General features: G+C 54.3%; 49 protein-coding genes and 1 other annotated feature (2 of these 50 running past the window's edge). Of the genes, 30 read left to right on the top strand and 19 right to left on the bottom strand.

All coding sequences use genetic code 11. The features are described 5' to 3' along the window. Together KTE_RS45710 and KTE_RS45705 are read right to left on the bottom strand one after the other, a co-directional pair. A protein-coding gene (locus tag KTE_RS45710; protein WP_201394036.1) for a response regulator transcription factor crosses the window boundary here: on the bottom strand, nucleotides 1–347 show its 5' portion. It extends 352 nt beyond the left edge of the window; only the first 347 of its 699 coding nucleotides appear in the window; it begins with the start codon at nucleotides 345–347; the stop codon falls past the left edge of the window. A 19-nt stretch (nucleotides 348–366) separates the two neighbouring features. Then, nucleotides 367–2,640 (bottom strand): ATP-binding protein, encoded by a 2,274-nt coding sequence (locus KTE_RS45705; protein ID WP_201394035.1) that lies wholly within the window; start codon nucleotides 2,638–2,640, stop codon nucleotides 367–369. 234 nt (nucleotides 2,641–2,874) lie between these two features. On the opposite strand from KTE_RS45705, the gene KTE_RS45700 reads away from it, so the two are divergent. The 5 genes from KTE_RS45700 to KTE_RS45680 all read left to right on the top strand — a co-directional run bounded on the left by KTE_RS45700 (nucleotide 2,875) and on the right by KTE_RS45680 (nucleotide 7,914). Beyond that, nucleotides 2,875–3,318, top strand: a complete 444-nt coding sequence (locus KTE_RS45700) for a MarR family winged helix-turn-helix transcriptional regulator (protein WP_201394034.1) — start codon at nucleotides 2,875–2,877, stop codon at nucleotides 3,316–3,318. Between the two features lie 124 nt (nucleotides 3,319–3,442). Then, on the top strand, nucleotides 3,443–4,246 hold the full coding sequence (locus tag KTE_RS45695; RefSeq protein ID WP_201394032.1) for an alpha/beta fold hydrolase: 804 nt from the start codon (nucleotides 3,443–3,445) through the stop codon (nucleotides 4,244–4,246). Nucleotides 4,247–4,313: 67 nt separating this feature from the next. Continuing rightward, a complete protein-coding gene (locus tag KTE_RS45690) occupies nucleotides 4,314–4,664 on the top strand; it encodes an ester cyclase (protein ID WP_201394030.1) in 351 nt (116 codons plus the stop codon). Nucleotides 4,665–4,954: 290 nt separating this feature from the next. After that, nucleotides 4,955–6,349: an MFS transporter gene (locus KTE_RS45685; protein WP_201394027.1), complete on the top strand. Its 1,395-nt coding sequence runs from the start codon at nucleotides 4,955–4,957 to the stop codon at nucleotides 6,347–6,349. A gap of 233 nt (nucleotides 6,350–6,582) precedes the next feature. Continuing rightward, complete coding sequence (locus tag KTE_RS45680; protein WP_236601026.1) at nucleotides 6,583–7,914, top strand: MFS transporter; 1,332 nt, start codon at nucleotides 6,583–6,585, stop codon at nucleotides 7,912–7,914. Between the two features lie 32 nt (nucleotides 7,915–7,946). On the opposite strand, the gene KTE_RS45675 is transcribed toward KTE_RS45680, so the two are convergent. Together KTE_RS45675 and KTE_RS45670 are read right to left on the bottom strand one after the other, a co-directional pair. Beyond that, complete coding sequence (locus KTE_RS45675; RefSeq protein ID WP_201394025.1) at nucleotides 7,947–8,837, bottom strand: LysR substrate-binding domain-containing protein; 891 nt, start codon at nucleotides 8,835–8,837, stop codon at nucleotides 7,947–7,949. Nucleotides 8,838–9,442: 605 nt separating this feature from the next. Then, nucleotides 9,443–11,032: an MFS transporter gene (locus KTE_RS45670; protein WP_201394023.1), complete on the bottom strand. Its 1,590-nt coding sequence runs from the start codon at nucleotides 11,030–11,032 to the stop codon at nucleotides 9,443–9,445. A 1,081-nt stretch (nucleotides 11,033–12,113) separates the two neighbouring features. Between KTE_RS45670 and KTE_RS45665 the strand changes: the two genes are divergently transcribed. Next, nucleotides 12,114–12,590 (top strand): DUF2975 domain-containing protein, encoded by a 477-nt coding sequence (locus tag KTE_RS45665; protein WP_201394021.1) that lies wholly within the window; start codon nucleotides 12,114–12,116, stop codon nucleotides 12,588–12,590. A 9-nt stretch (nucleotides 12,591–12,599) separates the two neighbouring features. Then, on the top strand, nucleotides 12,600–12,821 hold the full coding sequence (locus KTE_RS45660; RefSeq protein WP_201367344.1) for a helix-turn-helix transcriptional regulator: 222 nt from the start codon (nucleotides 12,600–12,602) through the stop codon (nucleotides 12,819–12,821). A 25-nt stretch (nucleotides 12,822–12,846) separates the two neighbouring features. Here the strand turns inward: KTE_RS45660 and KTE_RS45655 are convergent, their stop codons facing one another. Further along, nucleotides 12,847–13,143 carry a DUF4158 domain-containing protein gene (locus KTE_RS45655; protein ID WP_255553095.1) on the bottom strand — a complete coding sequence of 99 codons (297 nt, stop codon included), beginning with the start codon at nucleotides 13,141–13,143 and terminating at the stop codon, nucleotides 12,847–12,849. 286 nt (nucleotides 13,144–13,429) lie between these two features. On the opposite strand from KTE_RS45655, the gene KTE_RS45650 reads away from it, so the two are divergent. Further along, the gene (locus tag KTE_RS45650; RefSeq protein ID WP_201394017.1) at nucleotides 13,430–14,209 is read left to right on the top strand and encodes an SDR family oxidoreductase; all 780 of its coding nucleotides are present in this window, start codon (nucleotides 13,430–13,432) and stop codon (nucleotides 14,207–14,209) included. A gap of 132 nt (nucleotides 14,210–14,341) precedes the next feature. Here the strand turns inward: KTE_RS45650 and KTE_RS45645 are convergent, their stop codons facing one another. The 4 genes from KTE_RS45645 to proB all read right to left on the bottom strand — a co-directional run bounded on the left by KTE_RS45645 (nucleotide 14,342) and on the right by proB (nucleotide 18,373). Then, on the bottom strand, nucleotides 14,342–14,497 hold the full coding sequence (locus tag KTE_RS45645) for a DUF5679 domain-containing protein (protein ID WP_007920481.1): 156 nt from the start codon (nucleotides 14,495–14,497) through the stop codon (nucleotides 14,342–14,344). A gap of 170 nt (nucleotides 14,498–14,667) precedes the next feature. Continuing rightward, entirely contained in the window at nucleotides 14,668–15,516 is an 849-nt protein-coding gene (gene proC, locus KTE_RS45640) for a pyrroline-5-carboxylate reductase (RefSeq protein ID WP_201394015.1), read from the bottom strand. Between the two features lie 13 nt (nucleotides 15,517–15,529). After that, the gene (locus KTE_RS45635) at nucleotides 15,530–16,807 is read right to left on the bottom strand and encodes a glutamate-5-semialdehyde dehydrogenase (RefSeq protein ID WP_201394013.1); all 1,278 of its coding nucleotides are present in this window, start codon (nucleotides 16,805–16,807) and stop codon (nucleotides 15,530–15,532) included. A gap of 423 nt (nucleotides 16,808–17,230) precedes the next feature. Further along, entirely contained in the window at nucleotides 17,231–18,373 is a 1,143-nt protein-coding gene (gene proB / locus KTE_RS45630; RefSeq protein ID WP_201394011.1) for a glutamate 5-kinase, read from the bottom strand. Between the two features lie 781 nt (nucleotides 18,374–19,154). On the opposite strand from proB, the gene ada reads away from it, so the two are divergent. The 3 genes from ada (at nucleotide 19,155) to KTE_RS45615 (ending at nucleotide 21,654) form a co-directional block, all read left to right on the top strand. After that, entirely contained in the window at nucleotides 19,155–20,246 is a 1,092-nt protein-coding gene (ada, locus tag KTE_RS45625) for a bifunctional DNA-binding transcriptional regulator/O6-methylguanine-DNA methyltransferase Ada (RefSeq protein WP_236601025.1), read from the top strand. 1 nt (nucleotide 20,247) lies between these two features. Then, entirely contained in the window at nucleotides 20,248–20,742 is a 495-nt protein-coding gene (locus tag KTE_RS45620; protein WP_236601067.1) for a DUF5946 family protein, read from the top strand. Nucleotides 20,743–20,880: 138 nt separating this feature from the next. Continuing rightward, nucleotides 20,881–21,654: a GNAT family N-acetyltransferase gene (locus KTE_RS45615; protein WP_201394005.1), complete on the top strand. Its 774-nt coding sequence runs from the start codon at nucleotides 20,881–20,883 to the stop codon at nucleotides 21,652–21,654. A gap of 42 nt (nucleotides 21,655–21,696) precedes the next feature. Here the strand turns inward: KTE_RS45615 and KTE_RS45610 are convergent, their stop codons facing one another. Beyond that, nucleotides 21,697–23,232: a zinc ribbon domain-containing protein gene (locus KTE_RS45610; protein ID WP_201394003.1), complete on the bottom strand. Its 1,536-nt coding sequence runs from the start codon at nucleotides 23,230–23,232 to the stop codon at nucleotides 21,697–21,699. A gap of 186 nt (nucleotides 23,233–23,418) precedes the next feature. On the opposite strand from KTE_RS45610, the gene KTE_RS45605 reads away from it, so the two are divergent. Continuing rightward, complete coding sequence (locus tag KTE_RS45605; protein WP_201394622.1) at nucleotides 23,419–23,649, top strand: N-acetyltransferase; 231 nt, start codon at nucleotides 23,419–23,421, stop codon at nucleotides 23,647–23,649. Nucleotides 23,650–23,755: 106 nt separating this feature from the next. Here KTE_RS45605 and KTE_RS45600 read toward each other — a convergent pair whose 3' ends face one another. Continuing rightward, the gene (locus KTE_RS45600) at nucleotides 23,756–25,618 is read right to left on the bottom strand and encodes a serine hydrolase (RefSeq protein WP_201394001.1); all 1,863 of its coding nucleotides are present in this window, start codon (nucleotides 25,616–25,618) and stop codon (nucleotides 23,756–23,758) included. Between the two features lie 311 nt (nucleotides 25,619–25,929). Between KTE_RS45600 and KTE_RS45595 the strand changes: the two genes are divergently transcribed. Continuing rightward, nucleotides 25,930–27,093, top strand: a complete 1,164-nt coding sequence (locus tag KTE_RS45595) for an RNA-guided endonuclease TnpB family protein (RefSeq protein ID WP_201393999.1) — start codon at nucleotides 25,930–25,932, stop codon at nucleotides 27,091–27,093. Nucleotides 27,094–27,207: 114 nt separating this feature from the next. Here KTE_RS45595 and KTE_RS45590 read toward each other — a convergent pair whose 3' ends face one another. From KTE_RS45590 to KTE_RS45565, 6 genes are all read right to left on the bottom strand, one after another. Further along, nucleotides 27,208–27,954, bottom strand: coding sequence for a class I SAM-dependent methyltransferase (locus KTE_RS45590; RefSeq protein ID WP_201393997.1), 747 nt, complete (start codon nucleotides 27,952–27,954; stop codon nucleotides 27,208–27,210). Nucleotides 27,955–28,078: 124 nt separating this feature from the next. Beyond that, the gene (locus KTE_RS45585) at nucleotides 28,079–28,570 is read right to left on the bottom strand and encodes an HIT family protein (RefSeq protein ID WP_201393995.1); all 492 of its coding nucleotides are present in this window, start codon (nucleotides 28,568–28,570) and stop codon (nucleotides 28,079–28,081) included. Nucleotides 28,571–28,677: 107 nt separating this feature from the next. After that, a complete protein-coding gene (locus KTE_RS45580; protein WP_201393993.1) occupies nucleotides 28,678–30,093 on the bottom strand; it encodes an ABC transporter permease in 1,416 nt (471 codons plus the stop codon). After that, a complete protein-coding gene (locus KTE_RS45575; protein WP_201393991.1) occupies nucleotides 30,090–30,887 on the bottom strand; it encodes an ABC transporter ATP-binding protein in 798 nt (265 codons plus the stop codon). The genes KTE_RS45580 and KTE_RS45575 overlap by 4 nt, the downstream gene beginning before the upstream one ends. Nucleotides 30,888–30,889: 2 nt before the next feature. Next, the gene (locus KTE_RS45570) at nucleotides 30,890–32,530 is read right to left on the bottom strand and encodes an efflux RND transporter periplasmic adaptor subunit (protein WP_201393989.1); all 1,641 of its coding nucleotides are present in this window, start codon (nucleotides 32,528–32,530) and stop codon (nucleotides 30,890–30,892) included. Nucleotides 32,531–32,567: 37 nt separating this feature from the next. After that, entirely contained in the window at nucleotides 32,568–33,344 is a 777-nt protein-coding gene (locus KTE_RS45565; RefSeq protein ID WP_201393987.1) for a DUF5666 domain-containing protein, read from the bottom strand. A gap of 439 nt (nucleotides 33,345–33,783) precedes the next feature. Between KTE_RS45565 and KTE_RS45560 the strand changes: the two genes are divergently transcribed. The 7 genes from KTE_RS45560 to KTE_RS45530 all read left to right on the top strand — a co-directional run bounded on the left by KTE_RS45560 (nucleotide 33,784) and on the right by KTE_RS45530 (nucleotide 40,764). Further along, entirely contained in the window at nucleotides 33,784–34,809 is a 1,026-nt protein-coding gene (locus KTE_RS45560) for a LacI family DNA-binding transcriptional regulator (protein WP_201393985.1), read from the top strand. A 97-nt stretch (nucleotides 34,810–34,906) separates the two neighbouring features. Continuing rightward, nucleotides 34,907–36,208, top strand: a complete 1,302-nt coding sequence (locus tag KTE_RS45555) for an extracellular solute-binding protein (protein ID WP_374226891.1) — start codon at nucleotides 34,907–34,909, stop codon at nucleotides 36,206–36,208. 589 nt (nucleotides 36,209–36,797) lie between these two features. After that, entirely contained in the window at nucleotides 36,798–37,559 is a 762-nt protein-coding gene (locus KTE_RS45550; protein ID WP_374226890.1) for a carbohydrate ABC transporter permease, read from the top strand. Nucleotides 37,560–37,592: 33 nt separating this feature from the next. Then, nucleotides 37,593–38,501 carry a carbohydrate ABC transporter permease gene (locus tag KTE_RS45545; protein WP_201393981.1) on the top strand — a complete coding sequence of 303 codons (909 nt, stop codon included), beginning with the start codon at nucleotides 37,593–37,595 and terminating at the stop codon, nucleotides 38,499–38,501. A gap of 77 nt (nucleotides 38,502–38,578) precedes the next feature. After that, nucleotides 38,579–39,637, top strand: a complete 1,059-nt coding sequence (locus KTE_RS45540) for a glycoside hydrolase family 130 protein (RefSeq protein WP_201393980.1) — start codon at nucleotides 38,579–38,581, stop codon at nucleotides 39,635–39,637. An 18-nt stretch (nucleotides 39,638–39,655) separates the two neighbouring features. Continuing rightward, entirely contained in the window at nucleotides 39,656–40,573 is a 918-nt protein-coding gene (locus KTE_RS45535) for a Gfo/Idh/MocA family protein (RefSeq protein WP_201393979.1), read from the top strand. A gap of 47 nt (nucleotides 40,574–40,620) precedes the next feature. After that, on the top strand, nucleotides 40,621–40,764 hold the full coding sequence (locus tag KTE_RS45530) for a hypothetical protein (protein WP_201393978.1): 144 nt from the start codon (nucleotides 40,621–40,623) through the stop codon (nucleotides 40,762–40,764). Between the two features lie 85 nt (nucleotides 40,765–40,849). On the opposite strand, the gene ileS is transcribed toward KTE_RS45530, so the two are convergent. Next, entirely contained in the window at nucleotides 40,850–44,059 is a 3,210-nt protein-coding gene (gene ileS / locus KTE_RS45525) for an isoleucine--tRNA ligase (protein ID WP_201393977.1), read from the bottom strand. 111 nt (nucleotides 44,060–44,170) lie between these two features. Then, nucleotides 44,171–44,436 (bottom strand) — a binding site (T-box leader). A 123-nt stretch (nucleotides 44,437–44,559) separates the two neighbouring features. Between ileS and KTE_RS45520 the strand changes: the two genes are divergently transcribed. The 10 genes from KTE_RS45520 (at nucleotide 44,560) to KTE_RS45475 (ending at nucleotide 57,427) form a co-directional block, all read left to right on the top strand. Further along, nucleotides 44,560–45,063: a hypothetical protein gene (locus tag KTE_RS45520; protein WP_201393976.1), complete on the top strand. Its 504-nt coding sequence runs from the start codon at nucleotides 44,560–44,562 to the stop codon at nucleotides 45,061–45,063. A 258-nt stretch (nucleotides 45,064–45,321) separates the two neighbouring features. Then, nucleotides 45,322–46,674, top strand: coding sequence for a hypothetical protein (locus tag KTE_RS45515; protein WP_236601023.1), 1,353 nt, complete (start codon nucleotides 45,322–45,324; stop codon nucleotides 46,672–46,674). Nucleotides 46,675–47,357: 683 nt separating this feature from the next. Next, nucleotides 47,358–48,371 carry a zinc-binding dehydrogenase gene (locus tag KTE_RS45510; RefSeq protein ID WP_201393972.1) on the top strand — a complete coding sequence of 338 codons (1,014 nt, stop codon included), beginning with the start codon at nucleotides 47,358–47,360 and terminating at the stop codon, nucleotides 48,369–48,371. A gap of 242 nt (nucleotides 48,372–48,613) precedes the next feature. Next, nucleotides 48,614–49,735, top strand: a complete 1,122-nt coding sequence (locus KTE_RS45505) for a LacI family DNA-binding transcriptional regulator (RefSeq protein WP_201393970.1) — start codon at nucleotides 48,614–48,616, stop codon at nucleotides 49,733–49,735. A 235-nt stretch (nucleotides 49,736–49,970) separates the two neighbouring features. Then, a complete protein-coding gene (locus tag KTE_RS45500; protein WP_201393968.1) occupies nucleotides 49,971–51,674 on the top strand; it encodes an ABC transporter substrate-binding protein in 1,704 nt (567 codons plus the stop codon). 99 nt (nucleotides 51,675–51,773) lie between these two features. After that, entirely contained in the window at nucleotides 51,774–52,757 is a 984-nt protein-coding gene (locus KTE_RS45495) for an ABC transporter permease (protein ID WP_201393966.1), read from the top strand. Nucleotides 52,758–52,763: 6 nt separating this feature from the next. Continuing rightward, on the top strand, nucleotides 52,764–53,792 hold the full coding sequence (locus KTE_RS45490; protein WP_201393964.1) for an ABC transporter permease: 1,029 nt from the start codon (nucleotides 52,764–52,766) through the stop codon (nucleotides 53,790–53,792). 11 nt (nucleotides 53,793–53,803) lie between these two features. Beyond that, nucleotides 53,804–55,195 carry a GH1 family beta-glucosidase gene (locus KTE_RS45485; protein WP_201393962.1) on the top strand — a complete coding sequence of 464 codons (1,392 nt, stop codon included), beginning with the start codon at nucleotides 53,804–53,806 and terminating at the stop codon, nucleotides 55,193–55,195. 92 nt (nucleotides 55,196–55,287) lie between these two features. After that, entirely contained in the window at nucleotides 55,288–56,097 is an 810-nt protein-coding gene (locus tag KTE_RS45480; protein ID WP_201393960.1) for a metallophosphoesterase family protein, read from the top strand. Between the two features lie 151 nt (nucleotides 56,098–56,248). Beyond that, nucleotides 56,249–57,427: a DUF2330 domain-containing protein gene (locus KTE_RS45475; protein ID WP_201393958.1), complete on the top strand. Its 1,179-nt coding sequence runs from the start codon at nucleotides 56,249–56,251 to the stop codon at nucleotides 57,425–57,427. 126 nt (nucleotides 57,428–57,553) lie between these two features. Here the strand turns inward: KTE_RS45475 and KTE_RS45470 are convergent, their stop codons facing one another. Continuing rightward, nucleotides 57,554–57,671 carry the 3' portion of a GNAT family N-acetyltransferase gene (locus KTE_RS45470; protein WP_201393956.1) on the bottom strand. It continues 413 nt past the right edge of the window, so only the last 118 of its 531 coding nucleotides appear in the window; the start codon falls outside the window, past its right edge; it ends in the stop codon at nucleotides 57,554–57,556.

The following is a 57,671-nucleotide window of genomic DNA, read 5'->3' as shown; positions in this document are numbered from 1 at the left end:
TTCACTCGTGCCATCAATTCGCCTACGCTAAAGGGCTTCGTCAAATAATCATCGGCGCCCTGGTCCAGGGCCGCGATTTTGTCTGCGTCCTCTCCCAACGCGGTCAGCATAATAATGGGAACGGTACTCTTCTGCCTGATACGGCGGCATACCTCTAAACCATCCATGTTGGGCAGCATAATATCCAGGATCACCAGGGCCACGTTAGCCTGGTCAAAGTGCGCCAGGGCCTCCAATCCATCGCTGGCAAGCAAGACTTTGAAGGCGCGCAATTCCAGGTTACGCCGGATAAAATTGCGAATCCCCGGCTCGTCATCAACGACGAGAATATATTTCTCCTGTGGCATACAGTAACACCTCTCTGGGTTACAAAATATTGAGCAAGGCAAACATGTCTGGCTGCGCGTCAGGAGGGTAAAGCACACGAGGCGGGAGCCAGATATGAAAGGCAGCGCCTGTTGCTCCATCAGCCCGGTTCTCGGCCCAGATTCGCCCTCCATGTGCTTCGATAAAGCCACGACAAATGGCCAACCCCAGCCCCACACCGCTGCTGCTACGTCTACGTCCACTATCAACCTGGTAGAAACGCTCAAAAATACGCTCGGTCAGATCCGCTGGAATACCGGCGCCATTATCGATCACACTCAGATAGAGTCCCCCCTTTACCTCGCCATCTTCCTGTTCATACCTGACCACGATCTCGATGAGCGCATCGGCGCCAGCATAACGCCGGGCATTCTGGAGCAGGTTGCGCAAAACCATCTCAATCCTCTTCCCATCTACGTTAATCAGCGAAGGTTTCACTGGCAGACTGATCCGTACCTTTTCTCTTTCCTGTTCTGGCAGAGCTTGCTTGATTAATACATCGAGGGGATAGAGACCGGGTGAGAGCTTGAGCGTCCCAGCCTCGATTTGCGACATATCCAACAGGCTCGTTACCAGCTCCGCCATGCGATCAGTCTCAATCACAATCCCGCGCAGAAAATCCTCCTGTATAGCACTCTCCATCTCGACATCGGTTTCAAGCAAGCTCGTAGCATAGCCTTTGATAGATGTTAATGGTGTTCGCAACTCGTGCGAAACGATGGCAAGCAGGTTCTTCTTGATTAGCTCTGCCTCGTTGGTACGCGTCACATCTTGAAAGACCTTTCCGCGTCCAATAAGCTCGCCTGCCTGGTCGCGCACCTGGAACACGCGCAGGCGAACAACCCTACGCACAGGTATATGTTGTCCAACCAGATTATGGTAGCCGCGTACATAAAATTCAATCACATCGGGTCCGCTCCCGGTCTCGGCTGCGTGTACAGCTTGTTGGTACACATCAGGATCTTCAATGAGCGAGAGCAGCGCGTCCTGCGCCTTATGCTCATCGAAAATAGGGGGGAGGAGATCATTGGGCGAAAGGCCCACAAACTGGGTAAAGCGCTGATTGGCATAGATGATATGCCCGTTGGGAGCTTCGAGGAGCAAGCCTTCATTCATGCTATGCATAATGGCATCCAGGGTATACAGGCGCGCCTGGCTTGTCGCATCGCTTTTGCGAAAGAGGTCATGCACCTCGTCCTCCATGGCAGAGAAGGCCGCGATGACCTGCCCAATCTCGTCGATACGCTCCCGCTCCCTGGCAAGAAGCCTGCCATCCATGACCTTCGTCTCCTGATCTGGCTTGATCATGATGACCGCCTGCGCCAACTTCTTCAGCGGCGCGACCACTCCTCCATGCATCGCGAACCAGAAAAAGCTGGCTCCGATAAGCACCATAAAGAGCGCGATACCCAGGCTATTCCGAAAACTCACGACTGTGGCAAACGTACTGTCAGTTGGCCTCTGGATCACCACACCCCAGTAGCCACCATCCAGGCTAACAGGCATATAGCTATAGAGCCAATCGCGGTTAGACTCCTGCGCGATCAGGCTCCCCTGCCTCCCCTGTAAAGCCTCCTTCACTCCAGGCAATGACACGCGCGAATCGGCCGCGAAAGATCCCTGTCCAGGCTGTACTATGGGATGGCCTTCGTGGTCGACCACCCAGGTACGTAGCTCGCCACTCGTATTCCATTGCTTCTCCATCGATAGCAGGCGCGCCGCCAGTCGCTCAAGCTGGAGGGTCACCAACATGGTTCCGACTACCTTTCCTCGATCATCGCTAATGCGCCGCGCAAGCACGACCAGAGACCCACCTGAATTGAGACTAATACGACTGATAGAGATAAGTGATCCATTTGTCTGCACCGAAAGCAGAAAGTGGCGGCATAACTGGCTTTCACTCAAGTTGTGGGCCTGGCTCTCTGGCGAGGCAAGCAGCAGGTTTCCAGATACATCGCAGACCGCATAGAGATTGCTGGAGGGCTGGGCGAGTGCTGCCAGGGAGAAGGCAGTAGTGAGTCGCTGTCGATCAAGCTGCTTAGCTTCCTGACTATAAGATAGAGTGCCATCAATGTTTATCGCGGGGCCAATAATCGATTCGACATCAAGGGCAACCGCCTGGGCGAGACTCAAATCCGCGCGCGTGGCATTCTGCTGGAGCGCGTTGCGCTGAAAAAGATACAACTCGACACCGCCCAACAGCAAGGGCAGCAGAAATAAGCAGTAGAAGACAAGCAGTTGCAATGTGATGCTTCGTTCGAGTAATCGCAGCATAATTATCCTCGCCAGGGTCAGGCCCTAAACATCGCGCCTCAGTATGTTTAGTATGCCGGAAACATCTATGTATTGCAATCCTCTCCCTATAGTCACCTTCCAACTTGTCAGGGTATTTTATTTATACCATCAACTATTGACAATATCAATAGTTGATGGTATAAATACTTTGACCATAGTTAGTTTCCTCTCATAGGAAGCGCGTTGGATTAGTGCTTGGAGGTAAAACAAGTTATGGATACTCTTGAGGATACTCTCTTTCGACAATTATCATACGCCTGTTCTGAAGCCAAGCAGACCTTCGCTCAACATCTTGGTATGAGTCAGGCACGATGGCAACTCCTGATGCTTTTGGAGCGTCAAGGTGAGATCAGCCATGCTGACCTACAGCGGCATTTATTGCTTGATGGCGCCACGATTACTCGCCTGGTCAAGCAGTTTGAGGCAGAAGGAGTACTCAGTCGTCGCCTCGATCCACAGAATAATCGCTACACGCTCGTCTCTTTGACTCCTTCCGGGCATGCGATCACCGCTGGAATTCGCGCAACACACAGCGAGTTTCAGACACGATTGCTCGATGGCATCACCAGGGAAGAGCAGGAAACCATGTTGCAAGCCCTTGAACGATTGCGTACAAACATACGCCTTATCCAGCAAGAAGACCAAGGGCATGAATAAGTTCTCCTTTCTGGATCTGATGTTAGGAGAAAAAGATATCGCTCAAACGTCAAAACGACGGGTGTGACACAGCAGACTTTACAGGAAGGGCTTATCCATCTCTTCCACAAAGAAAAAGGTACAAATGGAAGATCTTACAGCAGAACATCAACAAATTACTCGTGGCGCCACCACACTGCACTATTGGCTGGCAGGACCGACTGATCGCCCGTTAGTGGTTTTTACACATGGAGGGGGGATGGATCATCGGATGTATGAAGAGCAGCTCGCTCCTGTTGCTAAGAATTATCGCGTGCTCTTATGGGATGTGCATGGCCATGGACAATCCCAGCCACTAGGCATGGGAGGAGTCTTTTCATTGCGTACGGTTGTAGATGATTTGCTCGCTATCGTCGATCAGCTTGGATACCAGAAGGCTTGTTTTGTCGGCCAATCATTTGGAACATATATCTCTCAAGAAGTCGCTTATCTTTATCCTGAACGCGTTCTTGCCCTCGTTGTGATTGGTGGATACTGCTTAACTATGGAGATTCCGCAATCCCTGAACCTGGGAGTGCAAAGGGGAACTGAAAACATCCCTTTTTCAGATTTCAAGCAGTTCCTGGTGAATATGGTTGGCATACGGCCAGAAGTCAAAGCATATGCTCAGGAGGCATGTGCTCCCATGGAAACATGGCTTGCGATGAGAAAAGCCATCCCTGGTTTTTTTCATGAAGAAGTGGACTATCGATTACCCATGCCTTTCTTGCTCACACATGGAGCACAAGATGCACTCAAAGAGGTCAGAGACCAGGCTCAAATTTGGGCGCAACGCGAACCGTATTGTCACTACATCGTAATCCCTGATGCTGGTCATAATGCCAATCAAGACAATCCTGAGTTTTTCAATCAAGTGCTCCTCACCTTTCTTCATCAGCATATTCCTTGACTGTCAAGCAATAGACAAGTCCAAAGGCAGCAATCCTTTTCAGAGAAAACACATAAGGAGATTACAAATGACAGCAGCAGACATCAGGGCTTTAGGTTACCGTGTCTATGAAGCCATTAATAAGCAAAACATTGCGGCATTGGAGGAACTCTTTGATCCACGCGTCATCAGGCATGCAACAGGAGAAATAGGCATCGAGAGCGTAAAAAATGCTGTAGCGCATGCCTTTCCTACAACCTTTCCTGATAAGTGCTTCGTGGTCGAAGATGTACTGGTTGAAGGTGACAAGGCAGCTCTTCGAGTGACGGTTCATGGCGTCCCGGTAGCTTCAGGACAGCCTCAGCCCGTCATCATAGAGATCTTTCGGATCGAAAACGGACGTGTTGCTGAAGTATGGGGTGCTGGTACCTCACGTTAGTCCAAGTCTAATTCATTCCCCAGATAACAGAGTGCCAATCGTGGAAACGCACCAGTGATGCCTTGCCTACCCTGTTGTGGATGAGATATCTCTACACATGCGGCATGGTTATGAGACGGCTCATCCACAACAGAGTTATGCTGATTTCTCTGTTGCAATTTCAACGTTTATATTTTTGTTTACACTCTCTTGCCTTTGTTTACGTGATATTTACCCTCCGGCCTCTACACTTAGCATAATCAAGTACAGTGTTGTACAGCAGAGCTTATTTATTCGCACTGGAGGGAAATATGGCGACAGCCAATGACAACATCGCACGCTCTCGCATGGGACCTGTTATCTTTTCAAGCACTCTGGGCACAGCTATTGAATGGTATGATTTCTTCCTCTATGGAACGATGGCGACCCTCGTCTTCCCTAAGCTTTTCTTTCCTGGCTCGAACCAGGTAGTTGGTACCCTCCTATCTTTGTTCACTTTCCTGGTTGGCTTTATCGCACGCCCCTTTGGAGGTGCGCTCTTTGGCCACCTGGGTGACCGCATCGGTCGCAAATCCACACTTATCGCGACGCTCTTGTTGATGGGTATCTCGACACTGCTCATCGGTTTCTTGCCTGGCTATACGGCGATAGGCATTGCTGCACCCGTGATCCTTGTGCTGCTGCGCCTGGGTCAGGGTCTGGGTGTAGGCGGCGAGTGGGGTGGCTCGGTCCTGCTGGCGCTTGAATATGGTCATAAAGAACGCAGAGGCTTCTGGGCCAGCTGGCCACAGATGGGCGCGCCCCTTGGCCTGGTGCTCTCCACTGTCGTGGCCAACATCGTCCAGTCCTCTACAGGAGCCAGCTTCCTCGACTGGGGTTGGCGCATCCCCTTCTTTGTCAGCGCACTCCTGATCATTGTTGGCCTCTACATCCGCCTGAGCGTGCTGGAGACTCCGCTTTTCGCGCAGCTCAAAGAGCAGAAGCGTGAAGCCAAGGCTCCGCTCATCGAGGCCTTCCGCTACAGCACACCCGAGATCCTGCTCAGCGCCGGCTCCCGCTTCATTGAGCAGGCGCCCTTCTACCTGTTCGTAACCTTTGTGATCACCTATGGCCTGGATAAACTAGCCCTGGATAAGACGTTTATCCTCAACGCCATCACAGTCGGCTCCATTCTGGAGATGATCACTATCCCACTCTTTGGTCACCTCTCCGACCGCTTCGGGCGGCGCAAATGGTACCTGATCGGCTGCGTGCTTATGGCGATTTTTGCCTTCCCGTACTTCCTGTTGATGAACGCGGGAACGGTTACCTTCTTCATCGCGGTTGTTCTCTCTCTCGCCATCTTCCACTCCTGGGTCTATGGTCCACAGGCGGCGCTCATCGCCGAGCGCTTTGGTACCCGTTCTCGCTATAGCGGCGCCTCGCTTGGCTACCAGCTAGCCGCGCCCTTCGCTGGTGGCCTGGCTCCGATCATCGCCCTCTTGCTCTTGACTGGCAAAAGCAGCCTCTCGGCCCTTGGTCTGAGCAAAGTCGTCGTCAACATCGGAGCGGGTTCCTGGCAGGCGGTCGCAATCTACATGGTCGTACTTGCCGTCATCTCCTTTGCCTCGGTTCTGGGCCTTAAGGAAATGACAAAAGCAGATATCTCAGGTGCTGAGGCGCCTACAGCCAATGAGCCTGAGATAATCCTGGCTCCCACCGACTAACATTACCACGCCCGGCGTAAGTTTTCGCGCCTGCGGCGCTCAAGCGATGGTAGTGTGATGGATGGGCATTTGCCCATTCATCACACTACCATCGCTTACCTGGAGGCGAGCTTGCGAGCCGAGCAGCCCAGTTGACGCAGACACAAGTATTGACGAAATGCACTTATCTCTGGTATGAATGCAATAAAGAAGATGTATATGAACTATTTCTAGCCGGAGGGAGGTGCAGCACAGTGGCATTACCTGCGAAAAACGCGACGCCTATCACCTTTCGTGAGATGCTGCCCCTGATCAGCGCCAGCACTATTGGCGCTTCTATCGAGTGGTTTAATTTCTTTCTGTATGGCTTCCTGGCGGTGACGGTCTTTCCCCAGCTTTTCTTTCCCACACTCGATCCCTCTGCCGGCGCCATCGCGGCCTTCACGACCAACTTTGTGGGCTTTGCCGCCCGCCCCATTGGAGGAGCCTTCTTCGGCTGGTTTGGCGACCGCATTGGTCGCAAGTCTACCCTGGTCGCGACCCTCTTGCTCATGGGCACAGCTACGATCTTGATGGGCATTTTGCCAGGTTACGCGGAAATCGGGATCGCGGCCCCCATCCTGCTCTCGCTGCTCCGCTTCCTTCAAGGTATGGCCCTTGGTGGAGAATGGAGCGGCTCAATCCTCCTGTGTATGGAACATGGTGATGATCAGCGGCGCGGCTTCTGGACAAGCTGGCCGCAGACAAGCGTGCCTATTGGCCTGGCCCTCTCCGCGCTGGCCGTGCTGCTCTTTCAGCAACTCTATCCAGGTGAGGCCTTCACCAGCATCGGCTGGCGCATCCCCTGCCTCATGAGTTCTGCACTGATAATCATTGGTCTGTACATCCGCTTGCATATCCCAGAAACTCCAGCCTTTCAGCGTATTAAAGAGGCGCAGCAAATCGCTAAAGCGCCCCCACTTGAGGTTCTTTATTATCACTGGCGCGAGGTTTGCCTGTGCGCCCTGCTCCGTTCAGCCGAGAATGCCCCCTTCTACCTTTTTACCGTGTTTGTGCTCTCTTATGGGGCAACCGTCATCCAGCTAGATTCCAGCCTGCTCTATACCGGGATCTTCTTTTCAGCAATCATCACCTTCGTCACCATCCCTATTTTTGCCCTCATCTCTGACCACATTGGACGCAAGCGCTGGTTCATGTTGGGCGTAATTCTTATGGCACTCTTCGCCGTTCCTTATTTTGCCTTGCTTCAATCTAGAAATCCGCTCCTGGTGGTCTTCGCCATCGTTTTCTCCATCGGCATCTGCATTAGCTGGCTCTATGGGCCGGAGGCAAGCTTGATCGCGGAGCACTTTGGCCCCCGTTTGCGCTACAGTGGCGCCTCACTGGGTTATCAACTGGCTTCTATCACAGCAGGGGGGCCAGCGCCTATCATCGCTACCTACCTGCTCTCACTCCACAGCTCGCTTACTGCTGGCCTGCCGCCTTACATATTCATTGCCTTCTATATAGTGTGTATGGCAGTCATCTCCCTTCTGGCTGCCCTCCCACTCAAAGAGTATGCTGGCCAACAACCTGCGGATGACTGACACACGAAACAAGCTTCTAGCCCGCAAGCTACCTAGTGGAGATCTGGTGCCGCCTCATACGCCACCGAGAGAAAATTTTGGATAAGCCTGGAATGAGCATCGCTCCGCCAGGCCACAGCCACCTCCGTTATAGGCGCCTCACCCTCCAACTCGCGATAGACTACGTCCTGGCTACGAATATTTTGCGTCGAGAGGGGCACCAGGGAGACGCCAATGCCAGCGGCAACCATACCTACAATGGCATGCATCTGCGTGACCTCCTGCACGACATTGGGCGTAAAACCATAGCCCAGGCATAGCTTCATGAGATACACATGATAGCCCGATCCCTGTTGACGCGATTGCAAGACAAAGGGCTCCTGCGCCAACAAAGTACCTGGAATCTGTTCGTAGACCGCTAACGGATGCCGCTCTGGCAGGACACAAACAATGGGTTCGCGCCGCACAACCTGTACGCTTACCCATGGTGCGTTAATAGGCAGGCGAATAAGTCCAATCTGGATGGCACCCTCCTCTAAAGCACGCAATTGCTCATGCGTCGTCAATTCACGCAGGGCTACCTCAACCTGCGGGAAGCGCTCACGAAACAGATGCAACATCAAGGGCAAGACATCATACGTACTGGAGCTAATATAGCCAATAACGAGCCGCCCCGCCTCGCCTCGGTGCGCCCTCTGGGCAGCCTGCTTTGCCTCCTGCACCTGAATAAGTACCTGCCGGGCCGCATCAAGAAAGACGCTACCCGCATCCGTCAATTCTACCGAGCGCTTCGTCCTCCGGAAAAGCGGGAAGCCCAGCTCCTCCTCCAACTGCTGAATCTGCTGACTCAATGATGGCTGCATAATTGATAGGCGCATTGCGGCCCGCCCAAAGTGCAGCTCTTCAGCAACAGCCACAAAATAGCGTAAATGCCGTAGTTCCATTCTCGTAAATTCCCTCTTATAGATTTTACCTATTAATCTTACCAGATTTATCTATTGGACATATATACGTTGAGAATTTTATACTTAAATAACCACAGCGTATGCAAAAGCACTTATTAAAACACACATGGGAGATCTCTATGCCCTATAGCTATGAACAAGATACTGGATCACATATGCATGTTAAAGCATCTTGGCCTGCGGCTCCAGTCCAGGAACCGCATTATACAGCCGTCGAGACCAATAAAGACCTTGAAACATCATCCCCTTCAGTCAATAAATGGATCATTCTGGCTCTCGATGGAATCATTGAAAACCCTCAAAACGACCGGTCGCGGCAAAGGGGTCCGGGGGCGCTGGCGTCACTACCGCAATAACTCGACCGTCCATGGGGAAATCTGGAGACTCCTGCGTTATAAGTGCCATCTTCTGGGCGTGCGGTTCCGCACCGTGCAGCGATGCCTTCACATCGAGCTGAAACAAAACAAACCTCACACAAAAAGTGGATCTCGCGGTTCGCTTTTAGTAGTGAGACTCAGTATCAGTGTAGGAATACAGACGAGAGGTGGAGAGATCAGTTTTCTCCACCTCTCGTCTGTATTCCTTTAGAATGTAACGGAGGCAGAAGCTTTTGCTTTAAGATAATTACCGGCTACCACGGGCCAAGGCAGTGAAGATGCCGATGGCGGCGCAGCCAGCGCATACGAGGAAGGCCGCGTGGAAACCCTGCTCAAAGGTATGCTGTAGGATCTGGATGTGGGATGGAGAGAAGCTATGGGACTGGGGCGAGGAGAGCAACGTACCAGCCAGTGTGCCCCCAGGGATGCAAAGACCGTGCCGGTCAGCGCGACGCTCAGACTCTGACCGATCACACGTCCAGTCGCCAGCAGGCCAGATGCCTCACCCTGCGCGTGGAGTGGCGCTGCGCCCATCATAGTGCGTGTGTTAGGTGACTGAAAGATGCCCTGGCCAATGCCAGTTACCGCCAGGCGCCAGAGAATATCCCAGGGTGTGCTTTGCGCGTTAATCTGACCGAGCAAGAAGAGGCCAAAGCAGGCGATGCCCAGGCCGACGGGCGAGAGCCAGCGCGATCCCAGGCGGTCGGCAAGAGCGCCACTTAAGGGAGCTGCGATGGCGAAGGTAATGGGCAGGGGTGTCAGTAAGAGACCTGTTTGGACCGTCGAGAAGCCACGTAACTGCTCAAAGTAGAAAGGGAGCAGGAAGCCGGGTGCGAAGAGAGCCATCATACAAAGCATAAAGCTGATGTTGGCAAAGACAAAGGTGCGGTTAGTCAGTAGCTCCAGGTTTAAGATGGGATGGGCTACGTGGGACTCGACCAGGACTGCCAGGCCCAGCATGACGATGCCTGTGCCGAAGGCAAGCAGAGTCTCTGCGGAGCCCCAGCCCCATTCCTGGCCGAAGGAGAGGCCCAGGGTGAGCGCAGCCAGGGCGATTGCCAGCACCAGCGCGCCCAGGGGATCGAAGCGCTCGTGTCGCTTGCTCTCGGAGTGTGGCTCATGATAAAAGCGCCAGGTAGCAAGAATAATGAGCAGGCTGACGGGGACATTGACATAAAAGATCCAGCGCCAGGTCAGGTATTGTGTAATGATACCGCCAAGGGTAGGGCCCAGGGCAACTCCTAGCGAGACCACAACGGCATTGAGGCCCAGAGCCAGTCCCCGCTTATTACCAGGGAAACTGCTTGTGATCATAGCGATATTAACGCAGAATACAAGCGCACTACCGATACCCTGGAAGAGACGTGCGATGATCAGAAAGAGCAGCGAGGGGGCGAGGCCGCAGAGCGCTGATCCCAGGACAAAAACAACCAGTCCCGCGAGAAAGATTGTTTTGCGTCCAAGGATATCAGCCAGCCGACCAAAGGTGAGAAGAGTTGCCGCAATAATGACGAGATAGCCAATAATGATCCACTCCGTGGAACCGCTGATCCCGGTATGGAAGGTACGAGCGATAGTAGGCAGGCCAATATTGATGATAGAGCCGTCGAGCGTCGTCATAAAGCTGGAGGATGCAGCCAGAGCTAAAATAATCCATTTATTGGCAGAAGAGGATAGGATCTCACTGCTTGCGCTGATCACGTCGGTCGAATAATGTGCTTCGTGTGTAGAGGTTTCAGGTGAAGAGAGAGTGACATTGATATGTGATCCGTTGTCTTGTTCATAGCTATAGGGCATAGAGGTCTCCTATGAGGGTTTGAATAGATGCTTTTGCATACACTGTAGTTATTTCAGTATAAGATTCTCACTATGCATATGTCCAATAGATAATTCTGGTAAGATTCATAGGTAAAATCTATGAGAGGAACTGTGCAGAAATGGAACTGCCACATTTACGCTTTTGGCCAAGGGGCCAGTCATTAGTCGATTATGCCACCATCGTTGAGTCAGTAGATTCAACAATTGGAGGAGGAACTGGGTTTTCTTCTCTTTCGCGGAACGAAGCGTTCTGTCGAGCCAACTTATGGGGGAAGCGCCTTTCTCTGGCTCATTCGAGCCGGCGTGGATCAATGGTTGGAGTCTACTCTCTCTAGTGCAGGATTACGAAACCTTTTCGGAAAGGGTTAAATATGGTTCATAGTCGTACCCATAATATGCGCAGACGCGGCAGGCCAATTGATGGGCCGAAAGCACATCATCGCGCTCGAACACATTGCGCTTGCCATGGACCCACTTTGGTTCAATGGGATTGAGCCAGGGGCTTTGAGTTGGCAACTGGAATGGCAAAAAGACATCATTTAAAGACACCTATTTTAATGAATAACAATAATAATATATTGACAAACAATAAATAACATGGTAAAATGCTTCCATCTACTACTAAGTGAGTGTTGTTTGAAGCAATTCTTTTTCAATTTGAAGAATATCTTTTCAAGGTAGTAAGGCACTGCAAAGGCAGAACAGGCACACTTTGCACCATAACTTTTCCAGGCAGCAGTGTTTTCTTTTTCTCGCCGCCGAGATCACGTCAATAGTCTTTTTCGCCCAAAGGCGAAAAGTTATGGTGCACTGCATAAAGCTGCTTCCCAAGCGACTTACATCGCATCATTGGAAAAGTTATGGTGCAAAAATTGATCTGTTTCGCTTGTCACTCTTGCTAGAAATGCCTTCAAAGCAGTCTGGAAAAATTATGGTTCAGGACCATTCTCTTCCAGCACTCTCCGAATGGGCTGGTCGTGCCTTTTCATAACGATTCGATGAAAAGATATATTTTCTGAGAAACGAAGCAAATTGGTTCAAAAGACAGTGAGGTGTTTTTATGAAAAAAGGGTCAACATTATTCTTAAGGCTTGTCATTTGTCTTATTGCAATCGGCGTGCTTGCCGGTATGATTTGGTTTCCTCAAACTGAAGGAAGAGCTACTAACTTAGATCTCATCAGTATTTATACAGATCCGTTTATTATCTACATTTATATAGCTTCAATCTCATTTTTTGTTGGGTTATACCAGGCGTTCAAATTATTACATTTCATTGATGCTAATAAAGCCTTTTCCCAAGATGCTGTTCATACAATCAAGACTATGAAATTTGCTTCTCTCAGTCTTATCGGTTTTATTGCATTAGCAGTGTTTTACATCCGTTTCTTTGTGCATGGTGATGATAGCGCAGGTCCGACCATGCTTGGCATTTGTATGGCATTCGCATTCGGTGTGATTGCCACAGCCGCCGGTGTCTTTCAAAAGCTTTTTCAAAATGCTGTTGATATAAAATCGGAAAATGACTTAACCGTATGAGGCACAACTATGGCAATAATAATAAACATCGATGTCATGCTGGCAAAGCGAAAAATGAGTGTTACGGAACTTACAGAGAAGGTTGGTATCACTATGGCTAATCTCTCTATTTTGAAAAATGGAAAGGCTAGAGCGATACGATTCTCGACATTAGAAGCAATTTGTAAGGCCTTAGATTGCCAACCTGGTGATATTGTAGAATACAAAAGTGACGAAGCCGCTCAAGGGTAAAACGATCCTCGCCATTTTGCCTATTCTACTCGGCGTATGCGCTGACTGGCAGGTTGATTTGTTGCGCAATGCTCGTCAAGATTGCTCGCGGCACCTGCTTCTGATTGCGATATTCCGCAAGCGGGCGACCTGGAAAATGCAGAAGTGCAAGCTGAACGGCAAAACCAAAGCGATTGGCTGGACGCCGACGGTGATTGACCAGCTCTAACTCTTCTGGGGTCAGGGTGTAATAACGAGCGAGATCCCGAGCGTCAAGGGCTGTCGGGATTTCCATCATGATCTGACGCTGCTCATCAGGGAGACTAGGTGGGGACTTTTTTATGGGTCATGGGGACGCACTCGCGCATCTCTCAGCAAGAATGCATCTTTCTTATCATACCCTCATGGCTCTGACAAGCTGAGCGGAATCCTTCAGGACCTTTTTACCGGTAGCTTGCCCAAAGCGCGAATCTCTCGGGGAAATTATGTCGGGACCCCTATGGGGCTTCGGTTTCAGGCTGACCTGGCAAGACTCGCTCCCTTCAGCTTCAAAATTGGGCCGGAGAAGAGGCGTTTTTGCTCATTTCATTTTATGTAATTCTACATGAGAGTAAGGAGATACACTTTCAATGCATGTGAATCAAGGACGCCGCCGTATAGCCGTTGTGACAGGGACAAGCCGGAGTCGGGGAATAGGAGCATCTGTCTGTCGAGCCTTAGCTGAGATGAAGGTAGATGTCTTTTTTACATATTGGCAAGCTCATGATCAAGCGCTCTATGGGCAAGAAGAAGAGGAACCCTGTGAACTGCTCTCAAGTTTACGAAAGCAGGGTATACAGTGTGAATGTCTGGAGGTAGATTTGAGCCTTCCTCAATCAGCAGGCCACATCATGGACGAAGTGGAAACACGTTTAGGGACTCCTTCCATTCTTGTGAATAACGCTGCCCATGATGATAGGACGGTTCCATTTAACCAGCTGAATGCAGAACTATTAGACACCTATTACGCCGTCAATATGCGAGGAACAATATTGTTGAGCGTCGAGTTCGCTCGCCGCTTTTCTTTCACGACAGGTGGCCGCATCATCAACCTCACATCTGGACAAAGTCTGGGTGCCATGCCAGGGAAAATACCCTATATAACAACAAAGGGAGCAATAGATGCATTCACGGCTACTTTGGCGGCCGAAGTTGCATCCCGAGGCATTACAGTGAATGCGGTAGACCCCGGCGCAACAGATACGGGGTGGATCAGTGCTGATCCAGAATTGAAGCAAACCATGATAGCACAAGCTCCCTTTGGACGCATTGGACAACCAGAAGATGCAGCGCGTCTCATTGCATTCTTAGCAAGTGATGCGGCCGAGTGGATTACTGGACAAATTATCCATTCACGTGGTGGTTTTTAGAGATGCCTGCCGTAAGGGATGCCAGAGAACGACAAAAGGAAGCGACCCCGAGAGGCCGCTTCCTTTTGCATAAGGTCAAAGCTCACACCGGACGTGCAAGCATATTCTCGTTCAAATGAGCGTAACTAAAAACTACGCGTCTTTGCTGGAAAGAATACGCGTGAGCTTGGTACCACAAACCGAGCAGGTCCCCTGCATCGCAGGTTTCCCGTTTTTCATCTCGATCTTGTGAGGGTCCTTCATCTCCCGCTTTTCCTTACACTTCACGCAATATGCTACGTCTGCCATAGACAGACCTCCTTTCAATGTGAACTGAAACCAAATATACCACACCCACGCAAGTGGCATATATTTGACTATATCGTTCACGTATGTCGAAGCCATTTGGGAGCAGTTTTAGGCTCCTTGAGTACTTTTTGGTGTTACCATAAACTCAACCATACTCAAAGGGCAATCGCTCATACCAGGTTCGGCTGCGTTGTCGTCTCTTTGCCCATCTCAACTGAGCGCTGAGTTGCACGCTGGACAGCGTGCATGAATAATTGCTTCCCATGACCTCGATCCAGCACCTCCATCGCGGCCATCGTCGTGCCATTAGGCGACGTCACCTGGCGACGCAACTCCGACGGATCTTTTCCTGTTTCTTGCAACATTTTCGCCACGCCAAACACCGTCTGCTCCATGAGCACACGACAATCCTCTTGCGAGAGTCCACAGGCCAGTCCTCCTGCCACCAGGGACTCTATCACATAATAAAAGTAGGCTGGGCCTGTGCCTGAGAGACCTGTAACCGCGTCCATCAAGGGTTCTTCGACGCTGACGGCGACGCCGATGGCGGCAAAAAGTTGGCGTGCTACTGCCAGGTGCTCGTCATCGGCCCAGCGACCACGGCAGAGCGCGGTCGCCGATGCCTGCACAAAACTGGAGGTATTCGGCATGGCACGAACGACTGGCACCGCTTCATGAAAATGCTGCTCAATAGTCTCGGTCGCGGCTCCAGCAACCACCGAGATCACAAGCTGCTGCGCGGTTACGTACGACGCGATCTCCTGTAAAGCCGCGGCCAGATCGAAGGGCTTCACAGCAATAATAATCATGCCAGCTTCGGCAAGCTCTGCCTGTTTCTCCTGGCAGATGCGTACACCATAGGTCTCTTGCAAATGAGCCAGGCGCTCAGGATGTCGCCGATTGGCGATGATTATTTGCTCAGCTGGCAAAATACCAGCGGCAACGATGCCTTTGATCATAGCTTCGCTCATCGAGCCAGCGCCCAGGAAAAACACGGTTTGTTCGCGTTGTATTGCCATTTCAACCTTCTCTCTACTCAATAACCTGGCCGCTGCCATGCCCAACGTATTTGTAGCTGGTTAAGGCCTGGAGACCCATCGGGCCACGCGCATGCATTTTCTGCGTGCTGATACCAATCTCCGCGCCAAAACCAAAGACAAAACCATCTGTCAAGCGTGTCGAGGCATTATGGTACACGACCGCCGCATCTACCTGGTCTAAGAACAGCGCTGCCGTTTCCTCGTTCTCGGTGATAATGCTCTCCGTATGCCGCGTACCGTACTGCGCGATATGCTCGATGGCCTCTTGCACATCCTCGACTATTTTGACGGCCATAATCAGCTCCAGGTACTCTGTCCCCCAATCCTGCTCGCTCGCGCTTTCTATATCAGGAACAAGCTGGCAGGTGCGCGTACAACCACGGATCTCTACGCCACGCTCCTGCAAGGCTTTGAGCGCCTGAGGCAACCACTGCGGCGCAACGTCTGTGTGTACCAGCAGAGTTTCAGCCGCATTACACACAGAGGGTCGCTGCGTCTTGGCATTGACGACAATTTTTGTTGCCATCTCCTGTTGCGCGGCTTCGTCAACGTAAACGTGACAATTTCCCACCCCAGTCTCGATGACCGGTACAGCGGACGACTCTACAACGGTCTGAATGAGCTTGGCACCGCCACGTGGGATCACCAGGTCAATGGCATCACGCATTCGAATGAGGTATTCGACCGAAGCATGCTCCACACTCTCTATCAATTGAATGGCTTCTGCGGGGACTTCACTGGCGCGCAAGCCCTCCCGCAGGGCCGCGACAATAGCGCGATTACTCTCTAAGGCATCGGCGCTGCCACGCAAGACCACGGCGTTACTGGTCTTTAAAGCCAGGGCGGCGGCATCAACTGTGACATTTGGCCGGGCCTCGTAGATCATGGCGATGACACCCAGGGGAACGCTGCGCCGCTCGACAAGCACTCCATTGCGCAATTGCCAGCGCTCCTGCGTCACCCCGATGGGATCGGGCAAAGCCATGACGGCGCGCACACCATCGGCAATACTCTGAATGCGCGCTGGCGTCAATGTCAGGCGGTCGATGAAACTCTTGGCCGCACCAGCGGTGCTCACTCTGCTGACATCTTGCGCGTTGGCTTGCAGAATTTCATGCTGGCGTGTGACCAGGCTGGCAGCCATCAGTTCTAAGGCCGCATTCTTCTCCTCGCTCGTTTTTCGCGCCAGTTCACGGGCCGCTACTTTCGCGGCCTGGGCCTGGGTTGCCACCCACTCTTTCAGAGCCTGGGCTGTATCTGTTGAAAGCATTTGTTTCTCCTACCCATACTACTGTGATCCTGCTGAAAATTTCACCACCTTGTCCAAACAACCACTTCGCGGAATGGCTCCCTTGTGGTAGGGACCAGCTTTAGCGCGTCCCATACGCGTCAAGTGAAGGGGCATCTGCTCGCTCCCCACGCCCATGCCGGAAGAAAAAGGGTGTGCTTCTAAACCCCCATTCGGGGGCGCAGGGGCACAACCTACCTTTTTCTTCCAGCCGGGCGTGGGGCGTACTTGGCAAGTACAGCCACCCGGCGGGAAAGCAGCTGCCTAGCAGGAGGGGCCTGGTAGGTGCGCCCTTTAGAAGCACACCCAGGCCCCTCCTGCATGGGCGGCGGACCTTCACTTGACGCCAATGGGACGCGCTAAACCGGGTCCCTACCGAGGGGAGGGCGCATTTCTCAGCAGAGTTTACTGTGCGGCAGCTACTATCGTTGAGCGATAGAGCGCCAGCGTGTCTCTGTGTATAACTTCAGGAACCGTCGTCATATTTGCCAATGCTAAAGAAGCGATCTCCTGTGAACGCATGCCCTTCAAACGCTGGAGATCATCCGAGGCATACTGGCTGATGCCGCGTCCCAGCTCGCTGCCATCTGGTCCGCAAATCGCGACCACGTCCCCCTCTGAAAAATCGCCATCGATCCGCAAAATGCCGCTTGCCAGCAGGCTTTTATGCTGGTGCAACACAGCCTGCGCCGCGCCCATATCGATCAGGATTTTTCCCTCAGGATGTGAGCCGAAGGCGATCCAGGATTTTTTCCCTGAGAGCGGCCTTTTGCGCGGCTTGAAATGCGTTCCGATCTCCTCGCCACTGAGGATGCGCTGCAAAATGTCGGGCGTCTCTCCATTGGCGATCACCACCTCCACGCCCGCGGCGGTAGCGATCCGCGCCGCTTTGATCTTAGTACGCATGCCGCCGGTGGTCCCCAGCGAGCCGCGTGCGCCACCGAGGGTCTCGATGTAGGGCGTAATAGTTTCCACTGTTGTGATAAGGCGCGCCTGCGGGTCCTGGCGCGGGTTCGCAGTATACAGACCATCAATGTCTGAAAGGATGATATAGTGTTCGGCATCCACTGCCGTGGCGACCAACGCTCCCAACGTATCATTGTCGCCAACCTTGATACCATCGACACTGACCGTATCATTTTCATTGACAATAGGCACCACACCACGCTGCAACAACAAGTTCAGAGTATTGCAAATGTTTACGTAACGCGCACGGACACGAAAATCGTCACTGGTGAGCAGCAGTTGGCCTGTCAACAGGTCATACAGCATGAAGAGTTGCTGGTACAGGTGCATCAAACGGCCCTGCCCCACAGAAGCGGCCATCTGCTTCTCGGCGACGGACGTGGGATAGCGTGTGCCACTCAAGGCGCCAAAGCCTGCTGGCACTGCTCCCGAACTCACGATCAGCGGTGTAAAGCCACTGGAGCGCAGCCGGGCAATGTCGTCTACAAGACTTTGTAGCCGCTCCATACGCAGCATATAACTTGCGCTCGTTAAAATGCTGCCACCAATTTTTACGACGATACGGTGTTGCCTACCTGCCATTGTTCAAACTTCCCTTTTCTTGGTCGATTCCCTTCTTAAGGCGAAAACCAACGCCACTCTCGTGGCTAGCGCTCCCTCCATTCGGGGACAAGCGCGCTCAGGTTTTCGAGAAGAGACCACAAAAAAAACGCTCTCTTCGTCGCAAAGGACGAAAGAACGTTTACTTCCGTGGTACCACCTTCGTTAGCAATGAGATGATGAAGAGACATCTCGCTCTGTCAGCACAACATTGCTCACTTGATTTCCCGATAACGGGGGAACACCCGGCTAGCTCATCGCTACCTGCTCAGGGATGGGTTCGGTCCGCTTAGCGATGGCAGCTCACAGCTACTAGCTTGCCATTCTCTGTACGCATATATGGACGTACTACTTCTCTGTGACAGCAAAGATATTCAGATTTCTTTAATGTGTACCACAAAATATATATCCCTGTCAAGTCTTATATAAGTACTATTCATTTTCATGCCTCACTATTTTTCCTGGAAGGATTGAAACATGGTATTGAAGATCACTGAGTTTGTTTCAAACTGGTCAGGCGGTGTACCAACATAATACATTATTGGAGAGTTTGGTCCTAACAAGCGGTTGCGCTTGGAGAGCTGGCCACAGCGCGAGGGAGCGCTCCAACTTCGGTGCCGAATATTTGATGCAATTAATGCATTTCGTGGATGCTTGTACAAGGAAAGAGTTTCAGTTTGGCGCGCAAGAAAGCGATAGCCTATTCCCTCTTCCTGGCTTATACTTACTCATGAGCAGAAATCAGGAAAGGGGAAACGCCAGTATGCTTGATGTCCAGACACATAATCAGTCTACCCTCGATGAGGAGCAGTGTTGGGATGCTGTGACTATAAGAAGTTCGAGGATGGATGGGGCTTTTGTCTTCGCGGTACGCTCCACCGGCATCTATTGCCGTCCATCCTGTCCGGCGCGTCGCCCACGGCGGGAGAATGTGCGCTTCTTTCGCTTGCCCGCAGAGGCCGTTGCGGCTGGCTTTCGCCCATGCCTGCGCTGCCATCCGGATCAGCATCAGGTGCCTTCTCCTCATACGGAGTTGGTTGAGCAGGTTCGTCAATATATCGAGAACAACATAGATGCTCCCCTGCGCCTCGCCGATTTAAGCACGCAGTTTCATATGAGTCCCTATCACCTCCAACGCACCTTTAAGCAGGTAACGGGCCTCTCGCCCCGCCAGTATGCTGAATCGCTCAGGCTGAAGCAGTTCAAAACGCGCCTTCAGGAGGGCGAGCCAGTCACCAGCGCCCTCTATAACGCGGGCTATCAATCGAGCAGCAGCGTGTATGAGCGCACGCCGGTGCAACTCGGCATGACGCCCGCGACCTACCAGCGCGGAGGCAAAGGGGTGCGCCTGGCCTATACTATCGCCGATAGCCCGCTTGGAAAGATGCTTATCGCGGCTACTGAGCGTGGGCTTACAGCTATCCGTTTTGGCGAGTCCAGGCAGACACTGGAGGCAGAACTAGAGCGTGAGTATCCCTATGCGGAGCGCACATACGACGCGGAACGCCTGCGCCCGTGGATAGAGCACCTGCAACGTGCCCTGGCAGGACGGACAATTGAGACCGATATCCCCCTCGATGTCCAGGCCACGGCCTTTCAATGGAGGGTCTGGCGCGCCCTGCAAGCGATCCCCGTCGGGCAGACGCGCTCCTATAGCGAGGTCGCCCAGGCAATCGGCCAGCCTAGTGCGGTACGCGCCGTTGCCCAGGCTTGCGCCGCCAATCACGTCGCAGTCTTCATCCCCTGCCACCGTGTGGTACGCAACAACGGGCAACTGGGCGGCTACAGCTGGGGCATTGAGCGTAAACAGCGCCTGCTCGCCCTGGAACAAAGCAAAAGGAGCACTTGTGAATAAAATGGTGATGTGTCCAGGCTGTGGGCTCATTCTGTCTTCGACAGAAGAGCAGTTCGATGAGCGCTATCACGCCTCCTCTGCATGTAGAGAACTGTATGATCAGCTATCTGCCTATACCCTGTCATTGCCGGATGCAAGTTTCCCTCACCAGTTTGCTGTCGATACATATGCCGCACAGCATGCAGGAGCAAACCTCAAACCTATTACTTTGACCTTTGCCCTGGTCGGATTATACCTGGCATGTGAGCACAACTATACCGGGAGACAGGTACAAAGAGCGCATATGCTTCTTGCGAAAACGCCAAAACAGTGGCCCTCATTTCGCTTTCCAGACACCAAAGCAACACTGAGCATCCTGGATGTACTCAACGCACCAGAGAGACAAAGAATCGACATGCTCCAACAATGGGAAAATTCTGTCTGGAGAACCTGGGAGGCAGAACAGGCAAAGGTTGCGAAACTCGTCCAGGAACGGCTCAACATCGCAATCAAATAAAAAGTTAAAACGTGCCTAAACGTCGTTTACGTAGCTTCAAGCCAACTTAGACCCTAGATGCCCTTGACGAAAGCGCGCCTCTGCTTTACTATATCTGTTATGGATATATCATAAATGGTTATAGCAAGGAGTGCTTAGATGACGAAGGCAATCGCTCTCCCTGATGGTTTCTGGGTTCGCCCAGCTATAACAGGCGACCTAGAGGCGGTCTTGCAGGTGCTTATCGCCCAGGAAATGGCGGATTTTGGGAAGCCGCTCTCAGACAGGGAGCACCTCTGGAGGAGTTGGCACGCCGAGGGCTTCAATATCCTGACCGATACGTGGGTGGTAGGAACATCAAGTGGGCGCATCATAGGTTATGCTTGTGCCAGGGGAAGTGGACGCGTCCGGATCTTTGCCAATGTGGGGTTGCTACCTGAGTACACCGGGCGCGGCATTGGCGGGTTCCTGCTCCATTGTGCTGAGATGCGCGTCCAGGAATGGGTCGCCGAGGCCCAGGCAGGAGCGCGCGTCACCATGGGGGCAAGCTGGATCAGCGAGCGCAACCGGAGGGCGCAACGACTCCTGAATCAGAATGGCTATGAGAAGGTGTACAGCTTCGCTCATATGCAGCTTGACCTGAATGAGCTACCAGCAATACCAGTACCAAACGATAGAATCGTGGTACGCCCATTTCGTCCTCAGGAAGACGCACAAGCCTGCTATGAAGCCGATGAGGAGATCGCGCAGGATGAGCGCGGACACGTCCCTCTGACCTTCGAGGAGTGGCGGCGACGGAAGATCTCTGACACGATCCTGATGTTCTTAGCCTGGGATGGGAACGAAGTCGCAGGACTTGTGAGCGGCGAGACGATGGATGACCAGGGATGGATTAGTGACACTCCGCATGGGCTAAAGCCCAGCAGCTTCTGACACGGCTCCGTAAGCGCCTCCGTGAGACATATCCCGTAGGGACTACTCAAAATGGAGGCGTAGTGTGGTAGCCATATCTGAGGGGCGCGCACCCATCCGGCGCAATCCCCTCTGGGCGGTGCCAGGCCCGTTGGCGTGATCCCCTTGCCTTGCTTGAGCAATAGATGGTTGCCCTTCGCGTTCGGCATCCTGGGAGATCCCAACACCTGGGTCTTTCGACCCCCTCGTCGCACGTCGCGAACGAGCATGTGGCTTTTCCTTCAACGGTTCTTGCGTGCGCTCAATCAAGCGCTGCCCGATTCTCAGACTGGCATTGCGGTCAGCATGGGTGTGCATCTGGCATCGTGGACACAGACAAAGTGGCGCCCCGGGCGTGTATCCCTCAACCGACTCGCCCTCATTGTAGCGCATGACAGGCGCGTGACAGCGATGGCATTCCCGGCTCGTATTGCGCGGATTGACGCGGCACATGATGATTCCCCCTACGTTCCACGCCTTGTACTTTGCGTACTTGAAGATGCGCCCTTTCATCCAGTAGGCGCGTTTCAGGTTGCTGCGGCGCGAATACCTCCCTTTTTCCGGGCGCAGGTTGCCCAGATGCTCGAAGACCAGGATGCTTGCCTGCTGCTCGATGGCGAACTGGACAATGCGAGCGCTCACCTGATGCGCGATGTGCTCATCGAGGCGCCTGATCTTGCGCCAGAGAGCCACATTGTCCTGTTCCCCTTCGGCAATGACGCCCGTCTGAGATCGGTTGCGTGCAATCCGTCCGAGCAATCGCTTCCTAAAGCCCGCTATCGCTGTGCCATTTCCAATGAAGGAAGTGGCCAGGATGGTGCCTTCGACGGTCTGAACGGTGCACACGGCGAGATGCTGGTCGAGGTTCACATCGACTGCGCAGAGACGTGTTTGGTTGGAGGCGATCTGTTCAACCACCTTGGCGGGGGTCTCCAACGGTTTCTCGATGGGAGTATGCAACCACCAACGGTTGCCCTTGCAAACCAGGGACGGGCTTCCAAGGGCATACCCCTGGGGAAGATCGCGAGAAAGCGTCCCTATTTTGAGCCAGGACCAGCACGAGCCAGTCCACACTCTGAGCATGATGGAGTGCTGAGAGCGTTCTTTCCACAAGCCCGCGTAGAAGGGCGCGGATCTGTTCCAGGTGCGCGGCGGAACCGGTGGCCGCTCCCTGAACGGCTGCTGCTTCTTGCCCTTTTTGCATGGTTTGGCCTCATGCTTCTCTTTGCGAGCTCGCCACGTTTTGAGCGAGGAGAAAAAGGCACGAGCAGAGCCAAGGGCCGCATTGATGGCGGCGCGCCGGAACATCGCGGGGATATCCGGGGCGATGTCGGAGAGTGGCACAAGGGGATGGGGGCTCTTCTCCGTCGCATGGGTGAGTTTCTCCAGGGTGGTGAGGGCCTCCTTGTTCTTGAGAGAGAGGATGCCCTCATGGGCCTGGATGACCTCAAAGTAGAAGGCCACGACACGATTGTAGAGCGCCTGATGCTCCGCGAAGGAGTGGGCTGACTGTGGCGGATACTGCAACGCTTGCCTGATGGTTTTCGTGGCTTTTGCCATTTTTAGTACTTTTCTCTCAAGAAAATATATCGTGTCTCTTGTAGAGTATACTCCAAGACGTTGGAGTTGTCAAACATACGTTCTATATTGTGCGATGCAAGGGCGAAAGCCGGGACACGCAGGACACGCCTCACTGCCGCCGTTGAAACGGCACAGCTTGTGGCGGGCTAAAGCCCGTTATGTCACCTGGGCGTCCGGCACTCCTGGCGTAAGCAAGGGTTGGGAATGGCACTCTTACGCCACATACAACGAGAGTTTTATCAGCGCGGCCTGCACAAAATGACACTGAACGTCGACACGCTTAGCTCAACAGGTGCCTTCCGCCTCTATGAGCGCGCTGGCATGCACACCCTCTTCCAATACCACACCTACGAGAAGGAGGTGCGAGCTGGGAAAGACCTACGGATACAAGGTTGATCTCGTGCTCCGACCGACGCTACGAAAGTACGCGTCTACATATCCAGGACGAGATGCCCCGTCCTGGATATGTAGACGCGTACTTTCGTAGCGTCGTGCCCCCACTCTAGGTAAGCAGTGAGGCAACAGTGTCGCAGACGTGCTGCACAATGCCCTGCCCATCCTCTAAAGAGGCACTTTCCATTGTATAAATGGAGATGATATAGGTCTCCTGGCCCAGAGTCACGATGCCAGAAGAGTTCACGGCCCATTGACCATCGGGTCCAGGCACCCAGCCGTCTTTCATCGCCACCATGGCTCCATCGGGCACGCTATCTCCGACCCCGAACCGCTGATCAGATTCAATATGCTCCATCAGGTTGAGCGCGATGTCGCGGTCGTGGGACGTCAGGATTTTGCCTTCCTGGAGGAGCGTCAGCAGATTCACCATGGTCTGCGGCGTAATTGTGCTGTATCCCCAGGCATCGTCACTCGGATTGAGCCCACTCACGCCGATCTTTTGCATATAACTTGCAATTCCTGCCGCACCGCCAATCTTATCAAAGAAGAGGGCCGAGGCCGAGTCGTTATCGGAGTTCTCAATCATGGTCGTCAGAAGATTCATCTCATCATCATTCGGCTCACGCCCCTGCTGCTCAATTGTATCGAAGAATGTCAACATAATGGGCACTTTCATTGAGCTGGCTACGATGAACTGAGCAGTGTCATTATAGGTATAATAACGCTGGCGCGACACATCGTAGACCACGGCACCTGCATTGGTGCCGATCCCGGCAAGGTACGTTGCCAGAGCCGGTGAAAGCGCGTCCATTGAGGCCTGGCTTGGTGCATTGCCAGGCGCGGTGAAGGTAATGGCGTTCGCCGGCACCCATCCCTCTCCACCACCCTTTGGCGCTGCCCATTGTATATGGTACCAGAGCATGCCTGTGTCCCATTTCGTATCGCCGAGCAGTGTCAGCGGGAAATTCTGCCCAACGTGCGCCACCGCCTGGCCCGCACTAGGAGCGGAGAGGAGGGCTGTATCTCCTTGCGCCCAGATCGTCTGCTTAGCGCTAATCGCGGCGGCAGGCAGGCCAATGGTATGCACATAGTCCGTGCCAGTATCGAGGCGTTGGATCTGAGGCTGACCCGAGGCGTCCACGGTGCCTTGATCGAGTACCAACCCATCGCGCTCAAATGCCTGCACCAGCAGATGATGGGTGCCACCATCCTTCGTAACGCTCAAAGAAAGCGCCTCCGTAAGTGGTAGACCAAAATCCGTTTTCCACCCGTCAGGCGAGACATCAGAACGATTGACATAGCTCCAGAGCGACTGTGGAATGAAATGGCCCACATCCTGTCCGGCGCGTGTCCCTCCCTTGACGAAGATGCCCTTCCCACTCACGGAGGCCGTAGCGGTTTGACCCGCCGCTGGTGCCGCCAGCATGAGACTAGGATTGGTTGCCTTGCGTAGATCAATATAGGTAAAGTGACTCTTATCACCACCAATGGGCACCTGGCTGCCAGCCGTAAGCAAGGCCTGGAGCAGCGGCAGGCGCGCGATTCCCGTATTGGCGTCCTTCACGCCATGCTTGCTTAAGGCAACCAGCAAGGCCTCGTTCCCTTGCGTATGCCCCTGCTGACTTACTGGCAGGAGCAACGCGCCCGATGCAAAGAACTGCAACCACCCCTGGTCTGTAGGAAACGCAGCGGTCAGTGGGGCTCCCAGGTTTATCGTCCCTCCATGGCTTTGAGTGTAACGCTCAAAGAGTGGGGAGACGCTCAACGCCTGAGTCTCTGGCACCGAGAAGTCAAAGTCTGGCGCGGTAACTTTGCTTTCACCAACCCACTGGTTGGCTCCATTGCTTGCATTCGTGATTACTGCATTGGTGCCACGAAAGGCGCAGCCAGAGTATAAAAGTGCCGAACTGCCAAACATTACCATAAGGAGAAGGAACGTCATCGTTCGTCTGGAAATATGCCTCATCATCAAGCCGTCCTACCCTTCTAATTTTGATATAGTCATACATATAGATACATAAAAATACGCAAAGAAACACTTAAGATTCTAGCAATAATTAGCTCATGCAGCCAAAACCGGGACTAATTTCCTGTTCTAGCACGCGTCGTTCGGGTAACGTCTTCTCGGGGCAATTCTTAAAAGAGTATGCAACTGTTTCCCACTTTTTGGGAAACAGGGATCAATCGTGGGCAAGACGCCACGCTTTCGGGCTTCTTGACAGATGAGAACGTTTGTCCTATACTGAAGAAAATATGAGGTAAGAGAAAGAGCAGAACCGCATGATTCGCGCCCATAAGATCAGACTGCATCCCACACCTGAGCAGGCCAACTCCTTTGCTCGTGCCGCAGGCGTTGCTCGCTTTGTGTGGAATTGGGCGCTGGCCGAATGGAACCGCCAATATGAGGCCGGAGAAAAACCCACCGCCTTGAAACTCAAGAAGCAATTCAACGAGATTCGGCGGGTGCAATTCCCCTGGACATGGAAGGTGACGAAGAACGCCTCAGATCAGCCCTTTCTCGATCTGGGAAAAGCCTTCACCGCGTTTTTTGAAGGGAAAGCCAAACGCCCCACGTTCAAGAGCAAGAAAACAAGCAAACCCTCCTTTTACCTTGCCAACGATCAATTCGCGTTGGGGGATCATCGCATGTGGATCCCCAAGCTCGGATGGGTCAATCTGGCTGAGAAGCTGCGGTTTGTGGGCCGCGTGAAAGGGGCGCGCATCACCAAAACAGCAGATTGGTGGTTTGTTTCCATCCAGATTGAGATCCCTGATCCCATCCCGGTGAACAAACCAGCCGCCGTGGGTATCGATGTGGGGCTCAACCGCCTGGCCACCTTGAGTACAGGAGAGGAAGTCGAAAACCAAGCCTTCCTCAAAACCGCTCTCAAGAAATTGCGTCAGGCCAACAAACGGCTGCATCGCCGAAAACTGGGATCAAAGAATCGGGAGAAAGCGCGCCGACAGGTCGCCCGTCTGCATTATCGCATCACCTGCCTGCGCCAGGATGTCCTTCAGAAGCTCACCACCAGGCTGGTCGACAGCTACGGGATCATCGGAGTGGAAGATCTCCACCTCAAGGGACTGCTCAAGAATCGCCGTCTCGCTCGCTCGTTCGCCGATGCCTCGCTGGGCACCCTCAGGCGTCTGCTCGAGGCAAAAGCGGCGCAACGTGGGGGACTGGTGATCAAGGTGGACCGTTTCTTTCCTTCTAGCAAGACCTGTCATTGCTGCGGTTGGACGTGGGAAGCGATGACGCTCAAGGATCGCATCTTTGTGTGTCAGAATCCTGCTTGCCCGTATGATCAGTTTGCGCAGGATCGAGATTACAACGCAGGTCAGAATGTGTTACGGGAAGCCCTGCGCTTGATCGGGCTCATTGATCAAGCCGTCTCCGGTACTGGCTCGGACGAAGACGCAAACTTGCCTGCGGACGCGGGGTAAGACCAAAAGGCTTCGGCCCGGAGGCACCTACGGATGAAACAGGAACAACGAAATTCGGTGCAAACGTGTGCTTGCATACGTTTGCATAGGAAAATCGGAGCAGCATAAGCTCGCCTACAGGTTATCTCCCTTCCTGCAACTCACAACCAGGATGCTGGGAACCTCCTGCCAGACTGGCCTGTCTGCACGTGAAACAGATGGCGAAGTGGCGACGGCGGAAGTTCCAATTGGCTCGCTCAGGTGCTCAACCTGAAGCCCCGCCTCAGCAAGACTGTTGATGTAGGTCGAAAGTGTCCGGTGGTACGAGCCAACTTTTCCTGGAGGTCCTGGTCGCGTATCTGAACGCCAATGACCCTCGACAAAATACCTGCCAATGGTTCGTACCACTCCCTCTAGCGTCTCCATCTCCCCCGACTGCGAGGTGTGAAAGCAGGGGTGGAGAATAGCAAAGACAAACCACCCTCCGGGGCGCAGAATGCGCGCGACGCCGTGTAATGTGGGGGTGAGATCTGGAATATCCATTAACGCCAGAAAACACACCACACCATCGAAGAGGCCAAGCGCCTTAGCGTCAAGAGCGCGGGCATCGGCCTCCACATACTCGATCCCAAGAGGATTGTGCTCCTCATGGCGACGCGCAATTGCAAGCAGCTTGGATGAGAGATCAACGCCGACCACGTGCGCCCCCAGGTCTGCCAGGTGGCGCGCTACGCGCCCCTGACCACAGCCAAGATCGCAAATACGGGTTCCCTCGACCTGGCCCATAAGCGCTTCGACGGCGGGAAAGAAGGGGTCTTCTCTCATTGAGTGTGTACCAATCCACTGATCGTACCACTCGGCGATGTCATCATATGTCTTCATGCTATCATCTGCCTTCCTAGTTCTGATACGAGAGGGACATCCAATCAGCATAATTACAACCTGGTACGCGGGCAATACATCGCCTTGCGCGCCGTAAACCCCATTCGGGGACACGGCGTGGAGCCTATAGTTTTGATTGCCCGTCGTATGCAATGGACTGCGCCAGAAAGGCCTTCGGCCGCATGGCATACTCGCGTCTCTGCTCCAGAGGAGCATACTCGCGGGCGCGCTCCGCGTGATACAGGTTATCGCCCTCATACCTGGGAAAGACGTGCATGTGATAGTGCCAGACGTCTTGATTGCCTGCTGGCTCGTTATGCTGCCGGGTGGAGACACCGTCACATTGATAGGCGGCCTTAAATGCGATGGCAATCTCGCGCGCCACATCCTGAATTCGATGGGCATATATAGATGGCAGGTCGTAAATATTCTCGAAATGGTCATTGGGAATGATCAGCACATAGCCCTCATTGCGCGGCCACCAGCGTGGGGCAATAAAGGCCGTTGCTAGCTCGTCCTGGTACACGATGTCATCCCGGTGATTCACTCCGTTGTCCTCGCCACGCAGAAACACGCAAAAAGGACAGGCATACCCCTCCGGTTGATGATTATACATTGCTCGCCTCTTTTGCCCTCAATATAACACATCCGCTTGGTATAGGCGAAAACGAAAAATGAGGCGTTACCGGCATACGCTGGTAACGCCTCACTCGTAAAGTATCTTTACTCTGTACGCAAAGCGACGATGGGATCGAGCTGGGCGGCACGTTGGGCCGGGTAGAAGCCGAAGACGACGCCGACGCCAGCGGAGAAGCCAAAGGCCAGCAGGACCGCCAGCGGACTCAGGACAAAGGGGGTGTTCGCGACAAGCGAAACGATAAATCCGCCTCCTATGCCTATAAGAATTCCTACCAGGCCGCCGAGCGCACTTAGCATCAGGGCCTCAATCAGAAACTGGGTCATGACATCACGAGGGCGCGCCCCGATGGCCATGCGGATACCAATCTCACGCGTACGCTCGGTGACTGAGACAAGCATGATGTTCATGATGCCAATGCCACCCACCAGCAGGGAGATGGCCGCCACGCTCACCAGCAGGAAGGTCAGGGCCTGCGTCGTCGTCTGGACCGTGTCCAGGACCTGCGCCTGGTTCTGGATCACAAAGTCGTCGGAGGCTGGATCGCCAATATGGTGCTGCTGCTCCAATACCTGCTGCACGGCGCTCTGGGCGTCGGTCATGTGGGATTGGTCGCTGACCAGCACGTCAATTGAGCTAGCAAACTGGGACCCGGTGAGGCGCCTCTGCGCGGTGCTGAAGGGGACGTAGACGACATCGTCGGCGTCCTGCTGGCCCGCGCTGGCGCCTTTTGAGGCCAGCACGCCCACAACGGTAAAGGGAACGTTGCGGATACGAATTTGCTGTCCCAGCGGGTCAACGCCCTGGGGCGTGAACAAATTGTCCGCGACGGTCTGGCCGATGACCGCGACGGCGCCACCACTCTGCTCGTCCGTGTCTGAGATGAAGTTGCCCTCCTGCATCTGCCAGCTATTGATCGTCTGAAACGAAGGATAGACGCCCTGGATGGTCGAGGCCCAGTTCTGGCCCTGGAAGATCACCTGGCCGCTGGCATTAGCGATAGGGCTGACCGCCGAGACGTTGGGTACACGTGAAGAGAGCGCGTCGGCGTCGGCCTGGGTGAGCGTCTGCAGCGAGCCCTGCCCCTGGCGAACGCCGCTCGAATTGGCGCTCCCCGAGCGAATAACGAGCTCGTTGGGATTAAGCGTCGAGAGGCGCTGGTTGATGACCGCGGCATTGCTCTGGCTCACTGAGACCATGACAATGACCGCCCCCACGCCAATGATGATACCCAGCGAGGTCAAGAGCGAGCGCATCTTATTGGCACGTAAGGCCACCACGGCACTTGAGAAGCTCTGGTACAGGGCCAGGGTTCCTCGTCGGCGCCTCAGTCGCCCCTCGCCAGGTCCCTTGCGCTCCAGAGGGGAGGTTGCGAGGGGTGGCGTGATCTTCGCCGTCTCTTGATCCGCAAAGGCAAACTCTTCAGGCGGGTCGAAGGCTGGCATTTTTATCGTGTCCTGGTCCTCAAGCATGATCTCCTGCTGCTCTTCTGGCGTGTTCATGGTAACTCCTCCGTTTCGTCTGGTGCCGACCATGAAGCAAGCTGCTCCTGCGCGGAGAGGGGGAAGGCGTTGACGCTATCTTCGCGAATTTTTCCATCTCGTAGCACCACTTTACGGTGACAGTAGTTCGCGATATCTGGCTCATGCGTGACCAGGATAATGGTCATGCCACGTGCATTGAGCTTCTGAAGCACCATCATGATCTGGGTGCTTGTTTTTGTATCCAGGTTGCCAGTCGGCTCGTCAGCCAGGATCATGGCTGGCGAGGTAGCGAGCGCCCGCGCGATGGCGACGCGCTGCTGCTGACCACCTGAAAGCTCCATCGGGCGATGGTTGGCCCGGCTCCCCAGACCAACCAGCTTTAAGGCCCACAAGGCCCGTTTCTTGCGCCGCTCAGTAGAGACACCGGCATACACCAGTGGCAGCTCGACATTGGAGAAGGCACTCATCCAGGAGAGCAAGTTAAAGCTCTGAAAGACAAAGCCAATCTTCTGGTTGCGCACGTCCGCGAGCTCCCCTTTGTTCATCTGGCTCACGGAGATGCCGTCCAGGTAGTATTTCCCGCCAGAGGGCCGGTCCAGGCAGCCAAGGATATTCATCAACGTCGACTTGCCCGAGCCGGAGGGTCCCATGATCGCGACCATCTCGCCCTTCTTGATCGAGAGATCGACGCCGCGCAGGGCCTGCACCTCCGTCCGTCCCATTTTGTAGGACTTCTTGAGGCGCTCCAGGCGAATAATTGGCGCGTTCTCTTCAGTGGTCGAGACTTCCACAGTCTGTTCTTGATCTAGCATGCTTAGTTTCCTCCCTTACCACCAGTGCCTCCGTTACCACCAGCACCTCCATTACCACCGGTGCCGCCATTGCCACCACGACCGCCAGCGCCACCGTTGCCACCGCCGCCACCCAGACGGAAGAGGCCACCGCTGCTGCCCGTACCACTACCTGAAGTGGTGCTGCTCCCACCAGTCTGGCCGGTCACTACCTGGTCGTTCGCGTTCAAGCCCGAGAGGACCTCGACATACTGCCCGTTATTCAGGCCAATCTTGATCACAGTGGGGGTCAGCTTCCCATCTTTCAATTGCAGGATAACCCTTGTATCGCTCTGCGCGCCGCCAGTGCCGCCAGTGGATGAACCACCCAGGTTGTTTCTCAGCAACGAGAGATACTGGGTGCGATCAATCTCTCCGTTCTGTAAGGCAGTACTGGGGAAGCTCAAAGCAGTGGCCGGAATGAGCAGGGCATCGATACGCTGGGCCGTGGTAATATTGACCGTCGCTGTCATGCCGGGATAGACGCGGGCTGAGCCAATGCTCTGATTATCCACCGCCAGCATGACCGTATAGTTCACGACGTTCGAGGTCACCTGGCCAATGGTATTGATCGAAGCTACCGAGGCGCGGAAGGTCTGCGAAGGGTAAGCCGTGAGCGTAAACTGCGCAGGTTGCCCAACCTGGATGCTACCAATATCGGCCTCGTTGATCTGTGCCGAGACCATCAGCTTGCCCGTATCCGTCAGGGTAATAAACGCTTGGCTGCTACTACTGCTGCTGCTGCTACCACTACTACTACTACTACTACTGCTACCGCTGCTGCTACCGCCGCTCACACTCCCGGAGGAGGAGACGTTCTGCCCAATGGTTCCATTGATGACTGCTACAGTGGCATCAACTGGAGACTGGAGCACAGCGTTGGTCTGGGCGTTGTCCAGAGCCTGCTGGGCCAGGGTCAGCGAAAACTGCGCTTTAGCCAGGTTATCCTGGGCCGAAGTGACCTGGTTTTGCCCCGACACGGCCTGGTTATATGTCGATGTATTGCTGTTATCCGCCTGTTTTTGCGCCAGTGCATAGCTGTCTTGCGCGGACTGTTTGCAGTTTTGATCAGTGCAGCTACTCAAAGCCTTCTGCTCCTGATCATAAGCTACTTTCAGGTTTGCGTCATTAATGGATTTCTGCTTGGTCACATTATTCCAGGCATTGCCAGCAGACGTGATCGCTGAGTTCAACGCGTCGCGCGCCGAGTTGACATCCAGCTGGGCTTGCGCGATGTTATCCTGAAGGGTTGTGGTATCAACAGTCACCTTGGCCAACTTCTGCCCCTTGGTCACATGTTGCCCAACCTGGACATCGATCTCGCTGATCTGGCCAGCGGTGCCAAAGTTCAAGGGATACTGCGCGTTCGCGGCCACAGGACCGGTCGCGGAGACCTTTACGCTGATATTCCCAGTCGTCGCGGCCACCTGGGTATACTGAATGGGCTTAGGCCTCGCCGTGCGCCAGTAGAGAGCGCCGCCCGCCAGCAGAATGACTATCAGAATGACCGAAACAATGATCATCCAGCGTGGGAAGCGCCGTCTCGCCTTCTCCTCGCCCTCCGGACCATCCAGATCTGGCTCTTCTTCATCTAACAAAGGAATATCTTCTATCTGTTCAGCCATATCTCTCTCTCATCTTTCATAAAATAATATTGCACCATTAATTTCCCGCTGGGGATTGACTATTGCTTCCGGCTGGCAGGATGGAAACATTTTGCGCGTCAACGCTACCGTCCTTCTCGGTGCTTCCGGTCACGGTTACAGTCTCGCCCGCTTTCAAATCGGAGGCGGTCGCACTACTTATCTGCATAATGTTTGTGGTACTTGCCAGGTTGATGGTATAGTCATCACCCTTCGTATCCGTTACCGTCAATATATTATTGTTTAGTTGTCCCACGGTCCCACTCAGGATATGCGTGCCATTGGCGTTGGTGCGCACGCCACCATTGCCATTACCTTTACCGTTGCCAGTAGGAGTACGCTGGCGGGCAGGCACACAGTTCGCGTTCGGATTGTTGCCACGCTGCTGCCGATTGTTCCCGAACGCGCCAGTATTTCTATCGGTAAGCACGATCTGGGTCGCCGTGTATGTGCTGTTATCGCTATTTTGCTTCACGACAGCGGAGACAGCTACGCCATCCTTCAAGCTACTGGCCGCGACGGCCTTCTCCTGCGTAAAACGCGTCGTCTTCTCAAGATGGGCGGTGACGCTTTTCCCCTGCTGGTTCGTCACGGAAAGCGTATTCCCGTCAACGCTCTTGAGCGTCCCATTCACGGGCCTGAAACGGGCAGAAGAGGTACAATTGGTCGCCGTAGGAGTGGAACTTGCAGCGCTACCTTGAAAGGGGAATGAACCACACCCGCTCAGAAGGAGAGCGCAGAGCGAGAGTCCCGCGAATCCTCCAATAATAGTCTTATGCAAACGTTGCCCATACATTGAAATAGGCCTCCTTTTCGATACTGCACAAGGGGCTGTTCAGTATAGTTACGTGCTCCGCAACTACACTGCATGACATAATTAGAACCAATAAAACTCTTCAAAAATATATACGATAGATCTGTTAAAGCACACTTCAAGGACATATACCTCTTAAGATGAAAATCTAACACAGAGCCCCAGAAAAAACCTCAAGCAATTGTAAATTATTTGAAAATTTTCGCTCTGAAAATTTCCATCCTACCCAGGCTTATTTTTGTGAGCGAAGTGTAGTGTAATCCAGTTTTTGCAATTTTGATCTCATAGATGCGAGATGACACCTAAGGTTTTCGTGTGCCAAAATGTGAATAACCCTGCCTATTTTGTCATGCTTGACAGAAATAGAAAATAAATGTATCATTTTTGTAAGCGTTTCCAAAAGTTTTCCAAGGATTTGCAAATGTCCACAAGTTTAAATGAAATTGCTGAGAAGGCTGGCGTCTCGCTAGCAACGGCGTCTCGCGCGCTCAATGGGAAAGATGGTGTGAAGCCAGAGACACGTGAACGGGTCCTTGCCGTGGCAAAGGAACTCGAATATTCGGTGAATATGGCTGCACGCGTCCTGGCGACATCACGGACGGAGACGATCTGTTATGTTGTCAATCAGCGCCGTACACCATTTGAAGGAGATCCTTTTTATCCCATCATCATGCATGGTGTAGAGGCCGAGTTAAGTCGTCATGGCTATCATCTCTTGCTAAGCACTATCAGTGAGGAGCAAAAGAGCATTGCAACCTTTAAACCTGTGGCTGAAAATCGCGTAGATGGCATAATTTTAGCTGGTCCAGATATTCCCACCCGCTTCATTCTGGAGCTCAAACAAGAGGGAATCCCCATGGTCCTGATTGATAATATGCTTCTAAATACGCCTCTCGACACCATCAATAGCGATGATGTTCAGGGAGCCTATAAAGCAACGACGCACCTGATCGAGCATGGACATCGCGACATTGTTGCCCTGCTAGGGCCAGAGAATTGGGCAAGTTCTGTTCATCGCGGACAAGGCTACAAAAATGCCCTTGTCACAGCAGGCCTGACGCCTCATCTCTTTCATGCCGAGGATACCACGCTAGAAACCGGGCAAGTGTTGCTCAAAGAAACGCTAAAAACGCTTCCTAACCTTACCGCAATCTTCGCCGTCAACGATGCCATGGCATTGGGGGCACTACGCGCACTACAACAATTAGGGCGTCGTGTGCCAGAAGATATCGCGCTTATAGGCTTTGACGACACCTATTTTAGTGCGCTCAGTACACCTCCACTCAGTACCGTCAAGGTCTTTACGCAGGAAATGGGAAAGCTCGCGGCTCGCCGCCTGCTCAACATTCTGGAGGAATCTGAGGAGAAGCCCGTAACGGTGCAGACGCAACTCACGACTGAGCTGGTGCTGCGCCGCTCATGTGGATGTGCTTTCAGTGGTTATTGATAACGCCGTAAAAACCGATAAAGAATAGAGAATTATTCTTTTCGGCAGTGTCCAGATACAAAAGTGTCTAGATACAAAGGAGGAATCAGCAGTGAAGCTGACAAAAATACTCTGGGGTTCGCTACTTCTACTTGTGGTGTGCCTTCCCCTGGCCGCCTGTGGCGAAAGTGGAAGTACTGGCGACGCGAAGAATCTGACCTTCTGGTCCGCAGCCAATCCCCCTCAACAGGCTTTCTGGAACCAGATGGCCAAAGAATATATGGCCCAGCATCCCGATATCAAAGTTACCGTCAAGGCCATTCCCGAAAATCCCACCTCAGAGGCCAGTATTCAGGCGGCCCTGGCAGGTGGCACCGCGCCAGCGGCCTCAGAGAATATCTTTACCGGCTTTGGTGGACAGCTACAAAACTCCCAGGCTATTGTGCCTCTGGACCAGATGCCCGGATGGAATGATGTCATTAAGGCTCGCCATATGGACAAGACCATCACCAGCTGGAAATTTAGCGATGATCACACCTACATTCTGCCCATGTATAGCAATGCCATGCTCTTCGGCTGGCGTATGGATATACTCAAACAGATCGGCTATACCGAGCCACCACGCACCTATAGCCAGGTTATCGCCATGGGTCAGAAACTTAAGCAGAAGTTCCCTGACAAGTTTGTCTGGGCACGTGACGCGCTTGTGAAAGATACCTGGTACGAGCGCTGGTTCGATTTCTTCAGCATCTATGACGCTGCTAGCAATGGACAGAACTTCATTTCTGGCGGGAAAGTCACTGCCAATGACCAGGCCGCCGTCAATACCCTGTCCTTCTTGAAGGACCTCTCGCAGAATAAGCTCCTCTTGACGCAGACTGAGACCGATGCCTTTGAAACCGGCCTGAGTGTGATGGATATCATTGGTCCCTGGCGCTTTGCCACCTGGCAGCAGAAATATCCCAACCTTAAACTCAATGATAACTATGTTCTGACCCCGCCACCGGTTCCCGATAACATGGCCAATAGCCAGAACATCAAAACCTTTGCCGATGCCAAGGGCCTGGTAATCTACAAGCAGGCCTCAACTGAGCAGCAGAACGCTATCTGGGAGTTTCTCAAGTGGGTGCTCTCAGACCCACAGCACGACCTGCAATGGCTGCAAACCACTAGCCTGCCTTCAGCGCGTGATGATCTGAGCACAAATACGACGTTTAAATCGTACTTCACTCAGAATCCACAATTCTCTAAGTATGCCGAAAATATCCCAAATGCGATACCTCCAATCAATGTATCGAATTATACGGATATTCAGGTCTCACTAGGAGATCAGGCCGTTATCCCAGTTGTTAAAGGTAGCGCTTCCCCTCAGCAGGCTTGGAATAGCTGGAAATCCTCTGTTCAAACCATGTTGAAATAAAACCTGCCTTACTTCTGATCCGAAAACCCTGAGCGCGAAGCGCTAGTCACGTCAGTGACGTTGGGTTTCGGAATAAGATCTTACACATTGGTAACCTGCACACAGGAGTAGCTACCTGGTGAAAACCAGGCAGCTACTCCCAGGCTCCTCAAACCACTACTGGATAGCGACAGCGGCTATACATTCTAACAAGGGACACACTCCGGGTGCAAAGCAATAGTGCCAATCACACTACCTATTGCAACTACTTCTGATCCGAAAACCCTGAGTGCGAAACACTAGACACGCAAGTGAAGGCTTGCCGTGCCACCTTTAGGTGGTCCCCGAATGGGGATGGGGTTCGGAATAAGATCTTTGAACTAATTCTCTCCCAACCTCTCTTTTTGCACGTACCGGGTGCCTTGGCCAGGCCTACAACTAGTTGGTGTCAAAGTGAAGGAGAATGATGATGGCACAAACGCAAAGCAAACAGGGAGTAGCCATACCATTGGCTTCCGCAACCAATACTCGCCCTAAAGTTACGAGGAAAATAACGCATCATACCAGGGGCAACTGGCTATATATCATTGCCATACCAGTCCTGCTGATTATGATTCTGCCCTATGTGTATCTGCTTTTACAGTCTTTTGCGCCCTGGGACCAGGTCAATAAGACCTTTATTCCCAGCGCTCTGACCCTCCGCTCCTATGAATGGATCTTCAACGGGGGAGGCTATGCCTCGCTCCCTCTCCTCAATGCCCTATTGAATAGTTTCATGGTCACCATTGTCGATAGCGTCAGTGTCGTGGTGGTGGGAGCCATCGTTGGGTACGCGCTCTCTATCCTCGACTTTCGCGGGAAGCGCTTCATCAACAACTTTATCCTCTTTCAAATGTTTTACCCGGCTATCATTCTCCTCGTGCCGACGTTTCTCATCATTCGCTTCTTTGGCCTGTATAATACGTACTGGGCGATGATTATTCCTAAGCTGGTCAGCCTCTGGGCCATCTTCATGTATACCAGTTTCTTCCGCTCTACTCCTCTCGAAATGATCGAAGCGGCACGCCTGGATGGCGCCAATAATCTCTCGATCATTTTCCGTATCATGATCCCTATGGCCCGCTCTATCAGTACGATCATCTTCCTGTTTGTCTTCATGGAACGCTGGACCGAACTCATGTGGGACCTCATCGTGGTCAAAGAGCCAACCAGACAAACACTAAATGTGCTCCTGAGCTCCATGTTTGGCCCCTATGGTGCCTACCCGGGTCCGCTCTATGCCGCCGCCGCTCTCTTGACCTTCCCGATCCTTTTCTTGTTTAGCCTCTTTAGCCGCAACTTCGTCAAGGGCGTCCAACTGGTCCTGCGCTAAGCACTGCATCATAGAAATAACGGAGCGATTCTCATGAGTAGCATACCCGCTATCAACAAAAAACAAGCCATAAAGAGAGAGCTTCAAGGCTGGCTTCTGACCAGTCCCTATCTCATCTTTACGCTGATCTTTTTCTTTATTCCCTTGCTCTGGAGCCTCTTCCTGGTCTTCCAGAACTGGAACCTGATCTCGCCTACCCCCATTTTTATTGGCCTGGGCAATTTTCAGGAAGCGCTCTCCAGTCCTCGGGTCTGGCAGGCCTTTCTGGTTTCATACAAATTTCTGGCACTCTTTATCCCCCTTGTACTGGTGGGGGCTATTGGACTGGCGCTGATTATTCACCGGATTCCACGCTTCAAGCCCCTCTTTGCGGTGGGTTTCTTCCTACCCTACCTGGCTTCAGGCGTGGTCACCTCTCTCGTCGTGCGCGGCTTTCTCTCCTATGATAGCCCATTGAACGCCTTTCTCCGTTCCCTCTTTGGCACCTCGCCTGATTGGCTGGGGGATGGCACACTGGCAACCCTGGTCATCGTCTTTATGATGGTATGGAAGTTTGCCGGATACTATTCGCTGATCTTTTTGTCCGGCCTTCAGGGCATTCCCACCGAGGTCTATGAGGCTGCCGCTATTGATGGGGCTAACGCCTGGGCACGCTTCTGGCGCATGACGATACCCATGCTCTATCCCGCGTTCTACACAGTCATTATCCTGGCCGTTGGCTTGATGTTCTCCATCTTTACGGAGCCTTTCACCTTAACCAATGGTGGGCCGCAAATGGCGACGCAGACCTGGCAGCTAGAAATCTACTATCAAGCCTTCAACCAATTCCGTTCGGGATATGGAGCAACGATTGCCCTGCTTAACGCAATCGCAACCTTCATCTCAATCATTATCATTCGCCGTATTGTTGAGTCGTGGGGCCACCGCTATGGCTGGGATTAATCCCGGCCCTCTGGCCCTCACCGAAACCTGGTATATATACCAGCAATCCACATTGCTATACTAAGGAGCACAATATAATGACAGACAACGCCAAGCGTTCTACTTATAATCCCCTCTTACATCCAGCTAATGTTGCCCCCAGCCTCGATGGGCTGGTAGTCGAATGCCTGCTCAATCCAGGGGCCTTCACCTTCCAGGGCAAGACCTGGCTCCTGCTCCGCGTGGCCGAGCGTCCAGAACAAGCTAAGGACACAGTTGGAGCACTCGTGATCGATCCCTCCGCGCACAATGGCCTGCGCATCCTCTCCTGCAAGAAGGATGATCCAGGCTTAGAGTACGGAACCGATCCACGCAGTTTCATCTATCAGGGAAATACCTACCTGACGACCCTCTCCCACCTGCGCCTCGCCTCCAGCGAGGATGGCGTCCACTTCCAGGTCATGCCAACGCCTACGCTCATCGGTGAAGGCGAGCTGGAGGCCTTTGGCATTGAGGATTGCCGCGTGACCCAGATCGGGAATTGCTACTACCTGACGTATACAGCGGTCTCCAGATTGGGATATGGAGTGGGCATGATTAGTACGGAGGATTGGCAGCACTTTAACCGTCACGGCATGATCCTGCCCCCCAATAATAAAGATTGTACCTTCTTCTCTGAGAAAATCGGTGAGCACTATTTCGCCCTACACCGCCCCACGCTCGGCGAAACTGGCCTTGGTGGGAATAATATCTGGATCAGCAAGTCTCCTGACCTGCTGCATTGGGGAGAGCATACCTGCCTGCTGACAACGCGTCCTGGAATGTGGGACTCCGTGCGGATCGGCGCCGGGGCCGCACCTACACGCACGGAAGCTGGCTGGCTGGAGATCTATCATGGAGCCAATGAGCAGAACCGCTACTGCCTGGGTGCAGTGCTGCTCGATCTCAATGATCCCACAAAGGTCATCGCACGCTCAGAACAGCCTATTATGGAGCCCCTGGCTGAATATGAGATCAACGGCTTCTTCGGGAATGTGGTCTTTACCAATGGCGTCGTTGAAAACGGGGATACGCTAACCGTGTACTATGGCGCTTCTGACCTGGTCGTCTGTAGCGCGACCTTCTCGATTAAAGACATTCTTGCGACGCTTCTCTAAGAAATGGAGCCCTTTGACATGAAACCTCTTGGTCTTGGTATTATTGGTTATGGCGGCTTCGGCGAATTTACAGCCCAGGCGTATGCGACAATGCCTCAGGTGCGGATCGCGGCTATTACAGATGTGGCCGCCGCACGCAGAGAAGAGGCCGCCGCACGCTTCGACGCCACGCCATATGCCGATATTGATCAGCTACTCGCGGATCCCAAGGTAGATCTCGTGACGATTGCCACTCCCCCCTGGCTCCATGTTCCCCAGGCGCTCAAGGCCATTCAGGCGGGCAAACATGTCTTCCTGGAGAAGCCCCTTGCCACGACCCTTACGGATGCCGATACCCTTGTTGCCGCAGCCAGAGAACACGGTGTACAGATACAGGTCGATTATGTCCTGCGCTATGTTCCCCTCTACGTCACACTACAGAAGCTGGTACACAGCAAGCTGCTAGGCGAAGTAACCTATATCCGCCTGGAAAATACGGCCTCCAACGAGGCACTCCACTCACAACACTGGTTCTGGGATCGCTCCCAGAGCGGTGGCATCTTTATTGAACATGGGGTACACTTCTTTGATCTGTGCAACCAGTTGGTTGCCAGCAAGCCTGTCCTGGTATCGGGCAATGCCCACACAGGCTCCGATGGCAGACAGGATCGCGTCATGTCATCGGTCTCTTACAGCAGCGGCGCCCTCGCCCATTTTTATCATGCTTTTGACCGCCTGGCAATTCTGGAGAAAACGGTGCTGCGTGTGGTCATGGAGCGAGGTACGGCCACGGCCTATGGCTGGATTCCAGATCGGCTGGAGATAGAGGGCGCGCTCGCCTCCTCGGACTATCCCGCCCTCGAAAAGCTCCTGCAAACCAAGCTTACTATCCAGACAATACCCGCCCCGAGGGCATTACAGGCGCGACAGCGGGCCAGCTTGTACAGGCAACGCTGACACGTCCCGATCGCACAGGAGACTACGCCAACGCCATTCGTGCAGGTATGGCCGACCTGGTACGCTCCATCCAGGAGCCCGACTACACACCAGGGGTAACGCTACAGGATGCCTACGAAAGCTTCCGCCTGGCGTTCCTCTCCCAGCAATCCATCGAGCAGGGCCACAGCCAGTCCTACGAGCAGCCATAAGCCTGACTCCCTATCTGGTAACCATCCTGAAAAAAGAAGAGCCGGACCGTTGCAAATGCAACAGTCCGGCTCTTTGCGTCTAATATTACACACGCTGGACGGCGATGGTGACGTTACCGCCTTCGAGTTCGGCGATGGTAGTATGATAGCCACCGTTGCTCGCGCCAAGCTCCAGCGAGTTGGCCAGTGTCTCGCTGCTGATAACGTTACTGTGAGAGTTCAGGACGGCTTGTAGGTCCAGCTTGCCCTCCGGTTGCAGGCGCACCTGGATGCGATCCGTGATGCTAAAGCCAGCCGACTTACGCGCGTCCTGGATCAGGCGCACCAGGTCACGGGCGATGCCCTCCTGCGCCAGTTCAGGCGATACCGTTGTGTTGAGGGCGACAACGAGACCGTCACTCTCCGCTACGGCATACCCCTCGGGTGAGGTGGCGAAGACCAGGACATCCTCGGAGACCAGTTGCAATTCCTGTCCATTAACCTCTATGGCGACGCTCTCGCCCTTCTCCAGCTTGTGCGCGGCCTGCGTAGCGACCTCGCCCGTCAGAGCGCTCAGGGCGCTACGGACCTGCGGAATCAGGCGGCCATACTTCTTACCGAGCACAGGCAGGTTTGGCTTGAAGTAATACTCCACCAGGCCATCCTCGACGCCCAGGAAGCGCACACTTTTGATATTTAGCTCATCGCGCAGCTCGCTCTCAAAGCGGCGCAGCCCATCCACAGTAGCGTTGCTACGCGTCAGGCGGATGAGCAGCTCGCTCAAGGGCTGACGGATACGCAGCGAGGCGTTCTGGCGCGCCGAGCGCCCCAGGTTGACCGTCTCCAGCAACAGGCCCATATCGGTGACGAGTTGACTATCCAGGCGCGCGGGATCGGCCACCGGCCACTCTGCCATGTGTACACTCTGCGGCGCGCTGGGATTCTGGCTGGCGACCAGATTCTGGTAGAGCGACTCGCTGACATAGGGCGTAAAGGGCGCCAGGAGCTTCGCCAGCGTCGTCAGACAGGTGTAGAGCGTAAGGTAAGCGGCGTGCTTATCCTGGTCGCTCTCGGCCTTCCAGAAGCGGCGACGATTGCGTCTGACATACCAGTTCGAGAGATCCTCGATAAAGCTGACCATCTGGCGCGTAGGACCATGGATATCATAGTTGTCGAGCATCCCGGTGACATCGCCGATCAAGGCGTTCAAGCGCGCCAGGATCCAGCGGTCGATCAACTGGAGCTCGACGCCCGCGAAGGGATCGCCCTCTGTTGGCGCCTGCCAGCCATCGATGTTGGCATAGGTCACGAAGAAGGCATAGGTGTTCCAGAGCGTCAGCAAGAACTGGCGCTGCATCTCGTTCACCAGCTCGAACGAGAAGTTGCGCGAGTTGTAGGGAGGCGCGGAGGCACACATAAACCAGCGCGTCGAGTCGGCACCGTAAGACTCAAGCAGCTCCCAGGGATTAACGACATTGCCACGCGACTTCGACATCTTCTCACCCCTGGCGTCCAGGATATGGCCCAGGCAGATGACGTTCTTATACGCCGGGCGATCAAAGAGCAGGGTCGAGATGGCGTGCAGGGTATAGAACCAGCCGCGCGTCTGGTCGATAGCCTCTGAGATGTAGTCGGCCTGGCCCGCCTGTGCGAAGATCTCCTCGTTCTCGAAGGGATAGTGCCACTGCGCGACCGGCATCGAACCCGAGTCGAACCAGCAATCGGCGACATCAGGAACACGATGATAGCTACCACCACACTCACAATCCCAGGTGATCTCGTCCACATATGGGCGGTGCAGATCCAGCTCCTTCAGGTCACGTCCGGCCTTCTGTGAAAGCTCGGCAACCGAACCAACCACGTCGGTCTTCTCGCACTTATCACAGATCCAGATCGGCAGGGGCGTGCCCCAATAGCGCTCACGGCTCAAGGCCCAGTCAACGTTGTTCTCCAACCAGTTACCAAAGCGTCCCGTCTTAATGTGCTCGGGAACCCAGTTGATCTGCTCGTTGTTGCGCAGCATCTCATCGCGGAACTTGGTTGTACGCACATACCAGGAGGGCTTGGCATAGTAGAGCAAGGGTGTATGACAACGCCAGCAGAAGGGATAGCTGTGGCGCACGCGCTCGCCCTTGAAGAGCAGGCCGCGCTCCTTCAGGTTGCGTGTGATAACGGGATCGGCCTTCTTAAAGAAGAGGCCACCGAAGCCCAGTTCATCATAGGCCGAGAGCGTATTACCTGCCAGGTCGACCGAGAAGAGCGTTGGCAGGCCATGGGTGCGTCCGATCTCCAGGTCACCATAGGCGGGCGCGATATGCACCAGACCGGAACCATCCTCCAGCGAGACATAGTCGTCGGCGATGACACGGTAAGTGTTCTCCCAATCCACCTGCTCGCCCACGCCGGGAACGCCCTTGAAGAGGTTCTCATAGCGCAGGTCGCGCAACTGGTTGCCCTTGAAGGTCGCCAGGACTGTGTATGCGCCCTCACCCAGGACCTTGTCGGCCAGGGCCTGCACCAGCAGCAGGCGCTCATCCTTATACTCAACCAGCACGTAGTCGGCATCGGGCTTGACCGCGACGGCCACGTTGGCAGGCAGGGTCCAGGGCGTGGTCGTCCAGACCAGCAGGGCGGCGCCCGCTAGCTGCGAAGCCAACTCATGCCCGGTCTGGCGCACGCGGAAGCGCACCCAGACAGAAGGGTCATCGACGTTGTCCTCAAAGCCCTGCGAGACCTCGTGGTCTGAGAGCGAGGTGCCACAGCGTGGGCAGTGCATCGTGACTTTATAGTCACGGAAGAGCAGGCCCCGATCCCAGAAGGTCCTGAGAATCCACCACAGGGACTCGATATATTCATTGGTATAGGTAATATAGGGATCTTTGAGGTCGATCCAGTAGGCGATGCGGTTCGTCAGCCGCTCCCACTCCTGGACATAGTTCCAGACGCTCTCTTTACAGGCCTTGTTAAACTCGGCGATGCCATACTTCTCGATATCGGGCTTGCCCGAGAAGCCAAGCTGCTTCTCCACCTCAAGCTCAACGGGAAGACCATGCGTATCCCAACCACCGCGCGCACCCAGGATATACTGGCCCTGCATTCGCCGGTAACGGATCACGACATCCTTGCTCGTGCGCGACTCGATATGGTGCACGCCCGGGCGGCCATTGGCGGTCGGCGGCCCCTCAAAGAAGACAAACGGCTGTTTCCGGTCTCCATGGGCGAGCACCTTCTCGACCACGCCATGCTCCTGCCACCACTGCTCCACCTGCTGTTCGAGGGCAGGAAATGATTGCCTCGTCTCAATCTCTTTAAACATGCTCTTCAACGCTCCAGATACTGTCTACAACCAACCATGCGCTATTCGGATATTCGGGTAGCTTTCTAATGAAACAATCGGAAAAAAGTGCATAAAAAAAAGCCCGCCCCAACTGGGGACGAAGCTTGAAAGGCTCGCGGTACCACCCCTTTTGACGTCCCTTCTAGCCCAATGAGGGCAAGGCACGTCCACTCGATGAGATGCCAACACATCTCTGCCCCGCTAACGGGGGGCAAGGCCGGTCCGCTTACTTGTCAGGCGACGTTCGGCGTTCAGCTCAGGAGTGATATTCGGCGCGTCTCCAGTAGCACTCTCATCAGCCGTGCTCTTTCTGTACCGGGCAACCTGCGCGTACTCGTCTCCCTCAACACTTTTCAGTGAGTTCGGTCACATGCATTATAGCACACCCGTCCACCCTGTAAAAGAGGTTCATTGGAGAATACAAAAGGTTCGACGTTGTTCTATAATATAGCTCAGCAATAACAGCGAGGTAAAGAGGCATGAATAGAGGCTCAAGGCAAATTTGGCGTCAAGGGGTAAGCTTTTTTGCGATGTTGGCGAGCATGGCAGTTGGTATTATTTTTGGTATTTTGGGAAAGAACCCTTTTGATCCTGATAATCTCTTTTGGAAGAACCCTCAAAACATTTCCTTTTTGTGGATATCTACCATAGCTTTTTTCATAGCAGCGGCATTGTCATGTACTATCTGGTTGCTAGTAAAAGTCGAGGCGGCAAGAAAAGACATACCCGTTGACCAGAAAACGTCATCCCTTTGGTATAGAGATAGGGACACGGCACAAGTAAATCGCCTCAGTTATTTAGTGTTCTATCCAAGCGTTTCTATCAGGTGGGCTTTGGGGAATTTAGCTGCAATCAGCCATCTTGAAGTTTTCTCGTGGCTGAATGGCGTGGTACTCCTTATAGTTATAGTTACAGATATCCTAGCCCTGGTCTATTATTTCAAAGGCTATCGCGAGAGAGCACAAGAGCGAACGATGAGGTAGCAAGCGGAGATGGAAGGCCTTTTTGTGCCCCTCATGCCGGTCGGCTGCGCTTCCCCGGTGCGCCCCACGCCCAGCCGGAAGAAAAAGGTAGGTGCTTGTAAACGGCGCACCTACCTTTTTCTTCCGGCATGGGCGTGGGGAATGTATGTCAAAACTCATACCCCAAAAAGCGGGCCTTGTACGTTTATATGGTGCTTCACGCCCCTGCCCTACTCCTATGTATGTGTGGATAGCTGTGTGGAAAAGAAAGTAGGCACGATGACCACTCTTCCCTTAACTGAATTTCCCCTTGAGCAAAATATACAACAGGTCGCCTCCCAAACGCATTACAATCAGACTATACGAAGCGCTCACCCCTTCCTGGTACAACTCCTCGACATCCTCTTGCCCGCCAATGGCGGCCTGAGCTTCCTGGAGGCCTTTCTGTCCCAGGCTACCGTAGAGTCCGCTGGCGAAGCGGCGGTGGTGCGGGCGCGCAACCAGCGCGAGCTGGCGCGGCTACTGGGCCTGGATTATGACCGGACTAATAAGTATGTGCTAGTACTGCAACAGATGCGCGTGCTCCAGGTACGTGAAGAGAGGCCTGGAATCGCGCTCTACCTGCCTCTGGGCGAGCCACGCCTGGCCCATCCCGACACGCTGGACGCCCTGACCTCCTACCGGCCCAAGGTGGCCTCATTCGCCCGCCAGGTCAAACAGCGCTGGCTGGCCCTGCTAGCCACCAAAGACGCCTGTATCCTATCCTGTACATCGCAGTTTGCGCAAACTACGCAAGCCGACAAAGCACCCTCCACATCACACAAAGGGTTTGTCGATCTGGAGGATGTGCGCCAGGCAATCTTCGACCTTTTCGATCCAGTAGCCGCGCATCGCCTGCTCCACGAGATCGAGAACCTGGCAAGCCAGCGTAGCACTCCCACCACCACGGGAGTCGCCACACCAAAAGGCGACTCGCCTTCTGAGATGACGACTACAAATGGCGACTTGGCGACTCACATTGGCGACTCGCCTTCTCTGAGGGAAAAGGCAAAAGGCGACTCCCCTGCCCAAAAAGGCAACTCGCCTTCTGGAAAGGCGACCACAATTGGCGACTCGGTAAACAAAATTGGCGACTCGCCTTCTGGAGAGGCGACCACAATTGGCGACTCGGTGAGCAAAATTGGCGACTCTCCTGCTACCGAGTCGCCAGAAAAAAGGCGACTGGTCGCCACAAAAATGGGCGACTCAGGGGCGACTTCAGCTCACACCATAGGCGACTCGTCTCCCTCAGAGGTGGCGACTCATCTCTCTAACGTTAACGTTACGTTATTAAATTTAATTAAAAACGTTAACGTTAACGTTAGAGAGATAGCAAGCGACCTGTGCCAGATCTTTGGGGAGGCCTCTCAGCAACAGGGCTATTACATCCAGCTTGCTCGCCAGCACAATAATCCCCAAGCCTGGCTGGGAGCACTTCTGGAGACCCTCTTTGCACAAAAGCGTGGCTCTGTGCTTAAGCCAGGAGACTACTTCTACAAGCGCTGCATAGCCTTGCACAAAGCACTACCCACCGAGACCATTCAGCTTATGGAGCGCTTTGGCACCTACACCTATGCCAAACAAAACGTCTGAAAGACATCTTCGCCATGCCCCAGGCAATGTAGGGGGAGAGCTTGAGGCATGGTGATTGTTGAGTGCTCAAACAGAGAGCCACCCTCATTGACGCACTCCTCTTGGCGTTACTATACTGATAACAGCACGCAACCCACTACGTGAAACAGCCCCCCCAGTGGTAGGGACCCGCTTCAGCGCGTCCCATTGGCGTCAAGTGAAGGAGTCTACGCTTCTGCAGGATGGGTTACGCGAGGTCCGCCACCCATGCCGGAGGAGCCTTGGTAGTGCTTCTAAAGGGCGCACCTACCAGGCCCCTCCGGCTGGGTGGCTCCCTCTCCCTGCCATGCCCCACGACCAGCGGGGACGGAAGGTAGGTGCGCCCTTTAGAAGCACTCCCTTCCGTCCCTGCATGGGCGTGGGACCAAGCAGGCAACTCTTATCTTGACGCCAATGGGACCCGCTTTAGCGCGTCCAAAGGCGATTAATCGCCTGTCGGCGCAGCCCAAAAAGTTTCCTCTTGAGAGAGTTGCGTTTTTCAAACAAAAACAGGCTTACGCTGCACCGCCATGAATGGCATTTGGACGCGCTAAAGCGGGTCCCTACCACAAGGGGACCACAGCAGATCCCTACTACAAGGGGGCAACCCGCGCGTATTATGAAGCATACAATAATTTGAATGGAAGCGCAGAAGGAGGACCCTATTGAAATCGCTCAACGTTATTTTTACGGGCAAAAACCAGGTCGAGGTACACGAAGAGGCTGTACGCGAGCTGGGACCCGATGATTTTCTGCTCCAGGCCACGCAGTCCCTCATCAGTACAGGAACCGAGGGCATCTGTTTGAGCCGCAACTTTGAGCCTGGCTCGCACTGGGATAACTGGGTCAAATATCCCTTTCATCCTGGCTATAGCATGGTTGGGCGCGTCATCGCCGTTGGCAAGAATGTTCAGCATGTACGCGAAGGGGAGCGCGTGGCCCTACGCCACAACCACAAGCAATATTCGGTCGTTCGCGCCGACGAGGATATCTATCGTATCCCCGAGGGCGTGAGCGACGAGGACGCGACCTGGTTCCACCTGGCAACCATCGTACAGGTCGGGATCAGGCGTGCCGAGCACCGCCTGGGCGATGATATAGCGGTAGTGGGCCTGGGCCTGCTGGGTCAACTCGTCACGCAATATACGCGCCTGCTTGGCGCGCGCCAGATTATCGCCATCGACGTAGCGGAGCAGCGCCTGGTCATAGCCCAGGCCCATGGCGCGACCACAGTGCTCCAGATGGGGGTGGAACAGGCCCGTGAGGAGGTCTTGCGCCTGACCGAGAACCAGGGCGTCAATGTGGTATATGACGTAACGGGTGCCGCGCCAGTCTTCGCGCAGGCTCTGCCCCTGCTGCGCTCCTTTGGCCGCCTGGTGCTGCTCGGTGATACTGGCACTCCCACGACACAGCATCTGACCAAAGATGTCATCACAAAGGGGCTGACCATTGTGGGTGCGCACGACATGCACGCCGAGTTCCCATCTAGCGACTCCGCCCACTGGAACAACCTGCGCCAGGCCGAACTCTTCTTCCGCTATTTACAGCGTGGCGATATGCACGTCAATAACCTGATCACACACCGCTACTCACCCCACGAGGCACCCGAGGCATACACCATGCTCCAGGAGCGCCGCGCCAGCGCCATGGGCGTCATCTTCGACTGGACCCGTTTGTAGTAGTTTTTTTTCTGCTGATTATATTGGGGTTCCCCAACATAATCAGCAGAAAAGCCCTTGACTTTTAACCTACTCATCGGTATACTTCTTTGTAAGCGTTACCGTAACCGATTACGGAACGATATTTATTTCGTGACAGCCTTGTTTCTCTTTCCTTTACACACGCAGATTTCTCTATGTAAGAGGCGATGCGTGCGCAACCCTGGTGTGCAATGTAGCTAACCGATAAGGATAAGATATTTATGGCGAGGAAGCGTACCATTGGCGATATTGCTCTCCTGGCAGGTGTCTCAAAAGCAACTGTTTCGCGTGTTCTCAACCAGAAGCCTGATGTTGATCCAACCACGCGTGAGCGTATCCTTCGTATTGTCGAAGAAGAAGGCTTTGTCCCAAGTCTGACTGCGGCGGGTCTCGCCCGCAGGCATAGTCACCTGATTGGCGTTCTGGTTCCCTCTTTCACCTGGCCTATGGTCCCCGATATCGTTTGTGGCGTCGCTGAAGCTATCGGCCTTACCCCCTATGAACTCGTGCTCTATAGCATCAATGACAAGACTCGTGCCGATGACAAGGGTGATATCATCGATCACATCCTGGCCTCCGACCTCGTCGCAGGCCTGCTCTCGATTCTGCCGGGACTCCCCGCTAAACATGTCATACGCCTGCACCAGCATGGCTTCCCTGTGGTTATGATCGATGATCGGGAGCTTCCTTCGGATGTCCCCTGGATCAGCGCAGATAACCAGCAAGGCGCCTATGAGGCAGTATGCCACCTGTTGAAGCTCGGCCACCGCCGGATCGCTCACATCCAGGGCCCCGTAGATCTTTACTGTTCCCGCCAGCGCTACCAGGGCTACTGCCGGGCGCTTGAGGATTATGGTATACCCGTCGATCCCACACTCGTTGTCGAGGGCCTATTTAGGCGTAAATCAGGGATGGAGGCCGCGCAGAAGCTACTCTCGCTCCCACAGGGGCAACGCCCCACGGCTATTTTTGCGGCCAGCGACGATATGGCTTATGGCGTTATAGCATACGCCGAGGAGCATGGTATACGCATTCCTGACGATCTGGCCCTGGTCGGCTTTGATGGCATCTCCTCTTCCGCGCATGTACGACCGCCCTTGACGACCGTTAAGCAGCCTTTTCAAGAGATGGGGCGACAGGGCGCAAAGTTGCTGATCTCCATGATTGAACAGGCTCATCGGCAACGCGCATATATCCCACCGGGAGCCGGTAAACACGCCACACCACTCCAGCCAGAGGAGGAGCAGGTTCAGCAAATCCAACTGGCAACCAGCCTCCTGGTACGCGCCTCCTGCGGCGCGAGGCAGAACCAGGCAGTTTCATCCATAGAACAGGTAACATAAAGCGCTTCCCAAGGATAGCATTGTTCACGAACTCATCTTATGAGATTAGTGTGTCGCCGAGGCCAGGCATGCGACCTATCACTCATTGTATGCCTGACCCGGGCGAGTCACCTATAGCGCCTACAGCGCAAATTTATGACTATAGAAAGGAGCTTATATCGAACTCTATCAGTTTAGCAGCTTTTCAATGACGAATGGACTAAACTTGTTTCTCTGTTTTTTTAAGGAGGTTTCAATGACACTGCGATCTCTGACAAGGTTCTTCAAAGCGAAGAAGAACACTGGAGCATTGCTTACCACGCTCCTGCTTGTCCTGGGCATGGTCCTGGCCGCCTGCGGTGGTGGCACCAGCAACGGCAGCGGGCAGAATGCGCACAATAATTATCTGACGATCTCAACCGGACCAACCGGTGACTTCACCAAAAACTTCGGGCCTTATACTCCTAACGCCAATCCAGGTACCGTAGGTATGGTCTATGAGACCCTTCTCTACGTCAACGGCTTTAGCGGTAAGGTCACGCCCTGGCTGGCGACCGACTATAAGTTCTCCAGCGATAACAAGACGCTGACCTTCACCACGCGCAAGAATGTCAAGTGGTCCGATGGACAGCCCTTCTCCGCCGACGATGTTGTTTTTACCCTCAACATGTTTAAGCAATATCCCGCGACGGACACCAACGGCCTCTGGAACTATTTTGACAGCGTGACCGCGTCCGATGACAACACCGTCGTTATCGCCATGAAGAAGGTATACACACCTATTCTCTATAGCGTCGGTGGCACAACCTGGATCGTTCCCAAGCACCTCTGGGCGAATGTGGGCGATCCATCGAAGTACACCAATCCAACTCCTGTGGGTACCGGCCCCTTCACGTTGAAGTCCTTCAGCCCTCAGTTGCTGGACTACACCAAGAATCCCAGCTACTGGCAGGCAGACCAGCTGAAAGTCAATGAACTGCGCTACCCGTCGTACAACTCCAACCAGTCCCTGGAACTGGATATGGACAAAGGTAACCTCGACTGGGTCAGCCTGTTCACACCTAACCTGCAAAAAGGCTATATCGACCGCGATCCCCAGCACAACAAATACTGGTTCCCCTCGGGCAACAACGTCTCGCTCTACATGAACCTGACGAAGGCACCCTTCAACAACGTCAATGTACGTAAGGCCATCAGTATCGCGCTGGATCGCGACAAGATGTTCCATGTTGCGGAGAGCAACTTCGAGCCTGTCGCCAACCCGACCGGCCTGATCCTCCCCGCGCAGAAGGATTATCTCAACCCCGAGTATCAGAACCTGACCTGGCAGGCCCCCAACGTCTCTCAGGCGACACAACTGCTGGAGAGCGCTGGCTTGAAGAAGGGTTCCGATGGCATCTATGTCGATAAAGACGGCAAGAAGCTCTCCTTCAACCTGAACGTGGTCACTGGCTGGAGCGACTGGGTCACCATGTGCCAGATGGTCAACAGCGACCTGAAGGCTATCGGTATCCAGACCAACGTAAACGCCATTGCGTACAACTCCTATGTGAATGCCCTCAATACCGGCAGCTTTGATATGAGCATTGGTAGCGTCGGCAGTGGTCCTTCGCCGTTCTATACCTATAACAACGTGCTCAGCAAGGCAAAGTCCGCTCCTATTGGGGGAACAGCAGTCTCCAACTACGAGCGCTGGGAAGATCCGACGACCGATAGTCTGTTAACTCAGTATTCGACGACGACCGATCCCAACGCGCAGAAACAGGCCATTCAGGGTCTGGAGAAGATCATGGTCGAGCAAGTTCCGGTCATCACACTGGTCTACGGTGCGGACTGGAACGAGTACAGCACCAAGAACTTCACAGGCTGGCCCACCTCTGACAATCCCTACGCGGTTCCGCCACCCTGGCAGTACCCCGATGCGGCCATTGTCATACTCCACCTGTCACCTGCACAATAGTCTCTCGTAACGCTTGTTCTGGAGAGTTTCTGGGCTGATGAGGCCCAGAAACTCTTCCATGTTTCAGAGGCTTTGCCCTATTCACAAAGGAGTTCCTGTATGCGTCACCTGTTACGCCGCCTGGGCTTTTATCTCATTGCCCTGTGGGCGTCGCTCACCCTCAATTTCCTGATCCCGCGCCTGGCGCCTGGCAACCCGGCATTGATCTTTGTGGCTCGCTTCCAGGGTCGCATCAGACCCGAGGCCATTCACGCGATTGAGCTACAATTTGGCATCTCCAACGATCCGCTCTGGGTGCAGTATTTCCAGTACCTTAACAATCTACTCCACGGCAATCTCGGCCTCTCCATCACCTACTTCCCAACGCCAGTGGCGGAAGCCATTGGGCAGGAACTCCCCTGGACACTAGTCCTTGTAATGGTCTCGCTGGTCCTTAGCTTTGCCCTGGGGACGCTCCTGGGCATTATCATCGCCTGGCGCCGCAACTCCTTCCTGGATAGCCTGCTGCCACCCCTCATGACCTTTATCTCGGCCATCCCTTACTTCTGCCTGGCCCTGATCCTGCTCTACATCTTTGGTTTTACCCTCAACTGGTTCCCCGTCAGCGGCGGCTATGATCGCTTCATTCCGCCCGACTGGTCGCCTGACTTTATCGCTAGCGCTATCCAGCATGCCATCCTACCCGCCATCACCTTTGTTGTGGCCAGCATCTCGGGCTGGATGCTTGGTATGCGTAATGCGATGATTATGACGCTCTCTGAAGATTATGTGCTCATGGCCCAGGCCAAGGGGCTTGCCACGCGCCGCGTCATGATCAACTATGCCGCGCGTAACGCCATTCTACCCAACATCACCGGCTTCGCTATCGCGCTTGGCCAGGTGGTCGCGGGCCAGCTCTTCCTCGAAATCGTCTTCTCTTATCCAGGCATTGGCTACTCGCTTTTCCAGGCAGTGCAGAACTCGGATTATGCCTTGATGCAGGGCATCTTCCTCATTATTACGGTCGCCGTTATGAGCGCCAACTTCCTGGTTGACATGGTCTACACCGTGCTTGATCCGCGTGTTCGCCAAGAAAGGGGTTAAACGTTTATGAGCTCGACTCAACCTGATACAAGCAATACCCAGGCAACAGGCAGCTCAACACATGTCGCGTCACGTACTAGCGCCGAGAGCACCCTTACCGTTGGGGCTTCGGGCATGGCGGGCATTGGAGCGCCGCCTCCCACTAATGGGCGTCTGCGCGATCTCTGGCGCCTGGTCACGGTCAATCGCAAGGTCGGCGCGGGCCTGGTCATCCTGGCCATTTTTATCCTTATCGCGCTCTTCGGCCCAGTGTTTATCCATACCGATCCTAACGCCCTCAACGTGGGCCCTAACCTAGCTTCGCCCTCGGGCCAGTTCTTGTTCGGCACGACACAAACCGGGCAGGATGTTTTCGCCCAGACCATTGTTGGCGCACGCTCCTCCATTCTCTGGGGCTTCATAACCGGGCTACTTATCACGGCTTTCTCGACCGCCATCGGGCTGATCGCGGGCTACTTCGGCGGGATCGTTGATGATATCCTCTCGGTTTTCATCAATATCTTCCTGGTCATCCCTGGCCTCCCCCTGGCTATCGTGCTGGCGGCCTTCTTCCCCGTCAAGGGTGACCTGACCATCGCACTGGTTCTAACAGTGACGAGCTGGTCCTGGAATGCACGCGTTATTCGCGCACAGACCATGTCGATGCGCAGCCGTGATTTTGTGCAGGCCGCTCAATCCAGTGGAGAAAACACCCTTCACATCATCTTTGCCGAGATCCTGCCCAACGAGATCGCGATTGTCATGTCGGGTTTCATTGGCACCGTGATCTACGCCATCCTGGCTGCTTCCGGACTGCAATTCCTGGGCCTGGGCGATATTACTAGCGTCAGTTGGGGCTCTATGCTCTACTGGGTCAATAATAATGACGCCATCCTCCAGGGTGCTTACTGGTGGTTCCTGCCGCCCGCGCTCTGCATCGCTTTTGTGGGCACGGCCCTCACGCTGATCAACTTCGGCGTCGATGAATTCGCCAATCCACGCCTGCGTAGCGAACGCAAACCCAAAGGCGAGAAAATCCAAAACCTGGTGGCTTAGTAAGGATATATATGACGACAACCAGCAACTCCGAACAAACACAGCTCAGCCTGGCAAAGCTCTTCCCAACTAATTTCCTCTGGGGGGCCGCTACGGCCTCCTACCAGATTGAGGGCGCGACCCATGAGGATGGTCGCGGCCCCTCGATCTGGGACACCTTTGCCGCGACCCCCGGCAAGGTCTACCAGGGCCATAATGGCGATGTCGCCGATGATCACTATCACCGCGTAGACGAAGATATCGCGCTCATGACGCGCCTGGGCCTGGGCGCATACCGCTTCTCCATTGCCTGGCCGCGCATCCTGCCCCAGGGGCGCGGAGACGTCAACTCCCGTGGTCTGGACTTCTACGAGCGCCTGGTTGATACCCTGCTCAGCAAGGGCATCCAACCTTTCGCGACCCTCTATCACTGGGATCTCCCCCAGGCCCTGGAAGATAAGGGCGGCTGGCGCAACCGCGAGACGGCTTACGCCTTCGCCGAGTATGCAGAAATTGTGGCTCGGCGGCTTGGCGACCGCGTCGCGGGCTGGATTACCCTCAATGAGCCGTGGTGCTCGGCCTATCTAGGCTATGGCAATGGCGTTCACGCGCCCGGCGTACAGGATCGTCAGAGCGCGCTGGACGCAGGCCACCACCTCTTACTGGGACATGGCCTCGCCCTGCCACGTATCCGCGCCCACGTCACAAACGGTGCCCAGGTCGGCATTACCTTGAACTTTACCCCTGGCTATCCCGCCGACGACCGCCCTGAGACCCTGCGCGACCTGGCGCACTACGACGCCTTCAGTGACCGCTGGTTCCTCGATCCAATCGTTCGTGGCAGCTATCCCGAAGACTTCTTTAAAAACATGGCGCTCCAGGCCCCTCCCATCGAGGATGGCGACATGGAGATTATATCGGCTCCTATCGACTTCCTGGGCGTCAATAACTATACTCGCAGTGTCATTCGTGGCACCGAGCCCGCGCCCCTGGCCGATGCCTGTCAATTGGTTGCTCCCATTCCCAGTGCTAGCTATACCGAGATGGGCTGGGAGGTCTATCCCAACGCCCTCTCCGAACTCCTGATACGCCTGCATAAAGAGTATGCCCTGCCCAAACTCTACGTCACCGAGAATGGCTCGGCCTTCCGCGACCAGTGGGATGGTGGCCAGCACGTCCACGATCCACGCCGCCTCTCTTACCTGCAAGAGCATCTCCAGGGAATTGTGCGCGCCATCGAGCAGGGCGCACCCGTCCAGGGCTACTTCACCTGGTCATTGCTGGACAACTACGAATGGGCCGAGGGCTACAGCAAGCGCTTCGGCATCATCTATGTCGACTACGACAGCCAGCGCCGCATCATTAAAGACAGCGGCCTCTGGTACGCCGACCTCATCCAGAAATACAAAGAGGGACAGGCATAGTTTTTAACGTGGGTAAGGGGTGTGGTGACGGCGTGGCGAAGCCACGCTGTCACCACACCCCTTACCCACGTTAAGCATTGATTTAATTCACTGTGATAGATTCTATTTCGCGAAAACTGAAGACCCTGGCACTCAGGGTGACAGGCTTCCTGTCACCTGTAAGAGAACGTACCTATCCCTCGGTGGAAGAGGCCCTGTTTAGGGCTGAGCGGAACGACCTGGGCGCGCCCCCTGTGACCTATGCCATCGGCGATGTGCATGGAGAAATTACGCTCCTCATGCGTTTATTGCAAATCCTGCCCCTGCATCCACAGGACACACTGGTCTTTTTGGGGGATTATCTGGATAAGGGCGAGGATTCCCTCGCCACCATACGAGCGTTGCGGAGGCTCCAGCGCCTGCATCCCTCGTGCGTCTTTCTCCGGGGCAATCATGAGGACGCCTGGCTGGAGTGCTGGAATGGCTCAGAGTTTCTTGGCGCCCCCAACATGAAGAGCGCACGCCGCCTCTGGAGGGCCAACAGGAGACATATGCCCGCCGAGATAGGCTACTGGCTGGAGGAAACTCGCCTGGAGTATGAGGACGAGTTCGCCTACTACGTCCACGCTGGAGTCCTGCCAGGCAAGCCCTTCGAGGAGACGCCCGCCGCGCGTAAGATGTGGGGGCCAAGGGGCTTCCTGAAAAGCAATTATGATTGGGGCAAGCTCGTCGTCTTTGGTCACTGGAAGCTAGCGAGACCACTAGTCGAGCCAAACAAGATCTGCGTCGACACAGGAGCCTATCGCAGCGGCACACTGACAGCGGTACGCCTACCGGATCGCCAGATCTTCCAGGCACAACATATCTCTGAAACCACCCCCCATGAGGAACAAAAAGCCCTGCAGCAGCGTCTCTTTTCATGAGACCTCCATATTGTAGGGTCCTGCTAGCATGGACTCCGAGGCCCGCAAGCCGACACCCAGACGCCGGGAGGTCGCTTCGCTCGGAGTCCAAGCCAGCTTGGACCCTACAGATTACCGATTGGCCCATAGAAAGGATTCTGCATTCTAAACTATGCTGAAATTCATACGACTCCTCGCGCCCCTCTCGCTCGCACTGTGCTGCCTGCTGCTCCTGCCAGCCTCCGCGCTCGCGTGCGGCGGGCTCTTTGCCAGTACAGACCAGGCAAGGGTCAGCCAGGATACGGAGAGGCTCCTGATTACTGTTGGCGCGCATAGCACGACCCTATATGAGCAGATACGCTATCAAGGGAAGGCCCAGGATTTCGCCTGGGTGCTTCCTGTACCCGTTGTACCCACGGTAGACCAGGCGCCGCAAGCCCTCTTCACCTCGCTGGAGCAGCTTACTGCTCCCAGGTTTGTCGTACCTGCTGCCCGCACCTGCGATTACGCGGATATAACACGGCCACACTATAGCGGCATGGGAGCAGGCGCGCCTAATACGACGAGTAGCTCCAACGTCAACGTCTATGGCAGTGGAGCGGTTGGCCCTTTCGCCTACGATGTGATTAAATCGGGTGACGCCGGGGCGCTTACCAGTTGGCTACAAGCTCACCAGTACGCGGTACCGGCCAGCACGCAGCAGTTTATCCAGCCCTATGTGGCGAAGAACATGTATTTCCTTGCCATGAGGCTTCAGGCCAAGGCGGACACGACCAGTATCGCGCCTGTCAAGATCACCTTCCCCATGGTCATGAAACAGGTTATGATCCCTATTCGCCTGGCGGCCACCGACATCAATACGCGGATGAATATGGAGGTCTCGATCCTGGCAAACGAGCGTTTCGCGCCCCAGAACTACCAGGACATCCATATCGACCAGGATCAAATCACTTCCACACCTAATCCTGGCGCAAACTACTACCAGCTTATAGACACCGCCATTCAGAAGGCAGGGGGCTATGGCTTTGTCACTGAGTACGCCCAACCAGTCGGCCCATACGCGCTGGGTAGTTACCTCAAAGAAATGCCCCAGAACGCCTACCTTACGCGTTTCTATACCAGCTTCACCCCTGATCACATGCAGATCGATCCCATCCTGGCGCCCAAAGCCAACCTCAACCCCGTCAGTCCCTATATCAGCCTGAATTATAGCTCGCCACCACCCGACTGCACACTCACCTATGTGAAAAGCGCGGCCTGCGTAGGTGGCGTCGTGGGCGTCCCCTTGCTAGGCATTGTCGCGGGTGCGATCTGGCTCCGCAGGCGCTACAAAGCTGCACGACGCTACTAAAGTACGCGTCTACATATCAAGGACGAGATGCCCCGTCTGGATATGTAGACGCGTACTTTAGTAGCGTTTAAAGGTCAATCCACCAGAGGGCGCAACGCTCGCCCTCGTTGGTGGTGTCCTTCACCACTAGTTCCCCATTCTCCTCTTCAATGCGAAGCGAGGGGGATTCTCCACCACGCGCAGCAGGCGACCACCATTCTTCTGGATCACGCGCACAGAGGAGGGATTCTCGTCTTCAACCGTC

This window comes from Ktedonobacter sp. SOSP1-85 (assembly GCF_016587415.1).
Taxonomy (GTDB): Bacteria; Chloroflexota; Ktedonobacteria; order Ktedonobacterales; family Ktedonobacteraceae; genus Ktedonobacter.
Note: the sequence above shows the minus strand (reverse complement) of the source record. Positions and strands in the feature narration are given on the sequence as shown.

What these genes read in the sequence shown, in the direction of transcription:
- KTE_RS45705 (WP_201394035.1), bottom strand. Translation starts at nt 2,640, where the DNA reads ATGCTGCGATTACTCGAACGAAGCATCACATTGCAACTGCTTGTCTTC.
- KTE_RS45700 (WP_201394034.1), top strand. Translation starts at nt 2,875, where the DNA reads ATGGATACTCTTGAGGATACTCTCTTTCGACAATTATCATACGCCTGT.
- KTE_RS45695 (WP_201394032.1), top strand. Translation starts at nt 3,443, where the DNA reads ATGGAAGATCTTACAGCAGAACATCAACAAATTACTCGTGGCGCCACC.
- KTE_RS45690 (WP_201394030.1), top strand. Translation starts at nt 4,314, where the DNA reads ATGACAGCAGCAGACATCAGGGCTTTAGGTTACCGTGTCTATGAAGCC.
- KTE_RS45685 (WP_201394027.1), top strand. Translation starts at nt 4,955, where the DNA reads ATGGCGACAGCCAATGACAACATCGCACGCTCTCGCATGGGACCTGTT.
- KTE_RS45675 (WP_201394025.1), bottom strand. Translation starts at nt 8,837, where the DNA reads ATGGAACTACGGCATTTACGCTATTTTGTGGCTGTTGCTGAAGAGCTG.
- KTE_RS45670 (WP_201394023.1), bottom strand. Translation starts at nt 11,032, where the DNA reads ATGCCCTATAGCTATGAACAAGACAACGGATCACATATCAATGTCACT.
- KTE_RS45665 (WP_201394021.1), top strand. Translation starts at nt 12,114, where the DNA reads ATGAAAAAAGGGTCAACATTATTCTTAAGGCTTGTCATTTGTCTTATT.
- KTE_RS45660 (WP_201367344.1), top strand. Translation starts at nt 12,600, where the DNA reads ATGGCAATAATAATAAACATCGATGTCATGCTGGCAAAGCGAAAAATG.
- KTE_RS45650 (WP_201394017.1), top strand. Translation starts at nt 13,430, where the DNA reads ATGCATGTGAATCAAGGACGCCGCCGTATAGCCGTTGTGACAGGGACA.
- KTE_RS45645 (WP_007920481.1), bottom strand. Translation starts at nt 14,497, where the DNA reads ATGGCAGACGTAGCATATTGCGTGAAGTGTAAGGAAAAGCGGGAGATG.
- proC (WP_201394015.1), bottom strand. Translation starts at nt 15,516, where the DNA reads ATGGCAATACAACGCGAACAAACCGTGTTTTTCCTGGGCGCTGGCTCG.
- KTE_RS45635 (WP_201394013.1), bottom strand. Translation starts at nt 16,807, where the DNA reads ATGCTTTCAACAGATACAGCCCAGGCTCTGAAAGAGTGGGTGGCAACC.
- proB (WP_201394011.1), bottom strand. Translation starts at nt 18,373, where the DNA reads ATGGCAGGTAGGCAACACCGTATCGTCGTAAAAATTGGTGGCAGCATT.
- ada (WP_236601025.1), top strand. Translation starts at nt 19,155, where the DNA reads ATGCTTGATGTCCAGACACATAATCAGTCTACCCTCGATGAGGAGCAG.
- KTE_RS45620 (WP_236601067.1), top strand. Translation starts at nt 20,248, where the DNA reads ATGGTGATGTGTCCAGGCTGTGGGCTCATTCTGTCTTCGACAGAAGAG.
- KTE_RS45615 (WP_201394005.1), top strand. Translation starts at nt 20,881, where the DNA reads ATGACGAAGGCAATCGCTCTCCCTGATGGTTTCTGGGTTCGCCCAGCT.
- KTE_RS45610 (WP_201394003.1), bottom strand. Translation starts at nt 23,232, where the DNA reads ATGGCAAAAGCCACGAAAACCATCAGGCAAGCGTTGCAGTATCCGCCA.
- KTE_RS45600 (WP_201394001.1), bottom strand. Translation starts at nt 25,618, where the DNA reads ATGATGAGGCATATTTCCAGACGAACGATGACGTTCCTTCTCCTTATG.
- KTE_RS45595 (WP_201393999.1), top strand. Translation starts at nt 25,930, where the DNA reads ATGATTCGCGCCCATAAGATCAGACTGCATCCCACACCTGAGCAGGCC.
- KTE_RS45590 (WP_201393997.1), bottom strand. Translation starts at nt 27,954, where the DNA reads ATGAAGACATATGATGACATCGCCGAGTGGTACGATCAGTGGATTGGT.
- KTE_RS45585 (WP_201393995.1), bottom strand. Translation starts at nt 28,570, where the DNA reads ATGTATAATCATCAACCGGAGGGGTATGCCTGTCCTTTTTGCGTGTTT.
- KTE_RS45580 (WP_201393993.1), bottom strand. Translation starts at nt 30,093, where the DNA reads ATGAACACGCCAGAAGAGCAGCAGGAGATCATGCTTGAGGACCAGGAC.
- KTE_RS45575 (WP_201393991.1), bottom strand. Translation starts at nt 30,887, where the DNA reads ATGCTAGATCAAGAACAGACTGTGGAAGTCTCGACCACTGAAGAGAAC.
- KTE_RS45570 (WP_201393989.1), bottom strand. Translation starts at nt 32,530, where the DNA reads ATGGCTGAACAGATAGAAGATATTCCTTTGTTAGATGAAGAAGAGCCA.
- KTE_RS45565 (WP_201393987.1), bottom strand. Translation starts at nt 33,344, where the DNA reads ATGTATGGGCAACGTTTGCATAAGACTATTATTGGAGGATTCGCGGGA.
- KTE_RS45560 (WP_201393985.1), top strand. Translation starts at nt 33,784, where the DNA reads ATGTCCACAAGTTTAAATGAAATTGCTGAGAAGGCTGGCGTCTCGCTA.
- KTE_RS45550 (WP_374226890.1), top strand. Translation starts at nt 36,798, where the DNA reads ATGATTCTGCCCTATGTGTATCTGCTTTTACAGTCTTTTGCGCCCTGG.
- KTE_RS45545 (WP_201393981.1), top strand. Translation starts at nt 37,593, where the DNA reads ATGAGTAGCATACCCGCTATCAACAAAAAACAAGCCATAAAGAGAGAG.
- KTE_RS45540 (WP_201393980.1), top strand. Translation starts at nt 38,579, where the DNA reads ATGACAGACAACGCCAAGCGTTCTACTTATAATCCCCTCTTACATCCA.
- KTE_RS45535 (WP_201393979.1), top strand. Translation starts at nt 39,656, where the DNA reads ATGAAACCTCTTGGTCTTGGTATTATTGGTTATGGCGGCTTCGGCGAA.
- KTE_RS45530 (WP_201393978.1), top strand. Translation starts at nt 40,621, where the DNA reads ATGGCCGACCTGGTACGCTCCATCCAGGAGCCCGACTACACACCAGGG.
- ileS (WP_201393977.1), bottom strand. Translation starts at nt 44,059, where the DNA reads ATGTTTAAAGAGATTGAGACGAGGCAATCATTTCCTGCCCTCGAACAG.
- KTE_RS45520 (WP_201393976.1), top strand. Translation starts at nt 44,560, where the DNA reads ATGAATAGAGGCTCAAGGCAAATTTGGCGTCAAGGGGTAAGCTTTTTT.
- KTE_RS45515 (WP_236601023.1), top strand. Translation starts at nt 45,322, where the DNA reads ATGACCACTCTTCCCTTAACTGAATTTCCCCTTGAGCAAAATATACAA.
- KTE_RS45505 (WP_201393970.1), top strand. Translation starts at nt 48,614, where the DNA reads ATGGCGAGGAAGCGTACCATTGGCGATATTGCTCTCCTGGCAGGTGTC.
- KTE_RS45500 (WP_201393968.1), top strand. Translation starts at nt 49,971, where the DNA reads ATGACACTGCGATCTCTGACAAGGTTCTTCAAAGCGAAGAAGAACACT.
- KTE_RS45495 (WP_201393966.1), top strand. Translation starts at nt 51,774, where the DNA reads ATGCGTCACCTGTTACGCCGCCTGGGCTTTTATCTCATTGCCCTGTGG.
- KTE_RS45490 (WP_201393964.1), top strand. Translation starts at nt 52,764, where the DNA reads ATGAGCTCGACTCAACCTGATACAAGCAATACCCAGGCAACAGGCAGC.
- KTE_RS45485 (WP_201393962.1), top strand. Translation starts at nt 53,804, where the DNA reads ATGACGACAACCAGCAACTCCGAACAAACACAGCTCAGCCTGGCAAAG.
- KTE_RS45475 (WP_201393958.1), top strand. Translation starts at nt 56,249, where the DNA reads ATGCTGAAATTCATACGACTCCTCGCGCCCCTCTCGCTCGCACTGTGC.